At 41.7% G+C, this 57,671-nt stretch carries 56 protein-coding genes, 1 pseudogene and 2 riboswitches (2 of these 59 running past the window's edge); of the genes and pseudogenes, 16 read left to right on the top strand and 41 right to left on the bottom strand.

Annotated features, from left to right (window positions below):
• From ACIQ0H_RS03425 to ACIQ0H_RS03380, 10 genes are all read right to left on the bottom strand, one after another.
• Positions 1–251: the beginning of a spore germination protein gene (locus tag ACIQ0H_RS03425; RefSeq protein ID WP_403410930.1), read on the bottom strand. Its footprint begins 1,195 nt before the window's first position; only the first 251 of its 1,446 coding nucleotides appear in the window; it begins with the start codon at positions 249–251; its stop codon lies beyond the left edge, outside the window.
• 126 nt (positions 252–377) lie between these two features.
• The gene (locus ACIQ0H_RS03420; protein ID WP_403410927.1) at positions 378–1,178 is read right to left on the bottom strand and encodes a SigF/SigG family RNA polymerase sporulation sigma factor; all 801 of its coding nucleotides are present in this window, start codon (positions 1,176–1,178) and stop codon (positions 378–380) included.
• A gap of 3 nt (positions 1,179–1,181) precedes the next feature.
• A complete protein-coding gene (gene spoIIAB / locus ACIQ0H_RS03415; RefSeq protein ID WP_403410924.1) occupies positions 1,182–1,628 on the bottom strand; it encodes an anti-sigma F factor in 447 nt (148 codons plus the stop codon).
• On the bottom strand, positions 1,618–1,971 hold the full coding sequence (locus ACIQ0H_RS03410) for an anti-sigma factor antagonist (RefSeq protein WP_403410921.1): 354 nt from the start codon (positions 1,969–1,971) through the stop codon (positions 1,618–1,620). The genes spoIIAB and ACIQ0H_RS03410 overlap by 11 nt, the downstream gene beginning before the upstream one ends.
• A 255-nt stretch (positions 1,972–2,226) precedes the next feature.
• Entirely contained in the window at positions 2,227–3,525 is a 1,299-nt protein-coding gene (locus ACIQ0H_RS03405; RefSeq protein ID WP_403412345.1) for a pyrimidine-nucleoside phosphorylase, read from the bottom strand.
• 14 nt (positions 3,526–3,539) lie between these two features.
• On the bottom strand, positions 3,540–4,733 hold the full coding sequence (deoB, locus tag ACIQ0H_RS03400; RefSeq protein ID WP_403410918.1) for a phosphopentomutase: 1,194 nt from the start codon (positions 4,731–4,733) through the stop codon (positions 3,540–3,542).
• 95 nt (positions 4,734–4,828) lie between these two features.
• Positions 4,829–5,728 carry a site-specific tyrosine recombinase XerD gene (xerD, locus tag ACIQ0H_RS03395; protein WP_403410916.1) on the bottom strand — a complete coding sequence of 300 codons (900 nt, stop codon included), beginning with the start codon at positions 5,726–5,728 and terminating at the stop codon, positions 4,829–4,831.
• 149 nt (positions 5,729–5,877) lie between these two features.
• Positions 5,878–6,336 (bottom strand): ferric iron uptake transcriptional regulator, encoded by a 459-nt coding sequence (gene fur, locus ACIQ0H_RS03390; RefSeq protein WP_403410913.1) that lies wholly within the window; start codon positions 6,334–6,336, stop codon positions 5,878–5,880.
• A 97-nt stretch (positions 6,337–6,433) separates the two neighbouring features.
• Positions 6,434–6,946 carry a hypothetical protein gene (locus ACIQ0H_RS03385; RefSeq protein ID WP_403410910.1) on the bottom strand — a complete coding sequence of 171 codons (513 nt, stop codon included), beginning with the start codon at positions 6,944–6,946 and terminating at the stop codon, positions 6,434–6,436.
• A 147-nt stretch (positions 6,947–7,093) separates the two neighbouring features.
• Complete coding sequence (locus ACIQ0H_RS03380; RefSeq protein ID WP_403410908.1) at positions 7,094–7,639, bottom strand: NUDIX domain-containing protein; 546 nt, start codon at positions 7,637–7,639, stop codon at positions 7,094–7,096.
• A 72-nt stretch (positions 7,640–7,711) separates the two neighbouring features.
• Between ACIQ0H_RS03380 and ACIQ0H_RS03375 the strand changes: the two genes are divergently transcribed.
• A complete protein-coding gene (locus tag ACIQ0H_RS03375; protein WP_403410905.1) occupies positions 7,712–8,614 on the top strand; it encodes an aldo/keto reductase in 903 nt (300 codons plus the stop codon).
• Positions 8,615–8,731: 117 nt separating this feature from the next.
• Here the strand turns inward: ACIQ0H_RS03375 and ACIQ0H_RS03370 are convergent, their stop codons facing one another.
• The 13 genes from ACIQ0H_RS03370 to ACIQ0H_RS03310 all read right to left on the bottom strand — a co-directional run bounded on the left by ACIQ0H_RS03370 (position 8,732) and on the right by ACIQ0H_RS03310 (position 24,236).
• Complete coding sequence (locus ACIQ0H_RS03370) at positions 8,732–9,334, bottom strand: response regulator transcription factor (RefSeq protein ID WP_403410902.1); 603 nt, start codon at positions 9,332–9,334, stop codon at positions 8,732–8,734.
• The gene (locus tag ACIQ0H_RS03365) at positions 9,331–10,449 is read right to left on the bottom strand and encodes an ATP-binding protein (RefSeq protein ID WP_483882527.1); all 1,119 of its coding nucleotides are present in this window, start codon (positions 10,447–10,449) and stop codon (positions 9,331–9,333) included. Before ACIQ0H_RS03365 ends, ACIQ0H_RS03370 begins: the two co-directional genes overlap by 4 nt.
• A 2-nt stretch (positions 10,450–10,451) precedes the next feature.
• On the bottom strand, positions 10,452–11,189 hold the full coding sequence (locus tag ACIQ0H_RS03360) for an ABC transporter permease (RefSeq protein WP_403410896.1): 738 nt from the start codon (positions 11,187–11,189) through the stop codon (positions 10,452–10,454).
• A complete protein-coding gene (locus tag ACIQ0H_RS03355; RefSeq protein WP_403410893.1) occupies positions 11,190–12,092 on the bottom strand; it encodes an ABC transporter ATP-binding protein in 903 nt (300 codons plus the stop codon).
• A 166-nt stretch (positions 12,093–12,258) separates the two neighbouring features.
• Positions 12,259–13,470, bottom strand: coding sequence for a NupC/NupG family nucleoside CNT transporter (locus ACIQ0H_RS03350; protein WP_403410890.1), 1,212 nt, complete (start codon positions 13,468–13,470; stop codon positions 12,259–12,261).
• A gap of 404 nt (positions 13,471–13,874) precedes the next feature.
• Positions 13,875–14,759, bottom strand: coding sequence for an ROK family protein (locus ACIQ0H_RS03345; protein ID WP_403412342.1), 885 nt, complete (start codon positions 14,757–14,759; stop codon positions 13,875–13,877).
• 285 nt (positions 14,760–15,044) lie between these two features.
• Positions 15,045–17,699, bottom strand: coding sequence for a sialidase domain-containing protein (locus ACIQ0H_RS03340; RefSeq protein ID WP_403410887.1), 2,655 nt, complete (start codon positions 17,697–17,699; stop codon positions 15,045–15,047).
• 461 nt (positions 17,700–18,160) lie between these two features.
• Complete coding sequence (locus ACIQ0H_RS03335) at positions 18,161–18,850, bottom strand: N-acetylmannosamine-6-phosphate 2-epimerase (protein ID WP_403410884.1); 690 nt, start codon at positions 18,848–18,850, stop codon at positions 18,161–18,163.
• The gene (locus ACIQ0H_RS03330; RefSeq protein WP_403410881.1) at positions 18,847–19,851 is read right to left on the bottom strand and encodes an SGNH/GDSL hydrolase family protein; all 1,005 of its coding nucleotides are present in this window, start codon (positions 19,849–19,851) and stop codon (positions 18,847–18,849) included. The genes ACIQ0H_RS03335 and ACIQ0H_RS03330 overlap by 4 nt, the downstream gene beginning before the upstream one ends.
• 14 nt (positions 19,852–19,865) lie before the next feature.
• Positions 19,866–20,786, bottom strand: a complete 921-nt coding sequence (locus tag ACIQ0H_RS03325; RefSeq protein ID WP_403410879.1) for a dihydrodipicolinate synthase family protein — start codon at positions 20,784–20,786, stop codon at positions 19,866–19,868.
• A gap of 210 nt (positions 20,787–20,996) precedes the next feature.
• Positions 20,997–21,881, bottom strand: coding sequence for a carbohydrate ABC transporter permease (locus tag ACIQ0H_RS03320; protein ID WP_403410876.1), 885 nt, complete (start codon positions 21,879–21,881; stop codon positions 20,997–20,999).
• Positions 21,882–21,896: 15 nt separating this feature from the next.
• Positions 21,897–22,781 (bottom strand): carbohydrate ABC transporter permease, encoded by an 885-nt coding sequence (locus tag ACIQ0H_RS03315; RefSeq protein ID WP_403410873.1) that lies wholly within the window; start codon positions 22,779–22,781, stop codon positions 21,897–21,899.
• Positions 22,782–22,874: 93 nt separating this feature from the next.
• The gene (locus ACIQ0H_RS03310; protein WP_403410870.1) at positions 22,875–24,236 is read right to left on the bottom strand and encodes an ABC transporter substrate-binding protein; all 1,362 of its coding nucleotides are present in this window, start codon (positions 24,234–24,236) and stop codon (positions 22,875–22,877) included.
• Between the two features lie 299 nt (positions 24,237–24,535).
• Between ACIQ0H_RS03310 and ACIQ0H_RS03305 the strand changes: the two genes are divergently transcribed.
• The 4 genes from ACIQ0H_RS03305 (at position 24,536) to ACIQ0H_RS03290 (ending at position 28,339) form a co-directional block, all read left to right on the top strand.
• A complete protein-coding gene (locus ACIQ0H_RS03305) occupies positions 24,536–25,324 on the top strand; it encodes a response regulator transcription factor (RefSeq protein WP_403410867.1) in 789 nt (262 codons plus the stop codon).
• 73 nt (positions 25,325–25,397) lie between these two features.
• The gene (locus tag ACIQ0H_RS03300) at positions 25,398–27,137 is read left to right on the top strand and encodes a sensor histidine kinase (protein ID WP_403410864.1); all 1,740 of its coding nucleotides are present in this window, start codon (positions 25,398–25,400) and stop codon (positions 27,135–27,137) included.
• A gap of 84 nt (positions 27,138–27,221) precedes the next feature.
• On the top strand, positions 27,222–28,085 hold the full coding sequence (locus ACIQ0H_RS03295; RefSeq protein ID WP_403410861.1) for a type II toxin-antitoxin system SpoIISA family toxin: 864 nt from the start codon (positions 27,222–27,224) through the stop codon (positions 28,083–28,085).
• Between the two features lie 83 nt (positions 28,086–28,168).
• A complete protein-coding gene (locus tag ACIQ0H_RS03290; RefSeq protein ID WP_403410858.1) occupies positions 28,169–28,339 on the top strand; it encodes a hypothetical protein in 171 nt (56 codons plus the stop codon).
• A 374-nt stretch (positions 28,340–28,713) separates the two neighbouring features.
• Here the strand turns inward: ACIQ0H_RS03290 and norA are convergent, their stop codons facing one another.
• From norA to ACIQ0H_RS03275, 3 genes are all read right to left on the bottom strand, one after another.
• The gene (norA, locus tag ACIQ0H_RS03285; RefSeq protein WP_403410855.1) at positions 28,714–29,877 is read right to left on the bottom strand and encodes a multidrug efflux MFS transporter NorA; all 1,164 of its coding nucleotides are present in this window, start codon (positions 29,875–29,877) and stop codon (positions 28,714–28,716) included.
• A gap of 201 nt (positions 29,878–30,078) precedes the next feature.
• Complete coding sequence (locus tag ACIQ0H_RS03280; protein WP_403412340.1) at positions 30,079–31,356, bottom strand: nucleobase:cation symporter-2 family protein; 1,278 nt, start codon at positions 31,354–31,356, stop codon at positions 30,079–30,081.
• 8 nt (positions 31,357–31,364) lie between these two features.
• A complete protein-coding gene (locus tag ACIQ0H_RS03275; RefSeq protein ID WP_403410852.1) occupies positions 31,365–31,952 on the bottom strand; it encodes a xanthine phosphoribosyltransferase in 588 nt (195 codons plus the stop codon).
• A gap of 145 nt (positions 31,953–32,097) precedes the next feature.
• Positions 32,098–32,199: riboswitch (purine riboswitch) on the bottom strand.
• 122 nt (positions 32,200–32,321) lie between these two features.
• Here ACIQ0H_RS03275 and ACIQ0H_RS03270 point away from each other — a divergent pair.
• Entirely contained in the window at positions 32,322–33,533 is a 1,212-nt protein-coding gene (locus tag ACIQ0H_RS03270) for a CynX/NimT family MFS transporter (RefSeq protein WP_403410849.1), read from the top strand.
• Positions 33,534–33,620: 87 nt separating this feature from the next.
• Here the strand turns inward: ACIQ0H_RS03270 and ACIQ0H_RS03265 are convergent, their stop codons facing one another.
• From ACIQ0H_RS03265 to ACIQ0H_RS03255, 3 genes are read right to left on the bottom strand one after another with little or no spacing between them, the layout of a single operon-like run.
• Positions 33,621–34,097 (bottom strand): SRPBCC domain-containing protein, encoded by a 477-nt coding sequence (locus ACIQ0H_RS03265; protein WP_403410846.1) that lies wholly within the window; start codon positions 34,095–34,097, stop codon positions 33,621–33,623.
• Positions 34,098–34,101: 4 nt separating this feature from the next.
• A complete protein-coding gene (locus ACIQ0H_RS03260; protein WP_403410843.1) occupies positions 34,102–34,479 on the bottom strand; it encodes a VOC family protein in 378 nt (125 codons plus the stop codon).
• An 11-nt stretch (positions 34,480–34,490) separates the two neighbouring features.
• A complete protein-coding gene (locus ACIQ0H_RS03255; protein WP_403410841.1) occupies positions 34,491–35,246 on the bottom strand; it encodes an exodeoxyribonuclease III in 756 nt (251 codons plus the stop codon).
• 347 nt (positions 35,247–35,593) lie between these two features.
• Here ACIQ0H_RS03255 and ACIQ0H_RS03250 point away from each other — a divergent pair, with 347 nt between their 5' ends.
• Both ACIQ0H_RS03250 and ACIQ0H_RS03245 read left to right on the top strand, forming a co-directional pair.
• Positions 35,594–36,496, top strand: coding sequence for an EamA family transporter (locus tag ACIQ0H_RS03250; RefSeq protein WP_403410836.1), 903 nt, complete (start codon positions 35,594–35,596; stop codon positions 36,494–36,496).
• A gap of 345 nt (positions 36,497–36,841) precedes the next feature.
• Complete coding sequence (locus tag ACIQ0H_RS03245; RefSeq protein ID WP_403410833.1) at positions 36,842–38,023, top strand: NupC/NupG family nucleoside CNT transporter; 1,182 nt, start codon at positions 36,842–36,844, stop codon at positions 38,021–38,023.
• Between the two features lie 137 nt (positions 38,024–38,160).
• Here the strand turns inward: ACIQ0H_RS03245 and helD are convergent, their stop codons facing one another.
• The 11 genes and pseudogenes from helD to ACIQ0H_RS03190 form a co-directional block, all read right to left on the bottom strand.
• The gene (gene helD, locus ACIQ0H_RS03240; RefSeq protein WP_403410830.1) at positions 38,161–40,509 is read right to left on the bottom strand and encodes an RNA polymerase recycling motor HelD; all 2,349 of its coding nucleotides are present in this window, start codon (positions 40,507–40,509) and stop codon (positions 38,161–38,163) included.
• Positions 40,510–40,812: 303 nt separating this feature from the next.
• Positions 40,813–41,724: a pseudouridine-5'-phosphate glycosidase gene (locus tag ACIQ0H_RS03235; protein ID WP_403410828.1), complete on the bottom strand. Its 912-nt coding sequence runs from the start codon at positions 41,722–41,724 to the stop codon at positions 40,813–40,815.
• The gene (locus ACIQ0H_RS03230) at positions 41,724–42,818 is read right to left on the bottom strand and encodes a PfkB family carbohydrate kinase (protein WP_403410825.1); all 1,095 of its coding nucleotides are present in this window, start codon (positions 42,816–42,818) and stop codon (positions 41,724–41,726) included. Before ACIQ0H_RS03230 ends, ACIQ0H_RS03235 begins: the two co-directional genes overlap by 1 nt.
• Before the next feature lie 126 nt (positions 42,819–42,944).
• Positions 42,945–43,606: pseudogene (locus ACIQ0H_RS03225) on the bottom strand (MOSC domain-containing protein).
• Positions 43,607–43,688: 82 nt separating this feature from the next.
• Positions 43,689–43,826, bottom strand: a complete 138-nt coding sequence (locus ACIQ0H_RS03220) for a hypothetical protein (RefSeq protein ID WP_403410822.1) — start codon at positions 43,824–43,826, stop codon at positions 43,689–43,691.
• A 182-nt stretch (positions 43,827–44,008) separates the two neighbouring features.
• Positions 44,009–45,139: an NAD(P)/FAD-dependent oxidoreductase gene (locus ACIQ0H_RS03215; protein ID WP_403410819.1), complete on the bottom strand. Its 1,131-nt coding sequence runs from the start codon at positions 45,137–45,139 to the stop codon at positions 44,009–44,011.
• 293 nt (positions 45,140–45,432) lie between these two features.
• Positions 45,433–45,597 carry an aspartyl-phosphate phosphatase Spo0E family protein gene (locus ACIQ0H_RS03210; RefSeq protein ID WP_403410816.1) on the bottom strand — a complete coding sequence of 55 codons (165 nt, stop codon included), beginning with the start codon at positions 45,595–45,597 and terminating at the stop codon, positions 45,433–45,435.
• 233 nt (positions 45,598–45,830) lie between these two features.
• A complete protein-coding gene (locus ACIQ0H_RS03205) occupies positions 45,831–46,325 on the bottom strand; it encodes a YhcN/YlaJ family sporulation lipoprotein (RefSeq protein ID WP_403410813.1) in 495 nt (164 codons plus the stop codon).
• A gap of 140 nt (positions 46,326–46,465) precedes the next feature.
• The gene (locus ACIQ0H_RS03200) at positions 46,466–47,308 is read right to left on the bottom strand and encodes a hypothetical protein (protein WP_403410810.1); all 843 of its coding nucleotides are present in this window, start codon (positions 47,306–47,308) and stop codon (positions 46,466–46,468) included.
• Positions 47,309–47,486: 178 nt separating this feature from the next.
• Positions 47,487–49,307: a LysM peptidoglycan-binding domain-containing protein gene (locus ACIQ0H_RS03195; protein ID WP_403410808.1), complete on the bottom strand. Its 1,821-nt coding sequence runs from the start codon at positions 49,305–49,307 to the stop codon at positions 47,487–47,489.
• Between the two features lie 169 nt (positions 49,308–49,476).
• Positions 49,477–50,274: a VLRF1 family aeRF1-type release factor gene (locus tag ACIQ0H_RS03190; protein WP_403410805.1), complete on the bottom strand. Its 798-nt coding sequence runs from the start codon at positions 50,272–50,274 to the stop codon at positions 49,477–49,479.
• 386 nt (positions 50,275–50,660) lie between these two features.
• Here ACIQ0H_RS03190 and ACIQ0H_RS03185 point away from each other — a divergent pair, with 386 nt between their 5' ends.
• From ACIQ0H_RS03185 to nagE, 3 genes are all read left to right on the top strand, one after another.
• Entirely contained in the window at positions 50,661–51,143 is a 483-nt protein-coding gene (locus tag ACIQ0H_RS03185) for a PTS sugar transporter subunit IIA (RefSeq protein ID WP_403410802.1), read from the top strand.
• Between the two features lie 90 nt (positions 51,144–51,233).
• Complete coding sequence (locus ACIQ0H_RS03180; protein WP_403410799.1) at positions 51,234–52,052, top strand: PRD domain-containing protein; 819 nt, start codon at positions 51,234–51,236, stop codon at positions 52,050–52,052.
• 65 nt (positions 52,053–52,117) lie between these two features.
• A complete protein-coding gene (gene nagE / locus ACIQ0H_RS03175) occupies positions 52,118–53,566 on the top strand; it encodes an N-acetylglucosamine-specific PTS transporter subunit IIBC (RefSeq protein WP_403410796.1) in 1,449 nt (482 codons plus the stop codon).
• 558 nt (positions 53,567–54,124) lie between these two features.
• On the opposite strand, the gene ACIQ0H_RS03170 is transcribed toward nagE, so the two are convergent.
• Positions 54,125–54,253 carry a hypothetical protein gene (locus tag ACIQ0H_RS03170; RefSeq protein ID WP_403410793.1) on the bottom strand — a complete coding sequence of 43 codons (129 nt, stop codon included), beginning with the start codon at positions 54,251–54,253 and terminating at the stop codon, positions 54,125–54,127.
• Positions 54,254–54,436: 183 nt separating this feature from the next.
• Positions 54,437–54,545, top strand: a riboswitch (TPP riboswitch).
• A 124-nt stretch (positions 54,546–54,669) separates the two neighbouring features.
• Here ACIQ0H_RS03170 and ACIQ0H_RS03165 point away from each other — a divergent pair.
• The 5 genes from ACIQ0H_RS03165 to ACIQ0H_RS03145 all read left to right on the top strand — a co-directional run.
• Entirely contained in the window at positions 54,670–55,635 is a 966-nt protein-coding gene (locus tag ACIQ0H_RS03165) for an ABC transporter substrate-binding protein (protein ID WP_403412337.1), read from the top strand.
• A 12-nt stretch (positions 55,636–55,647) separates the two neighbouring features.
• Positions 55,648–55,938, top strand: coding sequence for a thiamine-binding protein (locus tag ACIQ0H_RS03160; protein ID WP_403410791.1), 291 nt, complete (start codon positions 55,648–55,650; stop codon positions 55,936–55,938).
• Positions 55,935–56,708: an ABC transporter permease gene (locus ACIQ0H_RS03155; RefSeq protein ID WP_403410788.1), complete on the top strand. Its 774-nt coding sequence runs from the start codon at positions 55,935–55,937 to the stop codon at positions 56,706–56,708. Before ACIQ0H_RS03160 ends, ACIQ0H_RS03155 begins: the two co-directional genes overlap by 4 nt.
• A complete protein-coding gene (locus ACIQ0H_RS03150) occupies positions 56,701–57,450 on the top strand; it encodes an ABC transporter ATP-binding protein (RefSeq protein WP_403410785.1) in 750 nt (249 codons plus the stop codon). Before ACIQ0H_RS03155 ends, ACIQ0H_RS03150 begins: the two co-directional genes overlap by 8 nt.
• 66 nt (positions 57,451–57,516) lie before the next feature.
• Positions 57,517–57,671, top strand: partial view of a small, acid-soluble spore protein tlp gene (locus ACIQ0H_RS03145; protein WP_403410782.1) — the 5' portion only. It continues 67 nt past the right edge of the window; the window shows 155 of its 222 coding nt (coding positions 1–155); its start codon is at positions 57,517–57,519; its stop codon lies beyond the right edge, outside the window.

Raw genomic sequence — 57,671 nt, 5'->3', positions numbered from 1 at the left:
TGATATGGGAAAAAGGACAGAAAGCGTTCCGCCCCGTCCTCCTCCATTTCTGGTCTTTCCGTATTCCCTTGCATTTCCGTCAACAACGTTGTAATCGTGTCGCCGTCTATCAGGCCATTAATATACAGTAATAGAGTGGGCATATCCCATAGATGCAACGATCTAGCCGTCGCATCAAATGTCTGATCCTTGCCAAAACGGGCATAGAACCACTCTTCCCCTTCATGCATCGATCGGAATAACTTCTTCATGGGTTCCATCCGTCCTCACTTTTCATTAAGTATGTCATGATGTATTTGTGTCCAAATTACGAATGTTTATACTGCATGTTTCAAACTACTAAAGAGGGATTAAATGAAATCCCTCTTTAGTAGTTTTTATTTATCTTGGAGGCCTCTACCCATTAATGCTATACCTTCCTCCGCGTTAACACCCATCCATAACTTGAGTTGGGCTAAAATTTTCTTTTCTAGCCGCGATACTTGTACCTGTGATATCCCGATGCGTTCCGCAATATCACTTTGGGTACAATCCAAATAATAGCGCATGTAAATAATCGTCTGATCGCGCTTATTTAATTTCGAAATGACATCGCGAAGGGGAATATGATCAAATACCCTTTCAGATCGGTCATCCCTAAGTTGGTCCATTAACGTCAAACTATCCCCTTCACTTTCATATAATTGCTCATGAAGTGATGCAGGGTCACGTAAGGCATCCGATGCCAGAATAATATCGTCAACGGATACTTCTAGAACTGCCGCGACTTCTGAAATAGATGGGGACTTGCCATGTTTTTTAATGTAGTCGTCGGTTGCATGACGAATCTTAAAACTTAGTTCTCGAATGGAGCGACTTACCTTTACCATACCGTCATCTCTTAGGAAACGTTGGATTTCACCGACAATCATAGGCACGGCATAGGTCGAAAATTTCACTTCGTAGGACAGGTCAAATTTATCAATTGATTTCATCAAACCTATACAACCAATTTGGAACAAATCCTCCGGGTCTGCACCACGCGAGGCAAATCGTTGAACGATGGACCAGACAAGCCTTGTATTGCCCTCCACCATCATCCTTCTTGCTTCCTTATCGCCTTCCTGTGAAACTTTAATGAGTTCCCTCATTTTCTCCTGAGACAACAAAGCGGGTTGAACTTCAACGGATGCGTCCATAGGTCACCTCATTCTGCTTACTTCCGTGACCGGAGAAAACGTTTTTTCGAACTTGACAACGGTTCCACTTCCTATGACAGACTCCACAGATAGGCTGTCGGAGAAACTTTCCATAATCGTGAATCCCATTCCAGAACGTTCCATGAATGGTCGAGTTGTAAACATCGGTTCCATCGCTTGTTCCACGTCAAAAATCCCCATACCTTCGTCACTAACTGTCATGGTTACTTTATTGTCTTGAATGGTTGCGTGAAGCGTAACTAGACTTTTCCCATCAAGTTCATAGCCGTGGATAATTGCATTCGTTACTGCTTCTGACACAATGGTCTTAAATTCTGATATTTCCTCAATGGTCGGATCAAGGGGCGTGATGAAACAAGTCATCGCCATCCTTGCCAGTGCTTCATTCTCTTCAATTGCGACGAATGATAACGTCATTTCATTGTTCATGTAAAACCCCTCCGATTTCCCCGATCGCTCTCTCGACCGTACAATGCCTTATATTTGACCCTAGACCAGAAAAGTTAAAGATTTTTTCCATTGTTGGGCTAGGATTTAAAATAAGCGTGTCCCCATTTGAAGGGACTAAATCGCGCATTCTTCCCAGAATGAGACCGATTCCCGCACTATCCATAAAGCCAAGACCCTCCAAATTCCAAATAATTGCCCGCACTTGTCCCGTGAAAATAGATGTGGAAATGTGCGTCCTGACTTGATTCGCCTGATGGTTATCCAATTCCCCACGTAATGTCGCAATTAAGATGCCATTGTCTAAAATTTCGATATCAGCCATGCTAAACCCCTCCTTGCTGCGGAATATTCCACATTGGAGCGAGCAAACCCTCTTAGCTGACAAAACTAGTCATAGATAGCGAAAGGTTCTTTCTTTTCGACAATACCCTTAACTACGAAAAGTATGTACAAGTTAGATGTGATTTACACATGCATCGAGGAATTTTTTAGGAACAAATTCTTTTCTTTACGCAAAAAAGGCTATCCCATTGATTGTAATAATGCCAATCAATGGGATAGCCCCTACTTATTCTACTTAGCCTGTTATCATCGCGCCAATGAGACGCGGGCTTTCCACCACTTGTTGCCCAATCACCATATGTTGTTGAATCAAAGACGCGGACCGTTCCACATTCTCTGTATTGGCATGGATAATGGCAAGAGGTTCACCTTTTTGCACCGCATCCCCAATCTTTTTGCGCAACACAATCCCGACGGCCAGATCGATTTCATCTTCCTTCGTTGCCCTTCCAGCGCCAAGAAGCATTGCAGCAATTCCAATATCGTCCGCCTCAACCTTCGTGACATAGCCCGATTCGAGAGCCGGTACCTCAATTTGGTATTTCGCAGTGGGTAATGAAGAGGTGTCGTGAATAATGCTCGCATCCCCGCCTTGCGCTGCAATCAATTTGCCAAACAATTCAAGTGCCGAACCGTCAGCGATAACCGCTTTCAGCATATCACGAGCTTCATCGACGGAATCTGCTTTGCCTCCCGCAACAATCATTTTACTACCAAGCACGAGACAAAGTTCCGTCAAATCTTCTGGGCCATTGCCTTTTAGCGTCTCAATGGCCTCAATGACTTCAAGGGAATTACCAATCGCATAGCCAAGTGGTTGGCTCATATCGGAGAGGACTGCCATTGTCTGTCTGCCGACCTGTTTTCCAATCGCTACCATCGATTCAGCAAGTGCTTTTGCGTCCGCTTCCGTTTTCATAAACGCGCCTTCGCCCGTTTTAACATCAAGAACAATCGCATTTGCGCCCGCCGCGATTTTCTTACTCATAATTGAACTAGCAATCAGTGGAATACTGTCAACCGTTGCCGTCACATCACGCAACGAATACAGTTTTTTATCCGCAGGAGTTAAATTCCCGCTTTGACCAATAACCGCCAATTTCAAGTCATTCACTTGTTTGACGAATTGTCCTTCCGTCAACTCGATGTGGAAGCCGTCAATCGCTTCTAACTTGTCTAAGGTCCCACCGGTATGTCCAAGCCCCCTGCCACTCATCTTCGCAACAGGGACACCACAGGCTGCGACAAGGGGTACTAGAATAAGTGTCGTTGTATCCCCCACTCCTCCTGTCGAATGCTTATCCACTTTAATCCCTTCAATAGCCGATAAATCGATCTGATCACCAGATTCAACCATTGCCATAGTCAAATGGCCTTGTTCCTCCGCCGTCATTCCTTTGAAGTAAATCGCCATCAAGAAAGCGCTCGCTTGATAGTCCGGGATGGTTTCATTCGTATAACCATTTACGAAAAATGTGATTTCTTCCTTTGAAAGTACTCCGCCATTGCGCTTTTTCTCAATTACATCGACCATTCTGAACAATGTCATCACACCTTTTCAGTTAATAAACCCAAGAAGCTAGTACCGAACTCAGGCAATTTCACGCCAAAGTTATCCGCAATGGTTGCCCCGATATCCGAGAACGTTTCCCTTTGCGGCAATTCACCACCCTGTTTGAATGCTGGCGAATATACCAGAAGCGGCACATATTCACGCGTATGATCTGTCCCAGGGTATGTAGGATCGTTACCGTGATCCGCTGTAATGATTAGTAGATCATCTTCCCGTAGCGATGCCATGATTTCTGGTAATCTTGCATCGAATTCTTGCAACGCATGACCATAGCCAATCGGATCTCTGCGGTGACCAAACAACGCATCAAAATCGACAAGATTTGTAAAGCTAAGTCCTTTAAAATCTTTCTCCATGACCGCAAGCAATTTATCGACACCGTCCATATTACTTACTGTACGGACCGACTCCGTGATGCCTTCACCATTAAAAATATCCGCAATCTTACCAACTGCAATTACCTCATTCGCAGCGTCTACTAGCTCATTCATAACCGTCCGACCAAATGGTTTCAATGCGTAATCATGACGATTTGTCGTACGTGTAAAATTGCCCGGCTCCCCAATAAACGGTCGCGCAATGATACGGCCCACTAAATAGCTTGGATCTAATGTTAGTTCGCGGGCAATTTCACAAATCCGATATTGTTCCTCAATCGGAATAATGCCCTCATGTGCTGCAATTTGCAGAACAGGATCCGCAGACGTATAGACGATTAATGCACCTGTTTCCATATGCTCTGGGCCGTATTCATCTATAACCGCTGTACCGCTCGCGGGTTGATTGCAAATGACTTTGCGACCTGTTCGTAGCTCTAATTCGGCAATTAGTTCTTGTGGAAAGCCGTTCGGATAGACCTTGAAAGGTTTGTCAATGTTCAGGCCCATGATTTCCCAGTGCCCTGTCATCGTGTCCTTGCCCACTGATGCTTCTTCCATTTTTCCGAAAAAGGCTTGTGGCTCATCCACTTTTGTAACCCCTTTCACTTCACCAATATTTGCAAGGCCTAATTTGCCCATATTTGGCATATGTAAACCTTCCATCGCTTCTCCAATATGCCCAAGTGTATTTGCTCCGACGTCACCAAATAGATGTGCATCCGGCGACTCTCCAATGCCTACAGAATCGAGGACGATCACGTGAACTCGTTTAAATTGTTGTTTTCCCATAGTTGTACCCTCCATATAAATATATTCTTCAACTCACTTCCGACGGATGTCGTCCATTTTGAATGACATCAAGCCTTTGGTGATGGATTATTTTATTAAGCCCTTGGATGGAATTTCACATAGACTTCTTTCAACCTCGAGCGACTAACATGTGTATAGATTTGCGTTGTGGAAATATCAGCGTGACCCAGCATTTCCTGTACCGCACGGAGGTCCGCTCCGTTTTCAATTAGATGAGTTGCAAAAGAATGACGCAGGATATGCGGCGTCAGTTCTTTTTGGATCCCTGCTTGTAACGCATGCCCTTTCAACAGCTTCCAACAACCTTGCCTTGTCAACCGGGCGCCACGCATATTGACAAATAATGCTTCCGCGTTTTTCTGTTTAACGATAAAACCAGGGCGCGCCACATCTATATACGTTTGACAAGCCTCAATGGCTTTGCCGCCTAGCGGAATGATCCGTTCCTTTCCTCCTTTACCGAAAACACGAACAAACCCCATGGATAGATGAATGTCGTCCATATTTAGCCCTATCAGTTCACTCACCCGCATCCCCGTTCCGTATAGAATTTCCAACAAAGCATGATCCCTTACACCTTGCGGCTTTGAACTATCTGGGATAGCAATCAGTCTGTCCACTTCTTCTAGTGACAAAACGCGAGGTAATTTTTGCTCTAGTTTCGGCAATTCTACATGTACCGTAGGATCTTGTGTCGTCACTTTTTCACGCAAAAGAAATTGGTGAAAGGAGCGTATTGATGAGATATGCCTCGACACAGTCCGTGACGATTTCCCACTCTCTTTTAGGCGTCGTAGATGATCCAGAATGGCAGGACGGTCGATATCTTCTATCGTTGCATAACCAGCAAGTTCCATACAATCCATATATTCATCGAGGTCACGTCTATAAGAAGTAATTGTATTTACTGCTAGTTGACGTTCCACTTTGAGAAAGTGCATATAATCTTCCAGTGCAAATCGACTTTCTTTCATACATTACGGGAAATAGACAAACCATTACTCTCTATAATTTGATTACACAAACCCTTCCCCCCTATCCATTACAACTCAGCGAATTGCACCGAACGCTGGAGCAAGTTAAATCCAACGACAAAAGGGACAGCGGCATGCCATCCCCTTTCTCAAACTTCACTATCGTCCGTAACCGATGTACATCTTTTACAAACACCATGAAACGTTAACCAATGATCTTTAATGGCAAATTGAAAACGGCTTTCAACAATCTTTTCGACATCGCCGAGAAGATCCTCCTGAATTTCATCCACTGTTCCACATTCGATACAAATAAGATGATGATGGAAATGGGCAGCACCTTCCTGCCGCAAATCATATCTAGATACCCCATCACCAAAATTGATTTTATCGACTACTTTAAGATCTGTTAGCAATTCTAGCGTGCGATATACAGTAGCTAGCCCGATTTCAGGTGCTTTCTCTTTAACTAGTAAAAATACATCTTCAGCACTTAGGTGGTCTTCCTCATGCTCAAGGAGGACCAAAACCGTCGCTTCACGCTGGGGTGTTAACTTATAACTCGCCCCATGCAATTGTTTCTTTATCCGATCGATACGGCTTTCCATACGACGCCCCCCTCAAACTGCCTCCATTATACCAAATGGGCTTTCCTTATGACAACAGAAAGGGAACAGACAGATAATTAACGGACAAATGTTACTACTAGAGAATGAATCGAAAGACGATAATTTCGATGGCAAGTACCGCCACTGACAGGGCAATAACAGTCGGTAACGCACGTGTATTGCGTTTTTTCCCTAGTGTTGTATTCATAAAGTAAGGGGGGCAAAGAATAGCACAGTACATGAGAAATAAAAAGCAAATAATAAACTGGAATGGAAACCACCAAACCGAATACGCCATCATTTTCGCACCTGATCCAAGAAGGTACGAAGAGGATAGACCGAAAAGGACACATTTCACAGCACCGAAAAACAGTACAAGGAACCGTGTTTTTCTAAACGTGGCGAGTGTAAACGCAACGATGAAAAACAATGCCGCTGTCCCTACTGGTCTAATAAAGCCTGCCTCATGTCCTTGGACGACGCGAGCATCGTAGAACGTAATCACTCGTTCTATCGCGGTCGCTGACATCTCCCGAAACAAAAGTGCCCCTCCGATATAACCGACTGCAAGAATAATGAATAAGTGGATGAACGATAAGGAACGGACCATAGGCTGCACCTCCGCATAGTTTGTCCCGCTTGAACGGACAGAAAATCCCTACCTGGGGAAGGATTAAGGTCTATCCTTCCTACATAAGGTTCAACTGCCCCTAAAAGCCCGATTAATCCAACATATGCCTGTCCGTTCAAATTTAGCTCACTTTTCTAGAAGATTTTTTGCATAAAGTACGGCAAATGCCGTTTTGGCGTCAAATATTTCCCCTGAACTAACCATTTCCTCTGCTTGCTCTATTGTTACTTCAAGTAATCCGATAAATTCATCCTCATCACCTGCAGCTGGATTGTCGATGGTGTAAAGTCCCTGCGCCAAATAGAGATGGATAATTTCATCCGCAAAGCCCGGTGAGGTCGCAAACGATTGAATATAGCTAAATTCCTTCGCGCCATACCCCGTTTCTTCTTCCAATTCCCGGACTGCCGTTAGTTCCGGCGCCTCCCCCGGATCGATTTTCCCCGCGGGTATTTCAATCAGTGAGCGCTCCAACGCTTTTCGATATTGCTCAACAAGGACCAGTTTTCCGTCCGCAGTTATGGGAATGATCGCAACTGCCCCAGGATGTTTGATCAATTCACGTTTTGCCAGATTACCATCAGGTAGTTCCACCTCTTCTACTCGCAGTGTAATGATTTTACCTTCGTAGAGCGTTTCACCTGTTATTGTCTTTTCTTCGTATTTATTCATCTGATCCAATCCCTTCTCCTAGAATTTCCAATGTCGTCATTGTAACATAGACAAATATAGGGAGGTGCAGTTGTGCAAAAAAGAGAATTAGGGAAAAGTGGACTATACGTGTCCGAAATCGGCCTTGGGTGCATGTCGATACCAAATGATGTGGGCGAATCCAAAAACATCATCGACGCCGCCATCCATGCCGGCATCAATTATTTCGATACAGCTGATTTGTACGATGGTGGTCGCAACGAAGAACTTGTTGGTCACGCACTTAAGGGAAGACGACAAGATATAATCCTAGCCACCAAAGCAGGAAATAAAATGAACCAAGACGGCACTAGCTGGACGTGGGACGCTTCCAAAGCACATATTACGGAGGCCATTAAAAAGAGTTTATTGCGCCTTGGTACAGATTATATTGACTTGTACCAGCTACACGGCGGTGTAATGGAAGACGACGTTGATGAAACGATTGATGCATTTGATAGCTTAAAAAAAGAGGGACTGATCCGCCAATACGGCATTTCTTCAATTCGTCCAACCGTCATTAAACGATTTTTGGACAACAGTTCCGCCGTTTCCGTCATGATGCAATATAGTTTACTTGATCGTCGCCCAGAAGAATGGTTCCCAATGATACAGGGGGCTGGCGCATCTGTCGTTACAAGAGGGACCATTGCTAAAGGTTTTTTGACAGCGGAGGGTTTGACGCGGGCAGAGCAGGCAAATGGATTCGTCGACTACGATGCTACTGAACTAGCACTTACAGTCAAAGCGTTAGGTGAACAATCGGATGACTTGCATGCTGCGGCAATTGCTTACGCTCTACATGATCCAACAGTGGCATCTGCCCTCGTTGGCGCAAGTACGACTGAGCAACTGCTCGATTCCGTCATTGCGTACAACAAAAAAGTAACAGATGCGGAAATCGCTCAGTTGAAGCGTGCCGTCCAATTGCATACGTACAAGGAGCACCGTCTTTAATTTGTATACAAACACGCACAGACTACAATCTGTGCGTGTTTTATACCTATTACAGTTATTCTGGACTATTTTGACAAGAACAATCGTTTACTACCCTTCTACAAAAATGGCTTTCAATCAAATCCATCCCTTATCCTTTGCCATTGTTATCGCCTCAATTTTATTTTTGGCTTCCAATTTCTGAAGGATTTCAGACATATAATTTCGGACCGTACCAGCTGATAAAAATAATTGCGCTGATATCTCTTTCGATGTTTTCCCTTCCGCCGCTAGTTTCAAAATCCCCTGTTCACGTGCAGTCAGTTGGTTATCTTGGTGGTATGTATTAATAATCAGTTCAGGGGCAAATTCATGCTTCCCTTTTATCACATTACGAATCGATTCTGCAAGATCATCAATGGATCCGTCCTTTAATAAGTAGCCATGGACACCCGCCTTCACTGCCCGTTCGAAATAACCGGGACGCGCAAAGGTAGTCAACATGATGACTTTGCAAGCGGAACCACCCTGTTTTAATTCGACCGCTACTTCCAGTCCACTTTTCAACGGCATTTCTATATCCATCAGACAAATAGCCGGTTGTAGCTGATTGACAAGCTTCAGCGCCTGTTCTCCATTTTCCGCCTGCCCGACGACTTCCATATCTTCTTCAAAATCGAGCAATGCACCAAGAGCCCCCCGCAAAATTCGTTGATCTTCCGCAATGACAATGCGTATCATAAGCCGACCATCTCCTCTTTCACAATGACCGGAACAGTTACCGTAACAATAGTACCTGTCCCCGATTCAATTGTTAGTTTCCCTTCAACGAGTGCCAGACGTTCCCGCATTCCCGACAATCCATTACCCTCATAAGTATTTTCAGCAACACCTATCCCGTCATCTTGTACGGAAATGCTGAAGTTCCCTCTTGTATTCCTAAAAGTGACAAAACAATTTTGCGCTTGACTATGTTTGACGATATTTGTTGCTACTTCGCGAAGACACATTCCAACAATATTCTGCTGCAAAGGCGGTAGGTCTAGTAATTCAGTTTCATCTGCCATATGAAATTGAATGTTTGCTGCTTGTAAAATTTGCTCCGCATCCGCTAATTCCTCAACGATTGTTATGGCTCGCATGTCAGAGACAAGTTCCCTCACTTGCTGAAGTGCCGAGCGCGCTGTCATTTCAATTTCTTTCGCTTCCACTTTTACACAATCTGGATGCTTGTCGGCAATTCGTTGAACGAGCTGGCTTTGCAGGGTAATCAATGACAATGTATGCCCCAATGTATCATGTAAATCTCGGGCAATTCGAACTCTTTCCTCCCGTTTAATGAAATCCTTAATTTGGTCATTGGCCTGGTTTAACTGTTTCTCCAGCGACATTCTCTCATTCATCGATCGTATGCCAAATGGAGCTCCTATCATCACTACGGCAAAGGGGAGAAAGTAAATAAAATTGTCCATTACTCCCTGCACAAACAGCGTAATTACTGTAAAAATAATTGCGGCTGCAAAGGATAGTAATGCCCAATTAAAATGTTTTTGGGATCCAATCCATCCAATAAAGTTTGCCGAGAAAAAGCCCATAAATATGTTGTTCGGGTCGAATCCAATACTAAAGAGGACTACAATCATTATTTGTAAAGCAAGCCAAAAAGAAAACCACTTATCAGAAGTTGTACTGTACAGCTGCCTGTATGAAATGAAAAAAAGCAGTAATAACAAATAGCCAATGATCGCTTTTAGTCCAGATTCATTGATGACATAAAATAGAGGCATAACCAAATAACATAAAAAGATATAGGGTAAAACCCCATATCTCTTTGGAAAAAGTTGAAAATTTCTCATACCTACACCGCTTCCTGTTTCCTTCGTATATACGTTGATAATACCATGAATAAAATGAGATAACCTGCCAAAATTGCAATGTTTTTCAACTCTGGTGTACCACCTCTTATTATTTCCCATGCACCATTTCCATAATTATAGGCTGGAAGCCATTTACCGATTGCTTGAATCATTTTCGGCAGAACCTCCATCGGCATCCACATCCCGCCCGTTATCGCAAGGAGCATATAGAGGACATTACTAACTCCACTCGCCGTGTCCACCCGCTTCATAGTTCCCACCAATACACCAATACCAAGGAATGGCAACGAGCCTAGGAGGATCCAACAGCCACTTAACAGCCATTGATAAGCAGATAATGAAACCCCATTTAACAGCACACCTGCTATAAAAATCACGACAATTGAAAACACATGGACGATAGACTGCCCAATCATTTTCGCAATAGAATACTGCAAACTTGATAGCGGCGTTACTTTCATAAACGTCGTCCAGCCTTCCGCACGTTCCTGTACTAGTCGAATGCCCAATGTCATAATCGCACTTCCCATCACACTAAACGCAGTCACAGACATTAAGAAATGGGCATCCCAAAGTGCTTTATCATCCACTCCTGTATTGACAACCTTCGTAAAAATCACGTAAAAAACAATCGGCATAAATAGCGACCAAAAAATAAAGTACGGATTCCGGAACATGCGGTACATCTCCGCTTTGCATTGATTTAGAAAAATCGTCATTTACATTGCCTCCCGCTGCTCGACTGTTAGCTGTTCAAATGCTTCTTCTAGACGTCCTTTTTCAATCGCTATATCATGCACAAACAGTTGCTTAGCGAAAATTTTAGCAAGGATCGAATCTGTATCATTGGTGACAATGAACGTCCTACCGCCCTGAACATATACATCGGAAACCTGTGGCATTTGCAAAAACATGTCTGTTGAAAAAAGAGTGTCCGCAACGAACGACACCGACTGCTTCAACAAATTCGCTTTCAACTCTTCCGGCTTGCCATCAGCAACGACCTTCCCTTTGTTAAATAAAATAATGCGCTCTGCCACATCGTCTGCTTCCTGTAAATAATGGGTGGAGAAAATGATGGTCTTCCCTTTGTCAGCAAGCTCCTTCACTGTATCCCAGAACACTTTTCGCGCCGATATGTCCATCCCGACTGTTGGTTCATCGAAAAATAGTAGATCCGGATCACCCGCTAGTGCCAATGCAAAGCCAACTCGGCGCTTTTGCCCACCAGACAGCTTGTCGGTGCGTTTATTTAAATCCTCATCACTCAGTCCCGTTAAACTAATGAGCTTGTCAATCGACAATGGCTTCGGGTAATAGCTCCTGAACAAACGGAGAATTTCCTTGACCTTCAATCCATCGATTAGACTAACTTCCTGCAGCATAACCCCAATTCTTTCGCGGACCTTTTTTTCCTTTGCATCTGCGTTAAATAGCTTGGATTCCCCGTTTGTAGGATGTAAAAGTCCAAGCATCATTAACATCGTTGTACTCTTCCCCGCTCCGTTCGGGCCAAGAATCGCAACAATCTCACCCCGTTTAATCGAAAAAGAAACGTTATCGACAGCTTTTTTGTCCTTAAAAACCTTTGTCAGTTGTTTAATGTCTACTGCATAGTCCATGAAACCACCTCCGTATGTAGTCATTTCATTGTATGCTGTTCATAAAAACCATATCAGTAGACTATGTCATGGTCATAAGATGACAAATGTCATGGGTTTACGTTAAATAAATCCGCAAATGTTAAAAAGCACACCCAATGGATGTGCTTTTAACGCTACATTTATTTCAGATAAACATTCCCGCAATCGCAGCACTCAATAACGATGCTAAAACCCCTGCAACGACTGCACGCATGCCGAGTCTTGCAATGTCAGAGCGACGACTTGGAGCAATTGCGCCCAACCCGCCAATTAAAATCGCCAATGAACTTAAGTTTGCAAAACCGCACAGCGCGAAGCTGACGATGATGACCGTTTTAGGACTAAGTGCCACCATTTCTTGAACAAATGACTTGTATGCCACAAATTCATTCAACACAATCTTTTGGCCGATGAAACTTCCCGCTGAAAGCGCCTCTGACCACGGAACTCCGATAGCGAATGCAAGCGGTGCAAACAGAAAACCTAAAATCGCCTCAATCGTCAATGATTTGAAACCTAGCCATGAACCGAGCCCGCCTAACATCCCATTGAGCATCGCAATCAGCGCAATGAACGCTAGTAACATCGCACCGACATTGAGTGCAAGTTTCAATCCATCTCCTGCCCCCCGCGCCGCTGCGTCAATGACGTTTACAGACTCTTGGTCCTTTTCCATCTTAAATTCCGTAAATGCCGATTTTTCCGTTTCCGGTATGAATATTTTCGCCATCACTAGTCCAGCAGGTGCTGCCATAAAACTCGCCGCTATTAAATACTCAAGTGGCACGCCTAACAGTGCGTAACCTGCGAGTACAGAACCTGCAACAGATGCAAGTCCACCCGTCATAACAGCAAACAGCTCAGACTTCGTCATATTCGGCAAAAATGGACGGATAACGAGTGGCGCTTCTGTCTGCCCAACAAAAATATTCGCTGCCGCAGAAACGGATTCCGCTTTACTCGTCCCTAGCAACTTGGATAGCCCGCCACCAAGCAACTTAATAACCACTTGCATAATGCCAAGATAATACAACACGGAAATCAAGGCCGAAAAGAAAATGATGACAGTTAGCACTTGGAATGCAAAAACAAAACCAAATTTATTGACATCCGCTGCCGGACCAAAAAGAAATCCAATCCCTTCGCCTGCATAATCAATGACGTTTTGCACTTTATTAGAAAACCATATTAACCCTGCTTTTCCGGCTTCCCATTTCAAAACGATAAAGGCAAACATTACTTGGATTGCCAGTCCACCGATAATCGTGCGATAATTGATTGACTTTTTTCCAGTTGAAAAAAGAAATGCAATTCCCAGCACAACAATTATCCCGAAAATCCCCCACACTATATTCATCCTAAACACCTCATTAATGGAAGATTCCCATTTATATTTTTGCTACTACTACGTCAATTCGCACTATGTATAACTTGTTTTTACTCATCTGACGTCAGACAACTAGATGAGTCTATCAAATGAAATGGAATAAGTAAATGAGAAATGCTTGACAAAAAAATTCAGTCTTTTCATGCGCCTTATGAAGAATGATTAGTATTCCACATAAATGTGTTTTTACTCCATTTTCATTTAAAGTAGCTATATTTTCGCCAAAATATAAAAACTTGATATCAACTATTCAGACACACAAAAAAAGAGACGCTTCGTTGGGAGGTGACTGAAAGTTCCCGTTTTTGATCTCGTCCAAATTAGACAAAAAAAGCATTCCCCCAACCCATTTTCAGGTTGAGGGAATGCTTTTTTTACTCTTGTAAATGAAGGGATACTGCACCTAGTAACCCTGCTTTATTCCCTAAGGAAGCCTGCACGATTTCTACATCAGAAAAACTTTCTATCATTAATTCTTTGACTTTACTAGTGACCAACGATACTACGCTTTCTTGCTCCATCACGCCGCCCCCTATCAAAATAACAGGGGGATTAAAAATATGTATAAAGGAAACAAGGCCATAAGCAACTTCAAGCATCCAATTATGAAGCACTGTCTCAAGTTCCTCATCACCTTGTTCAAGCCCCTCAAATATCTTACGTCCATTGCTATATTTTTCATCGAGCGCTACTGCCTCTTTCACTAAAGCAGTCGTAGATGCATATACTTCATAGCAGCCCGCATGCCCACAATTACACTTCTTGCCCCCGGGATGCAAAATAAGATGACCAAATTCCGCCGCATTGCCGTTCAAACCTTTATATAGATTCGAATCGATGACAATGGCGCCACCGATACCCGTTCCAAATGTCAGGCACAAGAAATCTTGATAGTCCTTACCCGCACCAAAATATTTTTCCCCTAATGCAGCTGCATTGACATCATTTTCAACCTTCACAGGAACCCCAAATGTATCCTCAAAAATAGCCCTCAATTTTGTACCCGTATAATTTGGGATATTGTCATTCGCATAGCTGATAGATCCTTCCTCACTATTTACTTGACCAGCAGTACTAATCCCAATAGCATCGTATCCGTTAAAGTTTTCTGTAATGATCTGAATGAGGTTTTCAACTAACCGCTTACCACCTTTTTTAGCATCAGAATCAAATTCCTCAAACCTAGTAAGCGTCCCTTTGTCATCAAAAAGGCCCAGTTTAATGGATGTACCACCAATATCTACTGCTAGTATTTTCATCGTTTTCAACCTCACGCATCCTATTTAATCCCATCTATATACCTTTTTGTAATCTATCTCCAACACTTGCCTATAGCACTGCCCTTCAAACGCTACGACTTTCGCTTGCATATCGTAGCGTTCGGGGCAGCCAAGTACGTTTTTAAGGAACGTGTAGCATGATCACTTTTGAATTCTTCTTCATCCTCATAGCGTTCAACAAGCACTTTATATCTGCAATACTCGCTTCCAGATTAACAACTTGAAATACCATCCCCGCCATAAGGAAATATTCTTATTAATCGATTACCACTTCTGAATTATTGCATCAGCATCCGCTTTAAGTGCCTGATATGCTTTGTCGGAGATCAACTGATTAGCTAACTGCTGATCCAATAACAACTTAAAGCTTTGCATATGTTTGACAACTTTTTCGGCTGCTTGTTGTTTTTCATACTGAGACACTGCCGTCAAATGAGTTGTCAATGTGCGCGCAGCAAGCTCATTTTTGAATTCCCCAGCTTCCTCAAATTGCTTAACAAGTGCTACCATATCTGCTGCATTGGTTGCCGGAAGATCGACAGTAGCCAATACTGTTGTTGAAAGCTTATTGACATCCAGAGACTTGTCTAGCGCTTGTCCAAAAACATTGCGTATATCTAGATTTTCAGCAAACTGTACGCTTACTTCATGTTCGCCAGCTTCCAGTTCAGGGAACGCTCCTTCAAACACATATTCCGTTCCTGATTGGCTTCTTTGATCTAGTGTAAATGTTACGTCCTTGCCACCGATTTTACCCGTTAAGCTGCGATCACCGCTCAACATCACATACTTATCGAAAGCTACTTTAATGCGAATCTTATCGCCGTAAGAATAGCCATCCGCATTATTTGATTCAATAGCGATTGAATTCAACTTTGGTAAAGGTAATTCGTCTACTCGATCCCATTTTAGGTACTCTGGATTAAATTTAATGAAATCCATATTTGTGTTATTTTCATAGAGCAAACCGATATTGCCATCATCTAGATTCGTAAGGCTCGAGTATCCATATGCGCCTTCCTTCACTAATTGAGAGTATTTCCAGTCGAATTTATATTTCGTTCGACCATTGCTATATGTCCCATCTTCGAGGATTAAACCAGCTCTTACAGTCCCATTCACTCGTTGTGAAGAGTTACCTGCACTCGCAAAAATGACAGCTTCCTTTCCATCTATCTGTCCATCGTATCTGATAGCTGTCATCTGAGAGTAAGGAGCAATTAGAGCTCGCTCAGTTACAACTTCTGAATCCCAAGTTTCTCCACCATCAAAACTTGTAGCAATTTGTGCAAATCCGGAGTAGTTTCTCATAAACATTTTTAATTGACCATCTGGCATCTCTACAACTTGTGCCTCTGTTAGTTCATTGCCTACAAAAGTTCTTTCATCAAGTGTAACGCCATTGACAACTCGTCCATGGTTAGGTGATTCACCGCGTGTCCACGTCTCACCATTGTCATCACTATAGATCACTGCACTTGCTTGTTGTCTGTTTTCATTTGTGAAGTAAACAGGTAAAACAAGTCTACCTGCATTCTCGCCTTGTGTTAGCTGGATACCTGAACCTGGTCCTGCTCCAAGAAATGCCATCCACTCTTCTTTTAATCCTGGATTCATATCTACAGGCCCGTCCCATGTTAGCCCTTCATCATCACTATGCCATAATTCCAAATAAGTCGTTCTAGCTACTTTTAAAGGGGAATTAGGGAGAAATATATTGCTTACTTTGTCGCCATTCAAATATAAATTTCGTAACTTATCAACCGTATAATCCGTTGCCTCATGAGTACTTGTAAATACGACGCCGTTTTCTCTTACGGTATATTTTGTATCTCCAGCACCATAAAGTGTCATATAGTGCTTCCCATCAATTAGTGTAAATCCGGTCCCTTTTTCTGCCGTTGGGTACCCTCCACCCTCAGGGAATCCAAGCACCAGAGAAAATATTCTCTTCGTCTCTTTATCTTGCAATAATAGTTGGTCAATATTTGATGCATAACCAGGATAATCATTGACCATCACAGCGTCTTTTTCCCAAGTATCTCCTTGGTCCAAGCTTCTTCTGACGATAATATCAATATTGGCAGGTGAATCCCCTGCATGGTCAATTCGCTTATCAATTCCTGCTAGTAACGTTCCATCCATCGTATTATACAATGCAGGAATTCGGTAAGCCTTAGAGCCATATAGACCTGGATAAAAAACAGAATAAGGATCTGTCATCATGGCACCATCAGGTAGCGGACTCACTACAGGCTCTGCCGCAGTTACTCCCGTAATATCGATTAAATCTTGATCTGCAAGTGGTTTTCCATATACTTCAGCAAAGTCAATGTCACCGTTAAAGTGATATCTGTTACTGTTTCCAGCTCTTTCTGTTTGCCCTAATTGCGCGCTGTTTGGTGCATAGATATTATTCATAAACGTGCGCTTTGTATTTTTATCATGCAATACGAGTTTTCCATCTAGAAAATATTTATATCCTTCATTCTTGTCCATGACCATTGCCAAAGTATGGACTTCATTTTCCTTTACATTTACGTTCGCTTTAACATGAACATTACTGCTTGCCTCACCAGGCTTTTCAAAACGGTTTTCACTTCCTATGCTGCTCGGTGTAATATACATTTGGAAATGGCCGTTCGACTGCGTATTATTAGATAGTGAAAATAATGACATCACATCGTTTTTATTGTAATAACGAAACCTGACGATAATTGTACCTTCTTCAAGTCCCTTCAGATCATCCACCTTATCATTTAAATTCGTAAAGTTATTCTTTTCAATTTTGTGGTTTTCTTCACGGAATATTAAATTAAGCTCATCTTCCGCAAGGGCCTTTGCATAAACAGATACATCATTTGTGAATAATAGAAAGATCATTGAAAAAACAGTTAACATTGAAACAAACTTTTTCATTATATTCATCTCCTACTACATATTTAAATTTACTTGCGCAAGTTTACATTGAACCTTTACATTTTAAGATTTTTCAGGGAATCTCCATATAAGCGCTCAGCCAGGTTATTCGTTTTCGTTGCCCTTCCCCCTTCTTATCCATCTGTTTCACCCCCCTCAATTGGTAGTTCTCATGCACGTTTCCCATTAGAGTTTTGTGGCAGTTTTTCAAAGGTTGCAGATCATAGTTGGTTATTTTAAAGTTATTCGGTAAAGCGCTTTCATTAAGTAGGTTTAACTATACGAGTGGATACAATAGAAGACTGTCTTATGGTGAATAGGTAGCAAACAGATATATGAGTGGATAATCTAGTAGCAAATCTAATCTAACGCGAATCAATTAAAGATAGGCAACCATTCGTTGAATTTCCCCCTGATAAACAAAGTAATTAAGCACGATTTATCAGGGGGCTTATCGCTCTTTAATTGATGGCTTCTACAAACTTTTTCGTAATATCCATAGGTCTTGTGATGGCTGTGCCAACAACTGCCGAGTAGGCACCTAATTCAAACACCTGCTTAAGTTGTCCAGGTGTCCAGATACCACCTTCTGCAATAATTGGAATAGGAAAATCGTTCACAAGCCTTTCAAGTAGCTGTACATCTGGTAAACTCGTACCTACTGTATAATCGGTATATCCACTTAGTGTCGTACCCAAGCAATCAAATCCTAATGCATAAGCTTCTTTTGCTTCTTCGTACGTAGAACAATCCGCCATGAATATTTGATGACGATATGACTCTCGAATCGCAGGGAAAATTTCGCTGATTGTTTTACCATCAGGTCGTACGCGATGTGTCGCATCTAGTGCAATGATATCGACGCCTTCTTGAAGAAGTACATCGATTTCTTTGACAGTCGGTGTGATGAATACATCTGAACCCATGTAAACACTTTTGATAATGCCAATGATCGGTACATCGACGTTTTTTTTAATCTCCCGAATATCTTCAACACTATTCGCTCTAATGCCTTGAGCGCCGCCCGCCGTTGCCGCGTATGCCATTCTCCCCATAATAAACGGGCTATGCAAGGGCTCTTCGGGAAGCGCCTGACAGGAAACGATGAGTTTGTTTTTAATGGATGCGAAAATTTCTTCCTTAGTTTTCACTTGTCTTCATCTCCATCGATAAAATAATTCTTATATTCATGAGCATACTTACGCCCCATCAACTGATAGCCTTCTGCATTCGGATGAAGGTCGTCCGGCAGTAAATGCTGATCGTCTTGGCCCAAGATATCCAACCCGTTCACATAGAATAGATTTTCATCCCCATTTTTTCTGAATATCTCTACAATCTCTTGCACTTGTTGTCTCATTTCAATGAGTGTAAAACCTACTAGATTAGGCGTTTCTTCTCTAAACGCTCCGTAAATAGGAGAACTCAACACAATGGGAACTGTTCGCTGTTTTTCACGAATAATTTTAATAAATCCGATGATGGTTGCTTGAAATGTTCGTTCATTGTAGCTGTTTGCCCCGTATATATTTATACCGGCGCAAAGAGATATAAAGTCAACTGGCGTATCTCGAATCATTCTAGCTATCATAGTTTCATAATGGCATTGCCCACTGAAACCCAGGCATGTTAAATCTACATCCATTTTTGCTGCGGTAAGGGCCGGCCATGTTTTCGAAGGGCTTTCCGCTTCGCGACATTGCGTGATTGAACTCCCATAACTTAGCCACTTTTTCCGCTCGGATGGATAAGCGTTCCACTCTGCATCATCCGCAATTGAAACTTGTCTTAAGGCCACTTTTTGTTGTTGCGATAAGTAAATTTCAACAAGTTTATGACTTGCCAAAAGTCTATCCACTGTAAAAGATGTGTCACCTGGACTCACAAGGATTGTTTTCACGTATTCCCCATCAACTACAAGATCGAATGCTAATTCAGCATCAGATGCAGCCAATTCTACAGTTAGTTTTGGGGAATTTGTTTCAAATGTGATTCGAACGCCCGCTGGTATTTCTACTGTTCCATCCAGCTGATCTGGCGTATAAAAATCTTTTTCTTCATAGAAAATCCTCCACGGAATGATAAACTCTCCGTTCTTTTCGAGTGACATAGCGCCTAATACTGTTTCTGAATTTAATAGTATTGGTTTCATTTGGACACATCCCATCACTTCATGCAAACGCTATATTTTAGTATCGCTTCATCAATCCTATTTTTTATGCCTTCAATTTTCTCTAGATCTTCCCCATGTACCTGCTCCAAAGGACCTCTAACGCTACCGATATACAAGCCTCTTCGTTTATAGATTTCTTTAATAACAGAATACATCGAACCATTCAAAGAGCATAATTCAATAATCATGTCATTGATGTCACGCTGGATTTTTCTTGCCTCTGAGAAGTTCCCGGCTGATACAAACGCTTCCGCTTGCAAGAATAGCTCTGGCATCACACCGTATGTACCGCCAATTCCACTATCCGCGCCAATTAATCTACCCGAAACATATTGCTCATCTGGGCCATTAAAGACGATAAAATCCTTATGAGCTGCTGCTTTAAACCTTTCAATATCCATAACTGGCATAGAAGAATTTTTCACACCGATAAGCTTGTCGTTTTGCAATAACTTCGTCAACAAGTTAATGGAAAGATTATAACCAGTCGTTTGCGGGATATTGTATATAATGAACGGCAAATCCGTCGAATCCATAATTTCCGTCCAATACTTTTCAATCGCACTTTCAGGAAGTTGAAAATAAATCGGCGGGATAGCAGACAATGCATCATATCCTAGTTCTTCCGCATACTTCGCTAATTCCACACTTTCCTTCGTGGACGGTGCTCCAACATGGGCAATTAATGTCAGTTTGCCTTGTAGCACTTCCGCAACATATTTTAGCGTCGCCTTCCTTTCCTCAAGGTTTTGATAAATACACTCTCCCGAGCTTCCCCCCACGTAAAGACCTTTGACTCCTTTTTCATACAAGTGATGCGCCAACGCATGAATTCTCTCAGGCGATATCTCCCCTGCTTCATCATAACAAGCATAGAATGCTGGAATAATTCCTTTATATTTTTCTAGTGGCATATCGATTCTCTCCTCTTTTCTTTCATTAAAAGTGCTATTGATTTTATGTAATCACCAGCGCAGGGTTCGGTTTGTATAACTTTTGCGCCCTTTTCAAAAGTTATACAGGAATTGCAATGGAGCAACTCGCTAAACGGGAGGCATCCCTTTAGGAAGGATGAAGTTCAATCCTTCCCTTGCGCCAAGCGTTGTTGAAAATGCTCCCAAAGTTTATTTAACAGATCCCATCGTAATACCTTGCGTAAACGACTTCTGGAACAAAGTAAAGATGATAATCATCGGAATAGATGCAAGTGCTGCACCTGCCATCATGACCCCATAATCGGTCTTATGCTCCCCTTGCATCGTAGCGATACCAAGTGGCAATGTCATCATATCCGTCGACCGCGTAATAACCAATTGGCTGAAATAATCGTTCCAACTTAACATGAATGTAAAGATTGCTAATGCACCTAGGGCTGGTTTTAGCATCGGTAAAACAATATGCCAAAACGTGCGGATTTCCCCACAACCATCCATTCTTGCAGCCTCTAATAGCTCGTTGGGAATGGTTTGTGAAAACTGTTTCATCAGGAAAACACCGAACGGCCAGCCGATTGCCGGTAGAATCAACCCTTTGTATGTATCCACCCATCCGAAATCCGCTAGCATTGTAAACAACGGAACAAGAATAACTTGTTTAGGTAATGCCATAGCAGCGATTAGTACAACAAAAATAATCTTGCGCCCTGGAAACTCTTTTTTGGCAAGAACGAAGCCCGCTGTCGCACTGACAAAACAGACTGCGATCATTTCACTACTGGCAATAAAGAAACTATTGAAAGTCCAACGCCAGACCGGATTACTAAATAATGTTACCCAGTTATCAAGTACTGGATTTAGTGGAAACCATTCAGGCGGAATCGTTATCGCCACAACCTGCGCTTTAAATGCCCCCGTTATAATCCAGTAAAAAGGAAAAACAAAAAATAGCGCTGAAAGAATCAATAATAGAATAGAGATTATTTTTACAACACTTACTTCTTCGCGAATCTGTTTTTTATTGCGTGCAAAGCTGAATTTTTTCTTCATGTCTAATTGAGATTGTGCTTTCACGACGTTCCCCTCTTTCTAATACTCAACATCATTGCCTAAGTATTTAAATTGAATAATAGAGATCACTCCAATGACAATCGCTAGAATTACCCCCATCGCAGAAGCTATACCAAAATTCCCAAGGAGGAATGCCTGCTGATAGACGCCATACATCACGGTCTGTGTACTATATATCGGTCCTCCAGAAGTGAGTAATTGAATCAGAGCGAAACACTGAAATGAATTTATGGTTGTGATGACAATGACATATAAACTGGTTGGCATCAGTAACGGCCAAATAATTTTCCGGAAAATTTGCCCCGGAGTCGCCCGGTCAATCTGAGCAGCTTCAATATAGGTTTTGGGAATATTACCAAGAGAAGCGACATACAAAATAATGGGCTGTCCAACAGACGTCGTAATGAGGATCACGGTGATGGCCATCAATGCGGTTTTAGGATCACCGAGCCAAGAGATAGGTTCCAATCCAAACAGGCCCGTAATATAATTCAAAATCCCGAAATTCGGATGATAAATCCAACCCCATACAACCGTAACACTCACGACCGAAGTAACAGCAGGTAGATAGAATATCCCTCTGCATAGTGATCTGATAAACTCGCTTTTCTGATAGATAGACATTGCGACAAAAATAGAGAAACCGATTACGATAGGGACCGCAACAGCTACAAGTACAATGGTATTGACAAGAGATTTGATGAAAGTTTTATCGTGATAGAGCGTGACATAGTTTTCCCATCCGATAAATTCAAAACTCGTAATGTTATAATCGAAAAAGCTCATGTATATCCCTCTTAACATGGGATATACAACGAAGACGATGAAAAACGCTAACGCCGGTAATAAAAATAAATAACTCATCATCCACTCACGTAATTTGCTTTTAGTTGGTTTACGCATAGTTGCTATCAATTCTCTTTCACCCCACTCTAATTCTTGATAGAAAAGAGCAGCCTACGAACAGTGCTGCTCCTTTCTACTTTATTTATTGATTTATTTATTTGCTGCTTTCGCTTTATCGATGGCAGCATTTGCTTTTTCTGCAAACTCATCCAATGCTTCTTGAGCAGATTTTGTTTCAAGGATAGCTTCCTGTAATGCAGGGAACCAGAAAGTACGTACTTCCGCATAGCCATCCGCAATCGTTGGTGGATCTGTGATGAATTTACGTGCTAGCTCAGAATATTCATACTCCGATCCTTCATATAAACCCGTAACCGAATTACGCGCTGACAATCCGCCCGTTTGGATTAAGTTTTTCTCTCCCCATTCAGGATCGTTCACAATGAAGTCGACCAATTTTTTAGCTGCTTCTGCTTTTGCATCGTCATCATTGTTAAAGACTGCTAATCCGCCAAGGAATGGCTCAAGCTTTGGATCTGATCCGTCTGGCGTCGGATAAGGAAGCAAAACATCTTCAAAATCCTCTGATTTATTTGGTTCGAAAAGTGCTTTCAATACTGCTGAATAATTAATTGCAAATGCCATTTTTCCTTGCAAGAATAAATCATTATGATCACCAGCGTCTAATGAAGCAGCACCCGGCGCCACTAGTCCATCTTTGGAAGCTTGAACAACCCATTCAAGCCCTTTTACACCGCTGTCAGAGTTAATTGCAACTTCACTGTAGTCTTCATTCAAAAATCGGCTTGTCCCTAGATTCGTAATATAACCACGCGTTCCTTGGTCCCCTGCAACACTTTTTGCATAGAAGCCAGAAGGGATAACGTCCGGCGCTTTTTCTTTTACTGCATGTAACGCTTTTTCATATTCTGCAACAGTCCAAGTCCTGTCTGGTCGATCCAATGGAAGTAAATCAAGCTCGCCAATTTCTTCAAATAGCGTTTTGTTAACAGCCATCATAAATGGCCCTGTATTGAATGGATACATATAAACTTGATCCCCCACCATCGATTGTTTCATCAACGCTGGAGAAATATCATTTTTCACCTCATCTGACATCATGTCATTCAGCGGTGCCAGTAAACCTTTTTTCCCCCAGTCGATGATTCGCCCCGGTGCATCGTAAATGACATCAGGAGCTGTGTTTGTAGCAATTGCTACATTCAACTTTTCAGGTCCGCCTTCAAACGTTAGCATTTCTAATTTAACTTTAATATCAGGATTTTTTTCATTAAAAGCAGCGATAATTTCTTTCTCGTACTTTCCAACTTCCCCGTCCAACGCTTGGAAGTTCGGGAAATTCCACCATGTGATTTCCACCTGTTTTTCATTATTAGGATTTTTACCACCCTCACTACCTTGCTCATTCTCATTACTACAAGCAGCCAAAAACGCTGCCAATAATAGAGTCAGTGCCAAGAACAAGCTAGACCCCTTTTTCAAACCTCGCATAGTATCTCCCCCTACCTTCAATATCGGAACGTAAATAAAGCGCTTTCATTCCCTGTTTTTATCATAAATTCAATCACTACTCTTCACAACCCCATAGACTTGACATCCATGGCCCTATTCTGACATAAAAGGATAATAATCTATCAATTCTAAATTATAAATAAGAAATTCATGGTTTTGGGAACAGTTTTTTTCATGTACACTAGGAAGAGTTATCGGAAATAGCTGATTACTTAGAAATTATTAGATATAATCCTCTAAAACTACAGCTACTAGTCAATCTTATTGGAGGGAATACAATGTTTACATTAATGATCGTTGAGGATGAGCCGCTCATCCGCTCTGGATTAAAGCAGTATTTCGATTGGAACGAGTTAGGCGTACATACAATCGTTGAGGCGGAAAATGGGCAAGACGGCGTAGATACAGCTTTAATCGAACGTCCTGATCTAGTCATTACAGACATTCGGATGCCAATAATGGACGGACTTGAAATGATTGGACAACTTCGTTCAAAGCTACCCAATACCCTTTTTATTATTTTGACAGGGCATAATGAATTTCAATATGCACAAAAAGCTATCCAATATGGTGGGGTTCATGATTACTTGCTCAAGCCGTTACAATATGAAAGCAGTTTATCGATTATTGTCAGTTGTTTAGAGAAAATAAGACTCCAACAACTTGCACAGCAAACTACCATTCCTTCATTGGAGCATATCCAAAATGACGATGGCCTCGTCCCTTTGACTGACCAGAATCAAGACCTACAACTTTTCACTCAAATTGAGTCCTATATTAAACAACATATAGATCAAGAGTTGACACTTAATATGGTGGCCGAACATTTTTTTTATAATTCATCTTATTTAAGTAGACTCTTCAAAACAAAGTTAAATAAAAACTATATGACTTTTGTCAGTGAAATTAGGATTAAATATGCCCTTCAATGCCTAGAAGTATCGCAACATTCCGTCACTGACGTTTCTGTGATGTGCGGATATAAAAGTTACAAACATTTTGTAAAAGTATTTAAGAGTATTACCCAAATGACACCAACAGACTATCGAAAACAATTGCGGTTATGATATGAGAGATTCAGTAAAACGCATCTACCAAACCTTTTATTTTAAACATGTCAATCATCAAATTTTTATTCTTATGATCATGACCATTACGATTCCGCTAATGATTTTATCCGTCATGATTTATCTTTTCTCAATTGAATCCGCTAAAAATGAATACCAAAACAGCTCGAATCTAATTCTCAACAATTTATCATTCAATTTCGACCAATATTTGCAGAGCATTGAAATCGGAGCCCTTACTGCACAGATGGACGGTCAACTACAAAATGCACTTGAGAATTGGGGGGAAACTGACTCCAAGCAAGACTACATTCAAAGTTTAGAGTACGAGAATGCGATTGAGCACTTTATTAGTTCAATTGAAATGACGATTGAAAATGTCGACAGTGTCCAAATTTATAAAGATGACCGTGTATTTTACTCCACTCTTAAAAAATCCGTCTACGATGTAAGTAACTTAACAAGCGAAGAATGGTATAAACAGACGGTTGCGCAAAAAGGTAAGATCGTCCTATTCGGTACCCATAAACCATTTAATCGGATCAATTCCAATGAATCTGTTATATCAATCGCAAGGGTGATTAATAAAAATGGTTCAAGGAAACCATTAGGCGTTTTACTCATTGATATTCGTCTGGATTCATTGCGTGATATCCTAAATTTATCCGAGAATAGCAATCGTAACTTTGTCATTCTTGATCCGAAAAGCAATGTAATATATGCATCCGCTCTTCATCAAACGGAGTCAACGATGGCCTTCAAACCGGCAATCCAATCAATTCTAAGCGATTTACAAGAGGAGTCTGGAAGCTTTTATGCACCCGTAAGTGGGGTCGATTCATTCTTTAACTTTGTGACTTCTCCGTACTCGGGATGGACAGTTATTCAGTATATAGAAGAACAGCAAATGACTAAACACGCAGAAATGCTTCGTCGAGTCATTTTATGGTTAGCTTTCTGTTCCCTAGGTACCGCTATGTTATTTATGGTCCTTTTATATGTTCGCGTAACTCAGCCCATTATCTTTTTAAGTCAACAAGTGAAATTAATCGGTAAAGGAAAGTTCGATGTGAACTTAACGAGTACTCGTCAGGATGAATTTGGTGGACTCTATCGGGGGATTGGCAAAATGGTGACAGATTTACAGGCTTATATTGAGCGATCCTCTATCTTAAAAGCACAACAACAACTCGCACATTATCGGGCACTAAAGAGTCAAATCAATCCGCACTTTCTGGCAAACGCACTTGAATCAATTCAAATGAAAGCCGTGTTAAATAAGCAACGAGATATAGCAGAAATGATTGGTGTACTTGGACAGTTATTTCGCATCAACATCCAAAGTGGAAAAGAAACAGTCACGTTGCAAGAAGAACTGACCCACATTCGTCTCTATATTCAAGTACAGCAAATTCGATTCGGCGATAAAATTCAGTACACGGAAAACTTAGCGCCTACTAGTGATGCTATGCAACTATTACATTTTTCCCTTCAGCCCCTTGTTGAAAATGGGATTGTTCATGGGTTAGAGCGTAAATATGGATCTGGGATACTTGAGGTTTCCTCTACATTGCTAGGCAAAGATTTGCTAATTCAGGTGCGGGATAACGGGGTTGGTATGGATAATGAGCAGCTTCAGTACTTGCAGAATCGACTGTCAGAGCCTTCCAGTACATTGACTGAAGATCATATCGGTCTCAAAAACGTACACGATCAAATTCGATACTATTTTGGTGATCCGTATGGGATTGAGATTGAAAGTATACAGGGAGAAGGTACAACCGTAACCATACGAATTCCAGCGAGTTCATAAGGCAAATGGAAACCTGTTTTTATTCGACGAAGATACACAAATACCCAACGCAAGACACTAAACAAGAATAAGGAGGAGAAAAAATTGCCTGTCACTTGGTATACTGTATGTATTCTCTCATTATTGCTGCTGGGACTAGCTTTTAGTATCGGTCTATATATGTGGAGTCGTGAGCTTTACTTAAAGCATCGGGTTGGTATTCGAAAGATTTATTACGGTTTTATGGTCATTTCGTTTTTTTCTCTGTGGGTATTTAACTCATCCCCAGTCAGTGAAATGAATGAGTTGATTATCTTAGTGATTGCTATCATCGCCGTTGATTTATTTGTTTTTCAGACGCCGGACATAACTAAATTTATGTCCCAGGAATTTAAACAAGAGGAATTAGTTCAAACCATCAATAAAAATCGGGGTACTTTTATTGAATTAAGTGAGAAGTTGATTAAAGTCAATGAAATAATGCCAAAATCGAATGCCCCTTGGCAAGTTGATGAATTTGATTTTAGTTATGAAAAGTATGAAGAATTCGTTCTATCCTACTTAAAAACCTTCACCTCCACTTTTGAGCTCGACTTGTTTTCCTATTATGTAGAGTCTTCAGCCGAAAGTAGTGTCTTTTTTTCTAATATCCAATGGACTTACGAAAAAATTCGGAGGGATCATAAATTTAGCATCCGTGGTGTTGGCATGAGGAAAAGCCAAGTGATTACTATCCTGGCAGCCGGTGAAAACATTGAGATTATCGGGAATGAATGTACCTATGTACTGTTTCCATACTTCGGCGAGTATTTTAACCTTCTCTTTGTCATATCTTCAAAAAAGGGTGGAGATGTAACTGGCGCAGACGCCTCCCTTTTATTAAACCTACTGTATACTTTTGACATGTGGCTTCTAGCGAATGAAGATAATCTTTTACTAGATAATAGAGATCAACATGAAGTGGGATAATGTCAACAAATATCCAAACGGAGAAAATAGAAATGATCATGGAAATATGCTATACTATAAAAAAGTAAAGGAGCGTGGAAGATATGTCAGTCAAGATGCCTGAAAAAGCGGAAGAAGCGACTAAAAAAACTTCCCCATGCCGTATAATTGTGCCTCCTAGAAATCCAAACAAGCGACCAACAAACATCAATATGGAACGTTCAATCGGACGAATGAAAGCAGAAGACCGCGCCGTCATTCAAAGATCTTTATAAGCAAAAGAGAAGGTGAAAAACATTACCTTCTCTTTTTTAGTTTAATGTATCAACATCTGCATATCCTATGGTTAACAACTGTAAAAGGAGTGTGGATTTACAATGAAGGAAAAATCAACAACAAACTTACTCCCTCCACGAAATCCCAATAAACGACCCTGTATTGCTAAACATATAACATTTGCAGTCCAAAAGGAAAATGAGTACTGGCTACGGTTGCTTACAAAAACAATCTAGGACTACATTCCAAAGCACCACAATCATTTAGGTTTCAGAAAAATAGCGCTCTCCTCTATTCACTTACTCTTTGTCCACCTACATTCAATTTACTGTATGCTGAAAAGCGACTTCCCGTGTTGGAAAGTCGCTTTTACCTATAATGTTACATGCTTTGGCTTTTTCCAAAACAGTGCAATTATCAACCCAATGATTAAGACGATCGTTGCGAAATAGTAAGGGTAATTTAAGTTAATATCAAATAATACACCACCGATGATTGGACCGAAAATATTACCGATACTTGTAAAGCTCGAATTCATGCCACCGACAAATCCTTGCTCATTGCCCGCAATTTTCGATAAATACGATGTAATGGCCGGGCGCATTAAATCGAAACCGATAAACAAAACGAATGTTGTTAATAAAATAGAGAAATAAGAACTTACATAGGTCATCAGCAGCACAAGAATTGCAGAAATCCCTAAACAGTAGCGAATCAGGTTAATTTCGCCCATCAACTTTGCTAAACGGTCAAACAACAAGACTTGCGCAATAGCACCAACAATCCCACTTCCCGTAATGACAATGGCGATATCCTTAGGCGTGAAAGCGAATTTATGGTCGACGAATAAGCTAAAGAGTGACTCAAACGCTGCAAGACCAAATGATGACACAAATATTAAAATGAACGCGATGAAATACATAGGGATGAAAATGCGACGGAGCCCCGTCACTTGCCCTACCGCCGGGGCTTCTTCAGCCACACGTTCAGGTTCTTTTAACAGTATGAATGACAGTATTGCGGCAAACACACCTAATACCCCTGCAGAATAAAACGGTACACGCGTCCCAATCTCGGCTAAAAATCCACCGATCCCTGGTCCGATGATAAAGCCTGTACTAATCGCAGCAGACATATAACCGAGTGCCTTCGATCTTGTGGAGCTCGTTGTGATATCCGCAATAAAGGCCGTCACCGCAGGCATGATAAACGCCGCACTGATTCCACCAAGCATACGCGAGATAAATAACACTTCAACCGTTTTTCCAACTCCAAATAAAAATTCCGAGAAACCAAATATAAATAGACCGAGGACAATCATAATTTTTCGGCCGTATTTATCGGCCCATCGTCCCGCAAACGGCGAGAAGATAAGCTGGGTAATTGCAAATGCTGCCACCATATACCCTACGACTGCACCAGTAATGTTCAACTCGTTCATAATCGTTGGTAACACAGGGATAACGAGTCCAATGCCAAGAAATGCGATAAATAAATTCATAAGTAGGATTGCCAATACGCCTTTTTGATTTTTCATCAATCAATCTCCTCTGGATGCAAGTGTTTGTCCTTCATCTTGTAAGGTTACAAAATCATCATTGCCTTCGCAAATCCTATTTTGGCATGTCCACAACCATTTACCGGGTTGGGGTATTTTTATTGTACTTCATTTCGAATGACATGTATGTAGACAAATCCCTCAGCCTATTTCAGACTGAGGGATTTGGTAAACTTGTCATTAAGATAACTGTTCCTTATTATTCTTCCGTGAAGGGATCATATTAAATAAGATATTCAACACGATCGCGGTTACACTCCCCGCGACAATGCCATTGCTTGTTAAAATTTTCAGACCCGCCGGGAGCAATTCGAAAATTTCAGGTACGACTGTTACACCCAGTCCAAGCCCGATTGAACAAGCAATAATCATCGCATTTTCCTGTGAATCGCCAATGATTTTGCTTAACATTTTAATCCCCTGTGACACAACCATCCCAAACATGGCAAGCATTGCGCCGCCTAAAACGGATGCTGGAATGATAGTGGTTACCGCAGCAATTTTCGGAACGAATCCAAGTGTAATCAGCATGATTCCCGTAATTAAAATGATCTTGCGTGATCTGACACCCGACATTTGAAGCAAGCCGACATTTTGAGAAAATGTTGTATAAGGAAAGGCATTGAAAATCCCACCTAGCAAGACGGCAATTCCTTCTGCGCGATACCCCTTTTCAAGATCTTCCTTCTTAATATCTCGCTCACAAATATCGCCTAGTGCAAAGTACACACCCGTCGATTCAACCAGTGACACCATGGCGACCAAACACATCGTCAAGATGGCGGACCATTCAAACGTGGGTAGACCGAAATAAAACGGCTCTACCATATGAAAATAAGACGCTTCACGAACAGCTGTGAAGTCCACCATTCCCATAAATGTCGCTGCAACAGTCCCTGCAACCAACCCAAGTAAGATGGAAATAGCACGCATGAAGCCCGTAGAAAATTTATAGACCAAAATGATAAATAGCAATGTACCGAATGATAGCGCCACATTCGCCATCGATCCAAAATCACTCGCATCTGGTCCCCCACCCATATTGGTAACGGCTACGGGAATTAATGTAATCCCAATGATTGTCACGACAGAACCTGTAACAACTGGAGGGAAAAAGCGGACAAGCTTACCGAAGAATCGACTGACCACGATGACGAATAGTCCTGACACGATGATCGCACCGTAAATAGCAGGAATACCGAATTCGCCGCCAATTGCGATCATCGGCCCCACCGCCGTAAACGAACAGCCTAGGACGACAGGCAGCCCGATACCAAAGAAACGATTGTTCATGATTTGTAAAATCGTTGCAACTCCACACATTAAAATATCGATGGAAACAAGATACGTCAATTGTGTAGGAGTTAGGCCAAGTTTTCCTCCCACAATTAGCGGTACGAGGACTGCCCCCGCATACATCGCTAACACATGCTGAAAACCAAGCGCCGTTGCTTTAATCGGGCCATTCACTTAAGATTTTCCTCCTCAGCAAATGTCACTTCACCGTTTTCAAGTGAAGCAACAATTGCCAACGACTCCACACGGATACCACGATCACGAATAAGTGCGCCACCTGGCTGGAATCCCTTTTCAATAACGATACCGACACCTGCTAACTTGGCATCTGCCTGCTCAAGGATGTCAAGTAAGCCAAGAACCGCTTGTCCATTCGCTAGGAAATCATCGATAAGTAGGACTGTATCTTTATTTGTTATAAAATCTTTCGAAACAGAAATCTCATTCGTTTCTTTTTTCGTAAATGAATGCACGCTTGCCGTATATAAATGATCAATTAATGTTAATGACTTACGTTTTCTTGCGAAGACGACGGGAACACCTAATATAAGTCCTGCCATCATTGCAGGTGCAATACCGGACGATTCGAGCGTAAGAATTTTAGTAATTCCGGCTTCTTTGAATCGTGTTGCAAACTCCTCACCGATTGCCTGCATTAATGGTGGGTCAATTTGGTGATTTAAAAATGTATCTACCTTCAATACTTGATCCGATAATACTTTACCATCTTGAACGATTTTCTCTTGTAGCAACTTCATGTTGTTATTCCTCCCTGTCGTTTTCACGGTCAAAGGGATAATGATTAAAAAAATAAGCCCAATGACCGTGCATCCATTCATACCATGAGTGGAGCAATGTCATTCGAGCTTATTGTCGAATGGAAAAGAAAAGGAGATCCCCCCCCTTCAATCCGTTGCTGCCCATAGTCGATTTGTTTACGGCAAATCGGTAGAAACTTGCAGGCCATATCCCCGCTATTATATGAGTGAATTTTATTAGAATGTTATTAGTATAGCATGTTTCGACAGCTTCAAAAGTTAAAAAATGATTCCTTCAATTCAATGAATATTCATGTCGAAATCGTTATGTTACTATAGATAAATTGAATATATTTTGGAGGCTTTCTAATGACGAACCAACCTACAACTAGAAAATTAAGATTCACACGCAATACTTGGTTCCTCCTGATTGGTATCGTGTTTATAGCTACGACGCTGCGCTCACCATTAACAGCTGTTGGACCACTCATTTCTTCTATTAGAGATAGCTTAGGCATTTCGAATGTCTTGGCAGGATTCTTAACAACCATTCCCCTGTTGGCATTTGCCATTATTTCACCGTTTGCGCCGAAGCTAGCGCGACGCTTCGGATTGGAAATCACCTTATTTTGTTCGCTTATTTTATTGACAGCAGGCATTGTCATTCGTTCGCTAGGTACAACACCTACTCTTCTGATTGGAACGTTTCTTCTTGGACTTGCTATCGCCTTTGGGAATGTATTATTGCCCAGTTTGATCAAACTCAGTTTCCCACTGCAAATCGGACTGATGACGGGCATTTATTCGGTATCGATGAATTTATCGGCTTCTATTTCAGTAGGTGTCAGTGTTCCACTGGCTCATAGCGCATCATTCGGTTGGCAAGGCGCACTGGGTATGTGGGCGCTATTAGCATTCATCGCTTTGTTGGTTTGGTTTCCGCAATTGAAACATAAACGCTTGGCAGCCGTGCCTACTGCAACAACGGTAAAACTTCCTTTATGGCGCTCACCGTTAGCATGGAGTATCACCTTGTTCATGGGCTTCCAATCTATGCTCTTTTATACAACTTCCGCATGGCTACCTGAAGTATTGAAAGCACAAGGATTTAGCGCAGACAATGCTGGCTGGCTTGTCTCCCTTATGCAATTTTCTCAGTTGCCGATTACCTTTATCATCCCCATCATTGCTGGAAAAGTGAAGGACCAGCGTATGATTGTAGGAGGTGTCACTGGATTATATATCATCGGATATGGAGGCGTTCTATTGAACATGACTTCTCTCGCGGCGTTATGGATGATCCTAATTGGACTGGCAGGTGGCGCAGCATTCGGACTGGCCATGATGTTCTTTACTTTACGCACGCAAACACCGCAGGAAGCCGCCAACTTATCAGGCATGGCTCAATCTTTCGGCTACGCACTCGCCGCTATTGGACCCGTGTTGTTCGGTTTACTGCATGATTTTACAGCCAGTTGGACAATTCCGATGTTCATTTTCATAGTGGCAACTATCGTTGTCTTACTGTCCGGGTTGCAGGCAGGGAAAAATGTGTTTGTATTGGATGAAAAGAGGCGCTAATTTGCCCCTTGAAAACTTAGTTTGATTTCCATTATAAAAATAACCAAATGAAAAAGCTTCCGATTCCCTCGGAAGCTTTTCTTGTGCTCATTCAGTTATCGGCATAACTAGTTCGTATTCTTTATGCCACTTGTTCCATTCATCCGCTCGGGAATGGATTGGCTTACCATCAAGCAGTGACTCAATCACATTTAGACAAACATGCCAACCTGTTAAATCTTTAATGGCTTGGTCAGTAATCGCGTTAAAGTTCTTTTGAAAAATTACTAGACAACCCACTTGCTTTGGATGTAGCTCAAATCGAACAACGTCCCCAAACCAATCGAATTCTAAAATTGCCTGTTCGGCGTATGCTAGGATTTCTAGTTTTTCAAACCGTCCCTCCGACATGTCGAACTCCATGAATCCCCCTTTACGCAGTTCCCCAACACGCAACTCTTGAAACCATTTTTCCAATTCCTTATTATCCGTCAGCATTGCCCAAACATTCATTACTGGATGTTTGATAGTTCGCTCAATACGTGCGATGTATCCTTGTTCAAGTTGTTTAATTTCAGCAAGCATTCGATCACTCCTTCGCCAGATTCAATTGCCAAGTAACTCCGAATTTATCGCCAACCCAGCCGAACTTTTCACTGACGGGTGTTGGTGACAATGGCATAAGGACTTGACCACCTTCAGAAAGTGTTATAAAGAGTCCATCAATCTCTTCCGAAGTATCACAGGTAACAAACAGTGAGATGGCAGGTGTAAATTCATGGCTTATAGCGCTATCGATACACATAAATGTCTGGCCTTTGATAGTAAAAGTCGCATGCATAACGGTACCGTCCGACTGGTGGAGTACGCGATTAATTTCTGAGTCAGCAAATACCGATGTGTAAAACTTCATCGCCTCCTCAGCTTTTCCTTCGAACATAAGAAATGTTGTGATTTTTTGGTTCACAGCTATTCCTCCTATAATTGAATTTCTAAGACAATTGGACAATGATCACTGCCCATAATATGAGGATGAATCGCTGCATCTTTTAGTAAAGGTTTAAGCCTTTCTGATGCAATGAAATAATCAATGCGCCAGCCAATATTCCGCTCTCTCACCTTATTCATATACGACCACCATGTATAAGCATCTCCTTGATTGGGATGAAAATGCCGGAACGTGTCGACAAATCCTTCCGCTAAGAGTGCCGTCATTTTTCCGCGTTCTTCATCCGTAAACCCTGAGTTACCGATATTCGATTTGACATTACGAATATCAATCTCTTCATGAGCAACATTCAAATCGCCACATAAAATCACAGGCTTATGCTGATCGAGCTCCTTCAAGTACGCCCGGATGTCTTCTTCCCATTCTAAACGAAAAGGCAATCGTGCCAAGTCACGCTGAGCGTTTGGTACGTAAACATTCACCAAGTAAAATCGCTCGAACTCCAATGTGAGAATCCGTCCTTCAGCTTCCTCATCCGCATCCCCTACTCCGTATTTCACTGACAGAGGTTGTTGTTTCGTAAATACCGCCGTCCCTGAATAACCTTTTTTCTCGGCATAGTTCCAGTACTGATGATATCCATCCAGTTGCAAATCGATTTGCCCTTCTTGTAACTTTGTCTCCTGCACACAGAAAATGTCTGTGTTTACTTCATGAAAGTAATCTAAAAAACCTTTTCGCACACAAGCCCGTAAGCCGTTGACATTCCATGATATTAACTTCAATTTACGACGACTCCTCCACTATCCAATACCTACAGATTACCAAACAATTAGATGTCAAACAACAAATCAGGAAGGGTCTTTGCTCCCCGTTAATGTATTATAAATGACTATTTTTTTCATTTGGACGGAGTAAAGCACAAGGGGAAAATCATTATGTTCTATCAAAAAAAATGTGATGATTTTATTCTCTGATACTTGACGGTATTCACAAATTATCTTTAAAAAATAAAAAAATAGATTGTAAAAAGGTCTACCTGTGATTTATATTGGAACTTATGATTTTTTTAAGTACATTCAAAAATCGTAACCTTCATTCAATACATCATATAAAACAGAAGAGGAGTAGAATGATGAAAACGTATCTGTATCCTTTGTTGGTCGTTATAGCTGCAAGTAGTTATGGTGTCGTTTCGACTATTATAAAATTAGCAATGAGTCATGGTTTCTCGGCTGCTGAAGCCGTTACGAGCCAGTTCTTTTTTGGTTTTTGTATCGCGGTATGTATTTTCATCGCTACAAACAGAACAAAGTTAAGTTTGAACGGCATTAAGCCTCTACTCTTTGCGGGAGTTCTTACGGGATTGACAAATATAGTTTACGGTCATTCTTTGAACTATTTGCCTGCTTCTTTGGCTGTTGTACTTCTGTTCCAATTTACGTGGATAGGCGTGGTGATTTCTTGTATAACAAAACGCCAATTTCCAAGCCGAGTTGAATCGATTTCTTTACTCATATTGATTATTGGTACCATACCAGCCGCTGGTTTAATAGACGTTGATGTATCCAAAATCCCTTTTCAAGGATGGCTTTGGGGACTGGCAGCTGCTCTTTGTTACTCCCTATTTTTATTTGCTAACGGTAGGGCCGCTGCAAATATGACTACCACGAATCGCTTAGTATTGGTTTCTTTCTTTGCTTTTTTGATGTCAGTTGTTTTTCAGTCACCAGAAGTGATTTGGAATGGAACCTTATTTAACGAAGGCCTTTGGGTTTATGGTTTGTTATTAGGATTATTCGGGATGATTATCCCCGTTTTTCTATTCACGATTGCAGTACCTAAAGTTGGATTAGGTATGTCTTCCATATTGAGTTCCATTGAATTGCCAATTGCGGTGTTGGTTTCAGTCATATTGTTAAGTGAGACTGTATCTACTTTACAAATTGTCGGTATCGTAATCATTATTCTTGGAATGGGCTTACCTATATTGCTAAATCGAAATGGATTATTATCTAAAAAGAAAAATGCATAAAATAAATTAGAAAAATGCCCCCTCCGAGAAAATAAGGAGGATGGGGCATTTTTTTTTGATTAGGATCAACTTTGGGGTTGAATACTACAAGCAGTTCGATTCACAATTGCTGTATTTAAAGGAGTTTCAAGAACGAAATCATTTCTCAATGTCACTGATCTTGTAAGTACCCATAGATGTAGATAATAAAAACCGCAGTCCGTCTTCATTTTATTACCAGTTGAAATGCTATCAAAACCATTGACAATCAAGCATGAAAGCGTATACTTAAACTTATGTTTGAGATATAAACAAAAATAATAAATTTTCACACAACTAATGCAAACGCTTACGAGGGGGATTCACTTGAACTTTATTTTCTTACTAACAGGAGTTTTTCTTGTTTTCGGTATTGCCTTTTTAGTTAGTAATGATAGGAAAAACATAAAATATAAACGCATTCTAATCATGTTAGCTGTGCAAATACTGTTAGTATACGCCATGATGAATACGAATATAGGTCTTACTGTTATTACCAAAGTAGGCGTGTTTTTTGAAAACTTACTGGCGATCGCCGATGCGGGAATTCAATTTGTATTTGGCGGCATGGTGAATGAAGGTGCAACAACGTTTTTCTTTGTAGCGTTATTACCACTTGTCTTCATGGCCGTTTTAATCGGAATACTGAACTACATAAAGGTACTACCCTTCATCATAAAATATTTGGGTTTATTGTTAAGTAAAGTCACAGGAATGGGTAAACTTGAAAGCTATTTTGCTGTATCAACATCTGTACTCGGACAGCCAGAAGTGTTCTTAACAATTTCCAAGCAAATCCCATATCTCTCACAAAAAAGACTTTACACCATCTGTACCTCAGCAATGAGTGCAATCAGTATGGCGATGGTTGGGGCTTATATGACGATGCTGGAGCCAAAATATGTTGTAACGGCTGTCGTGTTAAATATATTTAGCGCACTTATCGTTGCAAACATTATCAACCCATATGATGTAGACGAAAAAGACGATTTAGTGCAAATCGAAAAAAATGAACGCGTTCCTTTCTTCCAAATGATTGGTGACAGTATTATGGATGGATTTAAAATTGTGATCGTTGTCGCTGCTATGCTATTAGGGTTTATCGCCTTGATGGAATTGATTAACGTGATTTTCCAAAGCGCATTTCACATTTCCTTCCAAACAGTTATTGGTCATATTTTTGCACCAGTCGCCTTCTTAATGGGGGTTCCGTGGACAGAAGCTGTACAAGCAGGTGGAATTATGGCTACAAAACTGATAACCAATGAATTTGTAGCTATGTTGAAATTTGGTACAGTTTCAGGTGAGCTTTCCGAAAAAACGATTGCTATTGTTTCCGTTTATTTAGTCAGTTTTGCCAACTTTGGAACGATAGGTATTGTGTCTGGTTCGATCAAATCGATCAGCGAGAAACAAGGTAATTATGTTTCGAAGTTTGCTTTAAAACTGTTATTGGGGGCAACGCTTGCTTCGGTCATTTCAGGTACAATCATGGGCATTATTTTTTAACTTGCTTATTGATGTTAAGTTTGAACTTACAAAAACGTCGGCGGCCACATTGGCTTGCCGACGTTTTGTTTATCTTATTGCTGTTCCCCGTAAAATCCACTTCACTAAAAATTTGATTGGATGCTCTGGCCTTCAGGCTACATCGAACTCTTAAGTAAATGCTCTGGGGCAATATTGAGCAAAAAGGGACTCGGTTCACCTACACTGTAAAGTTGCAGATGATGCATAGAACGGGTACAAGCGGTATAGAACAATCTACGAAGGCTCTCATCACTGTATACTTGCGCCGAAGCGTCATAAATGATGACAGCGTCAAATTCGATTCCTTTCGCTAAATATGCCGGTATGACGACAACACCTTGCTCGTATTCCATTGAGTTGCTTTTCACAAGTTTCATTTCTTCCTGGTCGCTTAGGGCATCATATGCTTCTGCGCTCTCAGCCGCGGATTTGCATATGATTGCAATCGTATTATATTTCTGCTTCCGCAAGTCCGATATCTTGTTAGCAATGCAGCGATGTAGTTCGGCACGATTGGTCAATTGCGTCAGAACAGGCTTCTCACCGTTGCGCTCAAAAGCTGTAATACGTTCACCGTCTGGCACGAGTTCACGTGTAAATTCGACAATTTGTTTTGTGGATCTATAGCTGCGAGTCAAGTTTATGGCCTCCGTTTTGTCCGGTCCGTATAAACCATTCAGCGTGTGGAAATCGACTGTTTCGCTGGCGTGTGCGAATATCGCCTGATTAAAATCGCCTAGCACTGTCATCTTTGCCATAGGAAATAAACGTTTCAAAAACTCGAATTGAAAGGTAGAATAATCCTGCGCTTCATCTACAAGTACGTGTTTGATAGAACTGTTCATCTGAAAACCTTGAATCAGCTCTTTCAACAGTAAAAACGGAGTCGCATCTTCATAAAACAGTTTGCCTTCATCAAGCATTTGTACTGACAACAGACAAATATCCGCCCACTTCTCAGGTGTGTTTCCCTCTAACCAAGGTTTAATCTGCGTTGGATTGGCGAAAAGTTGTTTGTATATTCCCTTCATGTCGATAAAACGAAGCGCCTGAATCCTTTTGCGCAGTGGTCTCAACTTCTTGCGAACAATTAATCGGCTAAGTACTTTAATCATGCCCTCATAATTATCAAGGTCTTCCTCCTTAAATCCGCGTTTTTTCTGTAAGCGACTTTGAATCTTTCGGTAATCTTCATCGCTGAGAAGTTCAATTTCTTCCTGTACCCATTGCTTAGTCAGCTCGATTTTCTCCACTTCATCGATTTGATTGTTTAGCCACTCTGTTAACCTTTCAACCCTGTTATAAAAACGCATCGAGGTGTCTTCGCAATAAAATCTTTCCGTAATTTGTTCCGCCGAGACAATTGGTTTCCCTCTAAATTTGATTCCCTTAAAAATCATGCCGGATAATTCCAGCGACTGCCTGTATGATTGAATAGCCTCAGAAAAACGAGAGGATGCCTTGAATCGGATGCTCGCAACCCTAGTTTCATAGGTCGGTTCATCCGATGCAGTCAAGACAAACTCCAATTGTTCGTAAGCATTCTCCACTTGAAATGTATCGCTTAGCCGATGATTTAAGTATTCTTGGAATGTGACCTGTTGCATATTCTCTTCCCCGAGTTCAGGCAACACCGTAGATACGTAGCTGTTAAACATCGCATTAGGTGAAAATAGAATGATTTGATCGGCTTTTAGTCTATCTCGATACTTGTAGAGCAAATAAGCAATTCGTTGCAGGGCCGCCGATGTCTTGCCACTGCCAGCTACCCCTTGAACGATAAGTAGACGCCCTTGATCGTGCCGGATGATTTGATTTTGTTCCTGTTGGATGGTGGCTACTATGCTGTTCAAATGTTTGTCTGTACCCTTACCAAGTACTTGTTGTAAAATTTCATCTCCAATGGTGAGACTCGTATCAAACATCGATTCAATCACACCGCCGCGGATAATATATTGCCATTTCCCCTCCAACATACCGCCGATAACTCCTCCCGGCGTGGTGTATTCAACCGGACCAGGCGAGTAATCATAGTAGACGCTCGAGATCGGTGCACGCCAGTCGTAGATTAGGAAGTCCTCTCCACTTTCATCCATGAGCGTAGAGACGCCGATGTAAATTCGTTCAGCGGTAGAAGTCCCTTCTTCGAGTACATCAATCCGACCGAAATATGGTATCTCCTGCATGCGACGTAGCTCTGATAAACGCTTGGAAGCTTGTCGATGGTTACCTTCGTTTACGGACAGGGCTTGACTCTGTTGTCTCAAGCCGATGATCGTCTCAAGATAATCATCGAAAGTATCTGTGTTAACCTTGACGTCATCCCAAAAGTGTTTACGAAAATGGACCACTTCTTTACGACGTCGACCCGTCTCTTCTTCCAACTTGCCAATCTGCCCCGTGATTGTCTCCATTACGTTGTCCACTCGTTGTTGTTCTCGCCCTTGCAAATTTTCCATATTCATACAAAACACTCCTTCACTAAAAATAGAGGTTGACTAATAAGGTTTTATACAATATAATATAATTAGGAACATTATATAGTAATTAATATATAAATAGAGTTTCTATATTAATTTACCATAGTTTTTCATTATTATCAATGTAATATACATAAATAAAAGGTGTTTGGTTCTGAATATTCTCAGAACCAAACACCTTTTTTCCTTCATACTTTGACGCCGGATATCCAAGGGAATTTGCACCCCAAAAATAAAAAAAGGAATCATCGTTTCTTCAATGAAGAAACGATGATTCCTTTATATATTTTACTGTCCGTTAAAAGCTACTGCAATTTGAGCGCCGATAACAGCGTTGTTTTTCACTAAAGCAATATTAGCGTCCAAGCTTGTGCCATCTGTCAATTCTTTCACTTTACCAAGCATAAACGGCGTAACATCTTTACCTGCAATGCCGTTTGCACTCGCTTCATCCAATGCTTTTTTAATGATGTCATTGATGAAACTTTCTTCCATTGCATCCGCTTCAGGGATTGGGTTAGCAATCACCGCGCCGCCTTTTAATCCAAGATCCCATTTCGCATGAAGCATATCTGCAACCGTTCCAGGTTTGTCTGCACGAATTTGAAGTGGGAATTCACTTGTACGTGTGTAGAAAGCTGGTAACACATCTGTACCATATCCAACAACCGGTACACCTTTTGTTTCTAAATACTCAAGTGTCAAACCGATATCAAGAATAGATTTCGCTCCCGCACAAATAACTGCAACATCTGTTTGAGCAAGCTCTTCAAGGTCAGCAGAAATATCCATTGTCGTTTCTGCACCACGGTGCACACCGCCAATACCGCCTGTTACGAAGATGCGGATACCCGCAAGATCAGCACAGATCATTGTCGCAGCAACTGTTGTTGCACCTAATTGTTTTGTCGCGATTAAATATCCGATGTCACGACGTGAAACTTTTGCAACACCTTGACTGTTACCGAACATTTCAAGCTCTTCATCCGAAAGACCGATTTTGATCATTCCGTCGATGATAGCGATTGTTGCAGGTACAGCGCCGTTGTCACGGATAATTTGCTCTACTTCACGAGCTGTTTTAACGTTTTGTGGATAAGGCATGCCGTGTGAAATGATTGTCGATTCGAGTGCGACAACCGGCTTTCCTTGTGCCATTGCTTCTTGTACTTCTGCTGAGTATGATAGATATTTTTCCATTAGTATTCCTCCAATTCGATTGTAAGCTGCGCTTTTGATAATTCTGGTCGTACTGTATACGATGATTCAAGCGTTTTCGCTGCATTGACCAGCCCGCAACGGATCGCTTCTCCCGTATCCAAACCTTCCAAATGCCCGTGCAGGACACCAGAAACAAATGCATCACCTGCTCCTGTGACATCTTCCACAGACACACCTTGTAACGCGGAATATCGTGTCACTTCCCCGCCACGTTTCCCTGCCATAACACCTTTTGCACCGCCGGTTACTACTACATTTTCGGCACCCGCTTCGAATAACTTGTGAACCGCATGATTCCAGTCTTCTTCTGTTTGGATGGACTGACCTGTGTAGGTTTCAGCTTCATCTTGGTTACAAATAAACCAAGTAACACCTTCCAAATTGTCCGGCATACGAACCATTTTCGGAGAAGATACAGGCACAATCACTAACCCTGTGCCATGCAACTGCGCCCGACTCTTCACATATTCAACCGTCTCTTTCGGACAGTTCAAATCCATAATCGTTAGCGCTGCATTGGCAATCAATCGATCATTTCCTTCTATATAATCGACTGATAATGCATCGTACACATCCATGTTCGCCATTGCAACAACCAGTTCACCATCTGGACTAAGCACCGCCGAGTAAGACCCGGTTGATTCGCCAGGTAGTAATCCGACCGCCGCCACATCCATAAAGGCTGCCGACTCTTGTTCAATCAATTGCCAATCTGCATCATTGCCAGCAACCGTTAATAGCCGAACTGAATGATCAAGCCGCCCTAGGTTATCTGCGATATTGCGGGCAACCCCACCGACTGCTACAGACATTTCGGAAGGATTCGACGTACCTAGTTGCGCAACGTCCTTCAGATGGAATTTCCGATCCACGTTTGCACCGCCGATACAAACCACTTCATTTTCGTCAGATAAAATATACGCACGCCCTGTTATAATCCCGCGCCTTGTCAAACCAGAAATTAGATTTGCCAATGCAGGACGGGACATATTCAGCTGTTCAGCCATTTCCTGTTGACTCAAAAAAGGATTCTTGCGCAGAAGCCCAACAATTGCCGCTTCCTTTTCATTCAATACCGCCACCCCCTTCCCTATCTTTCTGAACTCTTGTTTATATTATAAACAATTGTTTAAGGAATTGCAACAAAAAACCTGACAAGTAGTTCGCCAGGTTTTCAAATATCTTTCAGATAGTATGGGTTACTGATTTTTTTCTATACCAGCTAATACGTTCTCGAGGCTTACTGTGAACCTCGCCCGCCAGCTTGCAGACAGCACATCAATCGATAAAATTTGTTGAATCGCTTCAACATTTTTCGTATCGTAATACATAATATCATTAGCAAAAGCGACGTTTACTTTTGCCGGATGGATAGACAATCGTTCGATTTGTAATCTACCCCTACACCCCCTTCTCCGAGGACACGAAAATAATACCCCGTGTAGCCGGTGTTTTGAACACGCAATGTTAGGTCTTTGACATCATGGCGTACCGCTATTTTAAAACACGGACGTCGTGGCTGTGTGGTTTGCACAACCGCTTCTCCAATTAAAAATGCATCTCCAATATGTACATCTTTTTCTAGCATACCCGTCACCGTTAGATTTTCTCCAAAAGCAGCCGCTGGCAATGTTCGATTTAACTCTTTTCCCCAATATGTATAATGCTCAAGCGGGTACACGCAGACCGCCTTATCTGGTCCACCATGATAACGAAGATCCGCCTGGCCATCTCCTTCAAAATTCGACTTAGTAAGATAGAGTTTACCGTTGACAGGCTCCTTATAGAAGCCAGTTTCTACATCTTTACCATTAAACCGTACAGTCTTTGGCTTTCCCACATTCAACGATGCCATTTTCATCGTAAAAACCGACCTCTCTTTTTTATTCTCTATTATCAGACTACCGAATGTGACATGTCGGAGCAATGTGGAAAAACGACCGTCAGGACTTTTGTCCGTTCAGTCGTTGGTCTTCTTTACGTAGTGCGAGTGCTCGCTTTTCTCCGCTTGTCATTCTTTGTCGCCTCGTCTGCCTACGATATTCATCCAAAATGGCATGTAAATTTGCAAAGTTCATCATTCGTATCCCTCCCATTCTTAAACTCCACATAGCTTATGTACTGAAAATGGAAAGGATACACTTTATGAAAATGAACTATTTTTCTGAAAAAACCAATAATTTACTCATTGATCAAATAAATGCGATTGTATAAGCTTTTATGATTGTTCGATCATGAAAAACAAATGAAACAACAATTGCTATCAACGGTTTAACTTCGTGCCAATAGCCCCCGCAACGCTATACAATTCCAACTCAATATCCACATGTTCACCTAGCGCCAGCTGTGCAAGTTGCTTCCCTAAAAACGGTCCGACTGTTAAGCCCGATGCACCCAGTCCATTTGCAAGCAGAAGTCCTTTCACCCCTGGAACTTCGCCAATAACCGGGAGAAACCCAGGCGTAAATGGACGATAGCCAACGCGCGCTTCACTGAAAGAGGCATCCGCTAAACCAGGTGCCACTTTTAGCGCTTTATCCAGCACTTCATGCAAACCGCCTGCCGTTACGCGCTGATCAAAAGGCTGATCATCTTCATGTGTAGCACCAATGACGATTTTGCCATCGTCAAACGCCAAAATGTATTGATCTGTCGGTGGCATCACAACTGGCCAATCATTCGTTTGCTGATGATCTAGTTGCAGATGAATGATTTGCGCTTTTTGGGCACTCACTTGCAGTTCAATTCCGAGCGGCATCAATAATTCAGCCGCCCAGGCCCCCGCCGTCACTAACACTGTATCTGCATGAAACAATTGTTCACCTACTTGGACACCCGTCACATGATCGTTTGTCACTACAAGCGCTGCCGAGCCGTGCACAAATTTGGCCCCATGCTTGTTAGCCGCACTGACCAGAGACTCGCGCAAGGCACGTCCATTGACACGCGCCGCGCCGCTTACTTGAACAGATGCATAATCTAGTGATAGCGGAGGGAACAAGGCAGACGTATCCATTGTAGTTAGTTGACGAATGTCTCCGATTTCAGGCGCATCCACTCGTCGCACCTCCGCACGTACTGCCATTTTTTCCAGTTTACCAGCATCCGTGTGCAAGCTAATTGCGCCCACCTGACGATAGCCCGTTTTCGTTTCTCCATCTTCTTCAAGTTGTTGGATAAGCGACTGATAATACGACGCCCCGCCTTTAGCGAGCGCATACCAAGATTTATTTCTTCGCTGGGACAACCACGGACAAATAATTCCGGCCGCAGCATCCGTCGCTTGTCCCGCATCTTTGCGGTCTATAACAGTCACATCTGCCCCAGCCCTTGCCAAATGATACGCTGTCGATGCACCTAGTATCCCGGCACCAATAATCACATATTTTTTCATCATAAACACCTTTTCTTTGTCATATCTTTTCTTATTATAGCAGTTTAGCGGACAATGGTCGGGTTCAAAAACCGTACAACGAAGGGTAAACTCTCAAACCTTTCGACAAAACATTGCATTAAAAAAAGACATAACTTGTTGTCTATCCAACAAATCACGTCTTTTCAGCTTACATAGATCATTGCACTGCATTGCTCATTCGATTTTCACCACGAATATGTTGGCATTCAGCCATTAGCTGTTGATCGTTATCTAAAAACAATCTGACCTTTCTCCATCATATTCGTATTCTTTTACGAGACAATTCCTTGATATCTATTTAGTAAAACATCTAATGCTTGGCTGTGCGCGACAACTTCAGGATGAGTATAACCGAATTGTTCCGCCTTCATATACATCATTTTCCTTTGACTTTGAATCCGCATCGACAATACCTTTTTCTTTAAAACGATTTTCACAACTCTTCCTCCATATTAGTTTATTCTACTTCAATCTAGTTGTGATGACTCAAATTGTTCAGAAGCAACCTGCTTATCGTACAACAACTACCGTAAAAAAGTTGTCGATTATTGGACGTTAAACTACTTGTCATAAATTTGTCACATTTGAATGATTTATTCTAGAATAACAAGTAAAAACCGTTGACATTTCACAAAAAAACCCGCCGATTCCCAATGTTTAGGTTACGTTTTTAATGAGCGTCTGGAAAAACTCTTCTTACCGCATCAGAAAATTCCTCGAAGAACCCCTCTACTGGTTCACCTGCTCTGATTTTATCTCCATAGTCGGTCGTTTGTTTGACAAAATCCGGATTCATCGACACATAAACATTTTTAAAATCCTTGTTAGCGGCTCTGACTTCATCCGCAATTTTGTCCTCGACTTGTTTTGTCCCTTCTACCCCTTCGTTCAAGACAACTGCAACATAGGCATTATTATTAGTGACAATGATGTTTGCGCTTTCTACTTCTTCCATTTCGGCAACATGGTCCGCGGCTTCATCCGCCACTTCTAAGCGATTCTCCGCTTCGTTCGTCGGATTGTCTGGCCCTGTTTGGTCCGTCACTTCATTTTCCACTTTGTCTTTCACAACATCGTCTTTTGTTGCGGCATCCCGATTTGCACCACAGCCCATCAATGACAGAATAAGAAATAACGCTGCGGTAATTGTTGAAACTTTTTTCAATGGTTGACCTCCTCAATAATCTTTTCATTGTAAGGATGGACGACTTTTAATTTTTTTATGCGTATGTACACGTAGATGAAAAACATAAAAAAGAGCAAACTGGTCAATAGCCTGCTCCTTTCATATGCCATACATTCCTATTACACCCTATCCTCGATCCGATTTACGATAGTAGTCAAACGAAGAGAATCCAGCAATTCCACGACTACATTCAAGACCCCTTGATGATAATCTGGAGTCAATATATACCAATAATAAGCATCTCGCACAAATGCTAATTGCTCCTTTGTCGTTGCATTAGCCAAAAAATGACGCATGCGTGCTAGTTCCTTCTCATCTTGTTGCCGCTGGTCATCAAAGGAATAACGTCTACCTGGCCAGTCGGATGTGATAGCTCCGACAACGCCAAGACCATCGTAAGTTGGGATGGCGGTTTCAGTACTTCTTTCCTCCAAGACTTCTTGAACATACTGTTGGGGAGGTAACAATTTTGTATGGAATGTCGCTTGAAAACGCCTGCGTATCTTGTCCCTTTTTTGAGCCCATTCGACATCCAACTCACTTGCGTATTCCTGTTGTATCGTCTCCATAGCAGTAGTATTTTCGCACGGCCATAAACTCTCTATCATTTCGACATGTGGAACCGAAGATGCCAAGTCCAGAAATTCTTGAATGTTCCGGGCTACGTATCGAATCGGCGGATCGTTGGTTGGTGACACACAGACAATTGGCGCTTCATGCAAATCTTTTATTGCGTCGAATTCCGTTAAAAATCCAAAATGTATGCCGCCACCTCCTGTATGCGCAAACGGAATGAGATCTGGCGGAGTTATCGCATACGCAAATTCATGAACGATAGGCCTAAAGCCGATTGTATCAAGCGACTCACCTTCTTGGTTTAGTTCCTCCTCCAGTCGGATTAACTTCATAACCTCCTCAGGAATTGCATACATGCCATATTCTTTTTTCAACATTTGCTCCATCTTTAATTCCCCCTTAGCTCTATTTTGAACCTTCTATCAACTCTACCTTATCCATCATTTTTACATAGATAGATTTTCTAGACAAATACTTTGAAAAAACAATCAAATTTTTCGAGTGCACTCCTTTTGAGGAATGAAAAAAGCATGGTCCTTGTATAGGAGCATGCTTTCCTCATATTTAAGGTAAAAACTCTACCGTTGAAGCTATATCCTGTATATGCTCTTTATCTGCCCATAAAATAAAATAATTATAGTTCATCCCGCCGATTGTCATCGGACTCGGATAAGCCGCAATAAAAGCAGCCTGCCCTTCGTAAGCCGCCGGCTGATCTGCTGACGGCAAAATCGTACAAGCCTGTTCATATGGATTTTGCGATTTTATTATACGGGGTGTTGAACCATAGGGCATGGATTGTTGGAATGCTTCCGCATGGCAGACTACGTCGATATTTTGTGAGCCAAAAAGGGCTGAAATTTGAAAGAATCCATCATCACCTTCATACCTGACATCACTGACACGGTGCCAAGCTGCCGGGAATTGAAAGTTAACACCTAAAACCTCACTCGTAAACTCCTGTTGAGCCAAATCTAGAACAGGTTGTGGTGACCACTGTAACGCGAGTATGGTCTCCCCTTCCATAAGCTGAATAGGAGCGGGATGACGCAAATCGACAACCCACATTTCATCTGCAGCTTGCCGTTCCTCACAGCCAGATAAATAGGCAAGGGTTGTGCCGTCAGGGGACCAAGTCACGGGTGTCGAAAAGCAATTTGAAATCGCCCAAACTCGGTCATCCTCCCCTCGTCGTTCAACAGTTCTAAGTTGCGAGAAATAGCCCCTATCGTCAAAAGCCGTTGCGCTATAAGCAATCCGCGATGACTCTGGCGACCAATCAGGAAAATAATTTTTGGCCAGCGGGCCACCCTTTATTTCAAACACATGACCCGTCGCAAGTTCTATTGTGTAGATGATGGATATACTAGCACCTGGCGATGTGTAGAGGGCAAATGTTCCATCCGGTGAAAGACGCGCATCATGGAGAGGACCGCCCGTATTTTTCGTGATTTGTCGTCGATTTGTACCATTTGTCGCTATTCGAAATAGCTGGCTTACGCCGGAGTCATCGGGAGCTTGAAATAATAATTCCGTGCCGCTTGGAAACCATCCAACATCCGATGCACCAGGTTGTGCGATTGTTTTCGCTGCATGTAACGTGGCGTTATACAGCATGATCGTTCCCCTCGCCATATACGCCACACTTGAGCTATCTGGAGACCAATCAAGACTTAAATCATCCCCTTCTTCTAACTGATCCACCCCTGCGATGAGTCCGGTATTTAGATAGATGACATAGAGCACTCTATTTTTCCCAACAAATGCGATTCTACTACTATCAGGGGACCAAACCGGTTGTGATAATTCGTCCCCCAATCCATTCGTCAACGGATTCTGCTCGCCTGTTCGTAAATTACGGGTCCAAATATCGAACTGTCCACCACGATCTGACGTATAAGCAATAAAACCATAGTCCCCAACAAAAGTATAAGGTATCGCTAACCTCATCCCCGTTTGAATGGCGGGGGATGGAAGTCCATTTGTCTTCTGAATCAATCCAGGATCACTTTTACCATCTGTTGTCACATTGTAACGCCGAGCAATATCATTTAACGTCTCACTGGGCTGAACGACATAATAAGGGACTCCAGGTGGAATTCTTAATAATTGACCAACATAGAGATGATACGGCGGCAGTAGTCGATTGCCTTCCGCAATCACTGCGACCGGCACACCATAGTGGTGGGAAATCCGATACAAGGAGTCACCTGTCTGAACTCGATACACATCGACGCCAGGCGGGATTGACAATTGTTGCCCCACAGAAAGTATATACGGTGCCATCAAATTATTCGCCGCGATGAGTGATTTGGCCGGAATCTCCCATCGCTTGGCAATGTGATTCAATGTATCACTTGGGCGTACTGTATAGAAAAATTGCATTACACTCACATCCCTTCTCTAAAGTAGGCAAAATCAGCACCTACTTCTCTACCCATAGCTATGTTATTCGTCTAGTAGGCGGGGTGTTCAAGACTTTAACTTCTATGTAGAACGCAAAAAACTAACTACCCCCTATTAATAGGGATAGTTAGTGCCTTCTGAACCATCATTACTTTTCAAAAACTTGGTGGAGAACTTCATAAGGTTTGCTGTTGTTCAGATTTTTGTGAATGCAACTTGCCGGCTTTTCACGCAAGATTTCAGCGAAAGCTTTGGCTAGTTCTGCTTCGCCGGCCACATGAATCTCCTTCCAGCCACGCTCTTTTTTCAACTTTTCTACAATTTCGCCCATCCCTTTATAGAAGCGACCCAAATTTTCTTTCAGTCGGGGTTCTAGTACGTCTACTTTACTACTTCCTATAGCTGGATGATTATCATCATCAGATGATTTTTTCCGATCTCCCCATCCTTGCAGATTTGGTTCGAAATCGTAAATTAGCTCATCATTGAGAAAACCCATTGCAGTATCTAGTATGCGTACTTCTCCAAAACTCGGCAATACAATGCCAGCTTCCGGATAGGCCTTGTACATATATTCCATTTCTTCAAGTACCGGATGATCCTCCCAATGAAAACTCGTTCGCACATGCACTTGTACGTAGTGGACCGACCACAATTCCGGATTCTCAGAAGCAAAAATGACGACCCCCTTGTGCAAATCATGCTGATGGTCTTCAATTTCTTTTACGACCTTATCCTTCAATTTTTTAAATGCTTGCAACTCATTTTCATCTTTCGAAGCCGTGATATACTCCTCTATTCGCTTTAACCCACTTTTTAAATGAATTCTCCACGCGCCTTTTAGCTGATCTGGATCAGCTGGATTGGTATTGACATATGCACTCAACACACATCGATCCGGACATTTAAATTCTTTAAGGACTTGTAGTTCTTTGCTTATTGACATGAATCGGTAACCTCCTCCATTTTCACCACACGTTTAGCATACCCACACATGCTGAGTCTAAAACGAATTGTGAATGGCCACGAAGAAACTGTAAAAGATAAATTTCGACATAGGACGTAGTTATGCCGAAGCGCAGTGGCCTTTAGTAAAAATGTTATATTTCGCTATTGCGTTATACATTTTTTGGTGTTATTATCTGAGTAGAAGTTCAATAGCGGATTACATGTTACTGATACGATCAGGCATGGTGGTAAACGGCAGAAGAATTTTTTCAATTCTTCTCTTACCCCATGCCTTTTTCTGTTCTGCACCTGTCCTGAGGACAATAGAATAAGTACATGGTTCGTGGAATCTTCACACCACAGAGTATAAAGGAGTTCATATCCATGCTATCAGGCCTATTTAAAAAACGTAAATTACAAATCTTCGCACCAGTTAACGGGAAAATCATTCCACTTGACCAAGTGCCAGATCCTGTCTTTAGTCAAAAAATGATGGGCGAAGGTGTTGCCATCATGCCCGATAATGGAAATATCCATGCACCCGTAGAAGGTACTGTCGTTATGATATCAGATACAAAGCACGCGATTGGCCTTCGTACGACTGATGGAACAGAAATTCTTATCCATATCGGATTAGAAACCGTTTCATTACAAGGGAAAGGTTTTACAGTATTCGTTGAAACAGGTGACCACGTGTCTGTCGGACAGTCTCTGATTGAAGTCGATTGGGCGTATATTGGTGAACACGCAAAAAGTATCGTCACACCCATCATCATCACAAACAGCACTGAAAAAGATGTTCAATGTGTCGATGCAACAGATGGCCTCATGGGAGAAACTGTGTTAATGACTGTTTCCAACAAGTAATACACTTCCACCTGAGGCTTTACCTTTCTTCAACAGGGGATGACTTCTGCTGAAGAGAGGTAAATCTACTATATAAGGGGGTGGATTTCCATGAAGATAAAGAAGATTCTCAATAATAATGCTGTCGTTGTGCTCGAAGATGAACGAGAGAAAATTGCGATTGGTGCAGGAATCGCTTTTAACAAAAAGCGAAATGATATCGTCAACCGTGAAAAAATTGAAAAGATATTTGTGATGAGGGAAAACGACAAATTGCAACAACTGTTAAGTCGGATTCCAGAAGAGCATTTTATCATCTCTGAAGAAGTGATTACATATGCAGAAGACCATATGGGTACGAAGTTAAATGACCATATTCATATTGTCCTAACTGATCATCTATCATTCGCTATTGAAAGAGTAAGAGAAGGCATTCATTTGAATAATAAACTATTACATGAAATCAAGATTCTCTATAGAAGAGAATTTGAAATCGGTCTTTGGGCAATCCAACATATAAAAGAAAAATGTCAGGTTGAAATGCCTGAAGACGAAGCCGCATTTATTGCGCTCCATATCCATACGATGAAACCACAAGGAGGTGATTTACACGATACAGTTCGTCAGACAACGATTATCCGAGATATGGTTCAATCTATCAGGCGACACTTAAACATCACGATTGAGGATGATGATATATCCTATCACCGACTCATCACGCATCTACGCTTCACCTTAACGCGAATGAATCAATACGGATTCCACACGATGGACGAGGAAATGTTAGTCATGATCCAAAAAAAGTTTCCGCTTTCCTATAGCTGTGCAGTCGAGGTGGCAAAGGAATTGATTGAATTACACGAAGTTGAATTACCTGAACAAGAGTTAGGCTATATCGCACTTCATATTGAACGTTTAAGAAAGCCTTAGAACAACGTGATTCGTCATTATATTACTTTATTATTAAAAAAACTATGAATTGGGGTGGATGTATCATGATGAAATTTTTCCAAAGACTTGGAAGTTCTTTAATGTTGCCGGTAGCCGTACTACCTGCTGCAGCTATTTTGATGGGGATTGGTTACTGGATTGACTCAGATGGTTGGGGTTCTGGCAACGTAGCAGCCGCTTTCTTAATTAAGGCCGGCGGCTCGATTATTGATAATATGTCTATCCTATTTGCTGTCGGGGTCGCACTTGGTATGTCCAAGGATAAGGATGGCTCGTCCGCATTAAGTGGTTTGGTCGGTTTCCTAGTTGTCACAACATTACTGTCAACAGGCACGGTATCTATGCTACAAGGCATTGATGTTGCCGACGTAAATCCTGCTTTCATAAAAATTGAAAATCAATTTATCGGTATTATTTCTGGGCTGATTGCAGCAACCATGTACAATCGATTTAGTCATGTACAATTACCTACTGCATTGGCCTTCTTTAGTGGTAAACGCTTAGTTCCGATCATGACAGCGGCTTCTATGCTAGTAGCTTCGGCCGTTTTATTCTTTGTATGGCCTATTATCTATACTGGCTTAGTTAATTTCGGTGAAGCTATTAGTGGATTAGGTGCTGTTGGTGCTGGACTTTACGGCTTCTTCAACCGGCTATTGATTCCAACTGGTTTACACCATGCCTTAAACTCTGTATTCTGGTTTGACGTTGCCGGTATCGACGATATTAAGAACTTCTGGGCTAGTACAGGTACGAAAGGCGTTACCGGTATGTACCAAGCAGGTTTCTTCCCAATTATGATGTTTGGATTACCAGCGGCAGCTCTTGCCATGTATCATACTGCTAAAACAAAACGTAAAAAACAAGCTGCTTCTTTAATGTTAGCTGCAGGATTTGCGTCATTCTTCACAGGTGTTACGGAACCACTTGAATTCGCATTTATGTTCCTAGCACCAGCTCTTTATGTTGTCCACGCTGCTTTAACAGGTCTATCTCTATTTGTCGCAGCATCATTCCACTGGACAGCAGGATTTGGATTTAGTGCTGGATTGGTAGACTTTGTATTAAGTTTAAAAATACCTATCGCCAATCTACCACTTATGTTACTTGTTCAAGGTCTAGTATTTGCAGTCATCTACTACGTCCTATTCCGTTTCTTGATTGTCAAATTCAACCTGAAAACTCCAGGTCGTGAAGATGATGAGGATATCCAAGACGACAACGGAGCAGTTGCTTCAGCAGGAGGAAATAAATTCTCTGGTATGGCAGCAACAATTTATGATGGTTTAGGCGGAGACGCAAACGTCACTTCTGTTGATCACTGTGCAACACGCTTACGTATCGAAGTAAAAGATATGAAGAAAGTCGATCAAAAGAAGATTAAAAGCACTGGCGTACCCGGCATCAATGTTGTCGGATCACAAAGTATTCAAGTTATTGTCGGAACAAGCGTACAGTTTGTTGCTGACGAAATTAAGAAAATTAGAAAGTAATAAACCTCTGAAATTTTTAAAAGCAGAAAAACCAGGCTCCTATGCCTGGTTTTTCCTTTTATGGTATATTTCTTGTCGCTACTGGATAAACTATAATTACAGAGACGCGGCACTCCTCTGTCCCGCGTAAATGGGCACTTTCGGCGCAGAGAGTGAAAAATAATCATACGCCCCATCCGACTAGGGATTTACCTAGTAGTGCCGTATTTACATAAGTGTTTACACCAAAACGGATTGTCCTATTGCTGGGACAATCCGTTTTGGTATTCAGCTGACGCCACCTATTATTCAAAAAAGAATGATTCATTTATTTTGATGAGATAGACTTTCAATGCTTTTACATTTATATCACCTTCGATTACCTCTTCTTCATCACTAACCACCTCAAATGGAAGCCTAATGTAAAAATCTTATATTACACTAAACTTCATTTGTGCCGATTGCTAATCAAGCCAAGTATAGAAGAGCATTCCATCTCTATTATTTGAATTGCTGATTTGCTCACGTCTGTTCAACACTACTCTTTGAAAAAAGGTCGTAAAGTTTTCCAGTAAGATTTCATTGGCTAGTTGAAATGGACCAAGTGTTATTTGCTGTTTTTTTAGCTAAATCTTGCATACTTCCGCCAATGAATAGAGGGTCTACAACTATTTCTTCAAGGGAATGAAAAAATTCATTTTTATCCATAGTATCTCCTTTTACAAACAGCCTTTTATCTATCCTATTTAACCACTCGTTGTTCAACTAATCTGCCAGTAAGTGTAACAACTGTTCCAGCATCTGTACAAGCCATTTATTCTGCCCGCTTGACGCATTCACCCGAATGTGGCAGAGTAGTAGATGTACTAATCATAAAAAATTCATACAGTTACAATTATGTGGGGGTACCAGTCGAGCTGGTTGAGATATACTTAGAAAGTATAGACCCTTAGAACCTGATCTGGTTAAGGCCAGCGGAGGGAACATATTCATTAGCTATGCCTATGTTTATGCGTTCTTCGGTTGCCCGGAGGACGCATTTTTGCGTTCTAGGCAATCGTTCTCTCGTAATTGCGTTGAATTTAAAGGGAGGAACAAGATTGAGAAAAGCTTTGTTGTTCATCATGCTCAGCGTCCTATTACTATCGGCATGTAGTACCAATAATGGAAATGAGTCTAAAAAAGAAGGCGAATTGGAGAAGATTCAATTTGTACTCGATTGGACGCCAAATACAAACCATACAGGCCTGTACGTAGCACAGGAAAAAGGTTTTTTTAAAGAACAAGGCCTTGATGTGGAAATTATACTCCCGGGCGAGGCAGGTGCTGACAAGCTCGTTGCAGCAGGTAAAGCCCAATTTGGTATCGGCGCACAAGAATCCCTAACAGAAGCACGTGCCGCAGACATACCACTCGTTTCTATCGCAGCAATTCTCCAACATAATACGTCGGGATTTGCGTCTTTGAAAAAAGCGGGTATTGAATCCCCAAAAGATTATGAAGGAAAAACGTATGGAGGTTGGGGTGCCCCCGTCGAGCAGGCCGTTATCACTTCACTAATGGAAAAAGAACAAGCAGATGCTAAAAAAGTGGACCACATCAACATCGGTAGTTCAGACTTTTTCACGGCAGTTGAACGTGATATTGACTTCGCATGGATTTACTATGGTTGGACAGGGATTGAGGCCGAACTGCGTGGCATCGACTTAAATATGCAATATCTAAAAGACTTCTCCGATAAACTCGACTATTACACACCTGTCATTACGACCAATGAAAAAATGATTAAGAACAATCCGGACACAGTCCGTGCTTTTGTCAAAGCCGTTGCGAAAGGCTATGACTTCTCCATTAGCAATCCAGATGAGGCAGCATCGATTTTAATGAAGGCTGTTCCTGACCTTGACGAAGAACTTGTCAAAGCGAGTCAGCAATGGATTTCATCTAAATATCAAGACGATGCACCTCGTTGGGGTGAACAAAAGATTGAGATTTGGCAAGACTATGCAGACTGGATGACAGAAAACGACTTACTTGACGGTGATTTTATCGCTAAAGATGCATTTACCAATGAATTTCTACCCAAATAAGGAGGAACAACAATGACAAACGCGCTTGTTAGTATTCAAATCATACCGAAAATGCCCAATGGAGAAGATGTGATTCCCTTGGTGGATGCCGCCATTGCAGTCATTGACGAAGCTGGCGTCCCTTATCAAGTATCACCACTGGAAACGACAATGGAAGGTGATTTAACAGAACTCCTGGAAATTGTGCAAAAAATGAATGAGCGGATGATAGAAAAAGGCTCGCTCAGCATCATTTCTCAAGTGAAAATATTTTATAAGCCAGACGGTGCTTCCATGGACAAGTTGACGGAGAAATACCGTTGAATAATCTATTAAAAAAAGGATGGCGACCAACATTGGTCATCATCCTTTTGCTTACTTTATGGGAAATAGCAGGGCGATTGTTCGAGATTCCATCATGGTTGCTTCCCATTCCCACGCAAGTATGGCAAGAAGCCATCCATGGTTGGACGCATTACGCCGATCACATCCTGTCCACGATCCGTCTGACGCTTACAGGATATGCGATTGGTGTCATCGTAGGGTTATTGGTTGCCATATGGCTATTCCGTCTCCCTGGCTTACAAGAAGCACTGTATCCCCTACTCATTTTGTCACAAAATATTCCGGTCATCGTGTTGGCGCCTTTACTCGTCATTTGGTTCGGATTTGGCATGTTGCCGAAAGTCATTGTCATTGTGCTCGTCTGCTTTTTCCCAATTACAATCGCTACACTAGACGGTTTACGACAAACTGACCGCGACCTGTTGCATTACATGAAAATGACAGGCGCAACAAATCGACAAATCTTTTGGAAGTTGCAATGGCCCTATGCCCTTCCATCCCTCTTTTCGGGTTTAAAAATTGCGGCTACCTACAGTGTCATGGGAGCTGTTATTTCAGAATGGCTCGGGGCTAATAAAGGAATTGGTGTCTATATGACACTAGCCTCCTCTTCCTTTAAAACTGATCGCGTGTTTGTTGCAATTTTACTTATTATGATCATGAGCTTAACTTTTTTCGCCATCATTGCACTGATTGAAAAATGGCTACTTCGTTGGCAACGACAAGAAGGAGACTCATCCAATGGGTAAATTACAGTTACAACAAATTTCAAAGTCTTATGGTGAAAACCACGTGCTGCAAGATGTGTCCTTCCATGTCAATGAAGGCGAATTTGTCACGATTGTCGGACCCTCTGGGAGTGGAAAAAGCACGTTATTTCAACTGATTGGAGGCTTATATCCACCCGATCAAGGGGAAATTAGACTAGACGGAAAAAAGCTAAACCATTCACGTGGCCACATAAGCTATATGCCGCAAAATCCCTCTCTATTTCCATGGAGAACCATTTTACAAAATGTATTATTGAGTTCGGAAATTGCTGGTCAAAAAGATACAACAACAGCATTGGAGCTCATTGAAAAGGCAGGACTCGGTGGCTATGAACATGCATATCCACACCAACTATCTGGTGGTATGAAACAGCGTGTTGCCTTTATTCGAAGTCTTATCAGTCCACAGTCCATCATCTGTTTAGACGAACCATTCTCTGCACTTGATGAATTCACTCGTTTTGAAATGCAAGAATGGCTACTGTCCATCTGGGAACAATATCGAAAATCGATTATTTTTATTACGCATAATATCGAAGAGGCCTTGTATTTATCTGACCGAATTTTAATTTTATCAGATAAACCAGCATCGATTCGAAGGGAAATCATCGTTCCTTTTCCAAGGCCCCGAACGGAAAGTATGTTGTTAAGCGAACCGTTTATGCAATTGAAAAGAGAAATCCATCATGAATTACGAGGCAAACAACAATCAAATTCATAAATAGTTATGATGAATGCGGGCATGCTATTTCCTGAACGTATTTTGATGAAATAAGGAGGAAATCAGATGCCCGAATTCACCCCAAAGCCGAACGATTCTGCTTCGGCTGAAGAAAGACTCAAGAAAACCGTTAATAATATGGAGAAGGCGGAAATAGCTATGGAGTTTGCAGAAGGAAAAGAATTGGCTGCCATCCAGGAGAAAAATGCACAGCGTAGAGA

The sequence above is a fragment of the Sporosarcina sp. NPDC096371 genome (genome assembly GCF_044762865.1).
In the GTDB taxonomy this organism is placed as follows: Bacteria; Bacillota; Bacilli; order Bacillales_A; family Planococcaceae; genus Sporosarcina.
This window is presented reverse-complemented; position numbering and strand designations above follow the sequence as displayed.

Excerpts from the sequence above, each read along its gene's own strand:
- ACIQ0H_RS03420 (WP_403410927.1), bottom strand. The coding sequence starts at position 1,178 with ATGGACGCATCCGTTGAAGTTCAACCCGCTTTGTTGTCTCAGGAGAAA.
- spoIIAB (WP_403410924.1), bottom strand. The coding sequence starts at position 1,628 with ATGAACAATGAAATGACGTTATCATTCGTCGCAATTGAAGAGAATGAA.
- ACIQ0H_RS03410 (WP_403410921.1), bottom strand. The coding sequence starts at position 1,971 with ATGGCTGATATCGAAATTTTAGACAATGGCATCTTAATTGCGACATTA.
- ACIQ0H_RS03405 (WP_403412345.1), bottom strand. The coding sequence starts at position 3,525 with ATGGTCGATGTAATTGAGAAAAAGCGCAATGGCGGAGTACTTTCAAAG.
- deoB (WP_403410918.1), bottom strand. The coding sequence starts at position 4,733 with ATGGGAAAACAACAATTTAAACGAGTTCACGTGATCGTCCTCGATTCT.
- xerD (WP_403410916.1), bottom strand. The coding sequence starts at position 5,728 with ATGAAAGAAAGTCGATTTGCACTGGAAGATTATATGCACTTTCTCAAA.
- fur (WP_403410913.1), bottom strand. The coding sequence starts at position 6,336 with ATGGAAAGCCGTATCGATCGGATAAAGAAACAATTGCATGGGGCGAGT.
- ACIQ0H_RS03385 (WP_403410910.1), bottom strand. The coding sequence starts at position 6,946 with ATGGTCCGTTCCTTATCGTTCATCCACTTATTCATTATTCTTGCAGTC.
- ACIQ0H_RS03380 (WP_403410908.1), bottom strand. The coding sequence starts at position 7,639 with ATGAATAAATACGAAGAAAAGACAATAACAGGTGAAACGCTCTACGAA.
- ACIQ0H_RS03370 (WP_403410902.1), bottom strand. The coding sequence starts at position 9,334 with ATGATACGCATTGTCATTGCGGAAGATCAACGAATTTTGCGGGGGGCT.
- ACIQ0H_RS03365 (WP_483882527.1), bottom strand. The coding sequence starts at position 10,449 with ATGAGAAATTTTCAACTTTTTCCAAAGAGATATGGGGTTTTACCCTAT.
- ACIQ0H_RS03360 (WP_403410896.1), bottom strand. The coding sequence starts at position 11,189 with ATGACGATTTTTCTAAATCAATGCAAAGCGGAGATGTACCGCATGTTC.
- ACIQ0H_RS03355 (WP_403410893.1), bottom strand. The coding sequence starts at position 12,092 with ATGGACTATGCAGTAGACATTAAACAACTGACAAAGGTTTTTAAGGAC.
- ACIQ0H_RS03350 (WP_403410890.1), bottom strand. The coding sequence starts at position 13,470 with ATGAATATAGTGTGGGGGATTTTCGGGATAATTGTTGTGCTGGGAATT.
- ACIQ0H_RS03345 (WP_403412342.1), bottom strand. The coding sequence starts at position 14,759 with ATGAAAATACTAGCAGTAGATATTGGTGGTACATCCATTAAACTGGGC.
- ACIQ0H_RS03340 (WP_403410887.1), bottom strand. The coding sequence starts at position 17,699 with ATGAAAAAGTTTGTTTCAATGTTAACTGTTTTTTCAATGATCTTTCTA.
- ACIQ0H_RS03330 (WP_403410881.1), bottom strand. The coding sequence starts at position 19,851 with ATGAAACCAATACTATTAAATTCAGAAACAGTATTAGGCGCTATGTCA.
- ACIQ0H_RS03325 (WP_403410879.1), bottom strand. The coding sequence starts at position 20,786 with ATGCCACTAGAAAAATATAAAGGAATTATTCCAGCATTCTATGCTTGT.
- ACIQ0H_RS03315 (WP_403410873.1), bottom strand. The coding sequence starts at position 22,781 with ATGCGTAAACCAACTAAAAGCAAATTACGTGAGTGGATGATGAGTTAT.
- ACIQ0H_RS03310 (WP_403410870.1), bottom strand. The coding sequence starts at position 24,236 with ATGCGAGGTTTGAAAAAGGGGTCTAGCTTGTTCTTGGCACTGACTCTA.
- ACIQ0H_RS03305 (WP_403410867.1), top strand. The coding sequence starts at position 24,536 with ATGTTTACATTAATGATCGTTGAGGATGAGCCGCTCATCCGCTCTGGA.
- ACIQ0H_RS03300 (WP_403410864.1), top strand. The coding sequence starts at position 25,398 with ATGATCATGACCATTACGATTCCGCTAATGATTTTATCCGTCATGATT.
- ACIQ0H_RS03290 (WP_403410858.1), top strand. The coding sequence starts at position 28,169 with ATGTCAGTCAAGATGCCTGAAAAAGCGGAAGAAGCGACTAAAAAAACT.
- norA (WP_403410855.1), bottom strand. The coding sequence starts at position 29,877 with ATGAAAAATCAAAAAGGCGTATTGGCAATCCTACTTATGAATTTATTT.
- ACIQ0H_RS03275 (WP_403410852.1), bottom strand. The coding sequence starts at position 31,952 with ATGAAGTTGCTACAAGAGAAAATCGTTCAAGATGGTAAAGTATTATCG.
- ACIQ0H_RS03270 (WP_403410849.1), top strand. The coding sequence starts at position 32,322 with ATGACGAACCAACCTACAACTAGAAAATTAAGATTCACACGCAATACT.
- ACIQ0H_RS03265 (WP_403410846.1), bottom strand. The coding sequence starts at position 34,097 with ATGCTTGCTGAAATTAAACAACTTGAACAAGGATACATCGCACGTATT.
- ACIQ0H_RS03250 (WP_403410836.1), top strand. The coding sequence starts at position 35,594 with ATGATGAAAACGTATCTGTATCCTTTGTTGGTCGTTATAGCTGCAAGT.
- helD (WP_403410830.1), bottom strand. The coding sequence starts at position 40,509 with ATGAATATGGAAAATTTGCAAGGGCGAGAACAACAACGAGTGGACAAC.
- ACIQ0H_RS03235 (WP_403410828.1), bottom strand. The coding sequence starts at position 41,724 with ATGGAAAAATATCTATCATACTCAGCAGAAGTACAAGAAGCAATGGCA.
- ACIQ0H_RS03220 (WP_403410822.1), bottom strand. The coding sequence starts at position 43,826 with ATGATGAACTTTGCAAATTTACATGCCATTTTGGATGAATATCGTAGG.
- ACIQ0H_RS03215 (WP_403410819.1), bottom strand. The coding sequence starts at position 45,139 with ATGAAAAAATATGTGATTATTGGTGCCGGGATACTAGGTGCATCGACA.
- ACIQ0H_RS03200 (WP_403410810.1), bottom strand. The coding sequence starts at position 47,308 with ATGGAGCAAATGTTGAAAAAAGAATATGGCATGTATGCAATTCCTGAG.
- ACIQ0H_RS03195 (WP_403410808.1), bottom strand. The coding sequence starts at position 49,307 with ATGCAATTTTTCTATACAGTACGCCCAAGTGATACATTGAATCACATT.
- ACIQ0H_RS03190 (WP_403410805.1), bottom strand. The coding sequence starts at position 50,274 with ATGTCAATAAGCAAAGAACTACAAGTCCTTAAAGAATTTAAATGTCCG.
- ACIQ0H_RS03185 (WP_403410802.1), top strand. The coding sequence starts at position 50,661 with ATGCTATCAGGCCTATTTAAAAAACGTAAATTACAAATCTTCGCACCA.
- ACIQ0H_RS03180 (WP_403410799.1), top strand. The coding sequence starts at position 51,234 with ATGAAGATAAAGAAGATTCTCAATAATAATGCTGTCGTTGTGCTCGAA.
- nagE (WP_403410796.1), top strand. The coding sequence starts at position 52,118 with ATGATGAAATTTTTCCAAAGACTTGGAAGTTCTTTAATGTTGCCGGTA.
- ACIQ0H_RS03170 (WP_403410793.1), bottom strand. The coding sequence starts at position 54,253 with ATGGATAAAAATGAATTTTTTCATTCCCTTGAAGAAATAGTTGTAGAC.
- ACIQ0H_RS03165 (WP_403412337.1), top strand. The coding sequence starts at position 54,670 with ATGCTCAGCGTCCTATTACTATCGGCATGTAGTACCAATAATGGAAAT.
- ACIQ0H_RS03160 (WP_403410791.1), top strand. The coding sequence starts at position 55,648 with ATGACAAACGCGCTTGTTAGTATTCAAATCATACCGAAAATGCCCAAT.
- ACIQ0H_RS03150 (WP_403410785.1), top strand. The coding sequence starts at position 56,701 with ATGGGTAAATTACAGTTACAACAAATTTCAAAGTCTTATGGTGAAAAC.